The sequence below is a fragment of the Pseudomonas citronellolis genome (genome assembly GCF_029335315.1).
Lineage (GTDB): Bacteria > Pseudomonadota > Gammaproteobacteria > Pseudomonadales > Pseudomonadaceae > Pseudomonas > Pseudomonas citronellolis_A.
The window spans coordinates 1-55,331 of record NZ_JARJLT010000118.1 but is presented as its reverse complement, the minus strand read 5'-3'; the positions used below and the strand labels follow the sequence as shown (position 1 = coordinate 55,331).

The window sequence follows — 55,331 nt, the reverse complement described above, 5'->3', positions numbered from 1 at the left end:
CTTCGAGGGAGTTTTCCCATGTTGCGTACCTTCCTGCTGTTCGCCGCTTTCTTCGGTTTCACCGGGGTGGGCCTCGGTGCCTTCGCCGCACACGGCCTGAAGAGCCGCCTGAGCGCCGACTACCTGGCGGTGTTCCAGACCGGCGTGCACTACCAGATGCTCCACGCCCTGGCGCTGCTCGGCGTGGCGCTGCTCTCGGCGCATGTCGGCGGGCGCCTGGTGGGCTTCGCCGGCTGGTTCTTCGTCGCCGGCATCCTGATCTTCTCCGGCAGCCTCTACCTGCTGACCCTGACCTCCACCCCGGTGCTCGGCGCCATCACCCCGATCGGCGGCGTCTGCTTCCTGGTTGGCTGGCTGTGCCTGGGCCTGGCCGCGTGGAAGCTCGGCGCCTGACCCGGACGTCAGAAACGCCGGCCGATGTCCTCCCTGCGCCTTGGTCATCGCCGGCTATCGGGCTAGAATGCCGACCCTTCCAACCGCGACGGTCCTGCCCATGCTTATCCAGTTGAACGGCGAACCCTACGAGCTGCCCGACGGCCAGAGCGTGGCCCACCTGCTCGAACGCATGGAGCTGGTCGGACGCCGTGTCGCGGTCGAGCTGAACCTGGACATTGTGCCGCGCAGCCAGCACGCCGCCACCGCCCTCAAGGAGGGTGACCAGGTGGAAGTGGTGCAGGCCATCGGCGGCGGCTAGGCCGTCGCCCACCGCATTCAGGCCCCGCCCCACCTGCTTTTGCTGAGGAACGATCCGATGAGCCAAGCCTCTTCCACCCTGCCGGTCGACAAGCCCTTCACCCTCGCCGGGCGCACCTACGCCTCGCGCCTGCTGGTGGGCACCGGCAAGTACCAGGATCTCGACGAGACCCGCCGCGCCATCGAGGCCTCCGGCGCGGAGATCGTCACCGTGGCGGTGCGCCGCACCAACATCGGCCAGAACCCGGGCGAGCCGAACCTGCTCGACGTGATCCCGCCGGACCGCTACACCATCCTGCCGAATACCGCCGGCTGCTACGACGCCGTCGAGGCGGTGCGCACCTGCCGCCTGGCCCGCGAACTGCTGGATGGCCACAACCTGGTCAAGCTGGAAGTCCTGGCCGACCAGAAGACCCTGTTCCCCAACGTCGTGGAAACCCTCAAGGCCGCCGAAGTGCTGGTCAAGGACGGCTTCGACGTCATGGTCTACACCAGCGACGACCCGATCATCGCCCGCCAGTTGGCCGAGATGGGCTGCATCGCGGTGATGCCGCTGGCCGGCCTGATCGGTTCCGGGCTGGGCATCTGCAACCCCTATAACCTGCGCATCATCCTCGAAGAGGCCACGGTGCCGGTGCTGGTCGACGCCGGCGTGGGCACCGCCTCCGACGCCACCATCGCCATGGAGCTGGGTTGCGAGGCGGTGCTGATGAACACCGCCATCGCCCATGCGCAGCAGCCGGTGATGATGGCCGAGGCGATGAAGCACGCGATCGTCGCCGGTCGCCTGGCCTACCTGGCCGGGCGCATGCCGCGCAAACTGTACGCCAGCGCCTCTTCGCCGATGAGCGGCCTGATCGGCTGACCCCGGCCCGGCGCCCCGAGCGGGCCGGCTCGCCAGCAGCGGGCCGGCCCGTCGTCACTTTCACTGCCCCGATTTTTTCCAAGGTCCGAACATGAGCGATACCCAGCAGCCCCAGGCCGAGCAGGCCACCGACCGGCCGATGCGCACCATCAAGAGCTTCGTGATGCGCGCCGGACGCATGACCGAGGGCCAGCAGCGCGGCCTCGACCAGGGCTGGCCGCGCTTCGGCCTGGAGCTGGCCGACGGCGCCCGCGACTTCGACCAGGTGTTCGGCCGCCAGGCGCCGCGCACCTTCGAGATCGGCTTCGGCATGGGCCACGCCACTCTGGAGATGGCCGCCGCCGCGCCGGAACAGGACTTCATCGGCGTCGAGGTGCATCGCCCGGGCGTCGGCGCGCTGCTCAACGGCATGCTGACGCAGAACCTCGACAACATCCGCGTGTACAGCTGCGACGCCCTGGAAGTGCTGCGCGACTGCGTGGCCGACGCCAGCCTCGACCGCGTGCTGCTGTTCTTTCCCGACCCCTGGCACAAGGCGCGCCACCACAAGCGCCGCATCGTCCAGCCGGCCTGGGCGGAGCTGGTGCGCAGCAAGCTGAAGATCGGCGGCGTGCTGCACATGGCCACCGACTGGGAGCAGTACGCCGAGCACATGCTGGAAGTGATGAACGCCGCGCCCGGCTACCGCAACCTGGCCGCCGACAACACCTACGTGCCGCGCCCGGACGAGCGCCCGGTGACCAAGTTCGAACGCCGCGGCGAACGCCTCGGCCACGGCGTCTGGGACCTGAAGTTCCAGCGCGTCGACTGACCCCGCGACACCCCGCAAGGCCTGCCCGCGCAGGCCTTTTTCATGGACGACAGAACAGACCGGGACCACCCGGCGGCCAGGACGGCCACCTCACCTCGCAAGCTGAATCTCGAACCAGCGGCCCCGCGCCGCCACGACAATAACAGCGACGGGCAGGCAGCCCGCCGCAAAGGAGACTGCTGTGCTGAACAAAGTTGCCGTACTGCTGCTGGCCGCCGCCTGCGCGCTTCCCGCGCAGGCCAAGGTGGACGCGAACCAGGCCGCGCGCCTGGGCCAGGAGCTGACGCCACTGGGTGGGGAAAAGGCCGGGAACGCCAGTGGCAGCATCCCGCCCTGGACCGGGGGCATCACCACGCCGCCGCCGGGTTACCAGCCGGGTATGCACCACCTCGACCCCTTCGCCGCCGACAAGGAGCTGTACCGCGTCGACGCGAAGAACCTGGCGCAATACCAGGCCCTGCTCAGCCCGGGCACCCAGGCGTTGCTGCAGGCCAACCCCGACTATTACCTGCGCGTGTTCCCCAGCCGGCGCAGCGCCTCGCTGCCGCAGCGTCTGTACGACGCCACCCGTTTCAACGCCGAGCACGCCGAGCTGATCGCCGACGGCAACGGCGTACAGGGCGCGGCCGCCGGCGCGCCGTTCCCGATCCCGCAAAGCGGTCTGGAAGCCATCTGGAACCACATCATGCGCTACCGGGGCGACCAGCTGCACATGGTCACCAACCAGGCGGCGGTGCTCGCCAGCGGCGACTACAACCTGCTGAAGATGGAGCGCGACGCCTACTTCGTCTATGGCCGCGAGGGCATGACGCCGCAGCAGCTGAACAACACCCTGTTCTTCTACAAGTACACGGTGGTGGCGCCTTCCAAGCTGTCCGGCTCGGCGCTGCTGGTGCAGGAAACCATCGACCAGGTCCTCGCCACTCGCCGCGCCTGGCGCTTCAGCCGCGGTGAGCGGCGCGTGCGGCGGCTGCCGAGCCTGGCCTACGACAGCGCCCAGCCGGACACCTACGGCCTGGCCACGGCGGACACCGTGGACGTCTACAACGGCGCCCCGGACCGCTACGAATGGACGCTGCTCGGCAAGCGCGAGATGCTGGTGCCGTACAACAGCTACCAGGTGCACCAGAAGGGCATTCCCTACGAGCGCATCCTTGGCCGCAGCACCCTCAATCCCGAGCTGCTGCGCTACGAGCCGCACCGCGTCTGGGTGGTCGAGGCGAGCCTGCGCACCGGCTACAGCCATCCTTTCGCCAAGCGCCGCTTCTACCTCGACGAGGACAGCTGGCAGATCCTCGGCAGCGACATCTACGACGCCGATGGCAAGCTGATCCGCGCCCAGGAAGTGCACCCGGTCAACTACTACGACGTGCCCATGGTCTCCAGCACCCTGGAGGCGCTGTACGACTTCGCCGGCAAGCGCTACTTCGTCGACGGCCTGGACAACAACGAGCCGATGTACGACTTCCACGTGAACCTGGGCCCGCGCGACTTCACGCCGCAAGCGCTGCGCCGCGAAGGCAACTGATCCGGCAGGGGCTCATTCGATCAGTTCTGCGCCCAGCACCGTCGGGTCCGGCAGGCGCGCGGGCGCCGGGCTGATCTGCAGGTACTTGATGCTTTCCCGGGGGATCATCAGCAGGTCGCCGTCCACCTCGATGCTGAGGAACGGCGACTCAAGCTGCTTGCGAATGCCCCGGGCGACCTCCAGCGGGTCGTCGCTCTGCTGCGGGAAACGCAGCGCCAGGCGCTGCCCGTCGGTGAAGTGCAGGTACAGGTGCTTGATCGGTTTCATGGCGTTTCCCCGGCTGCGTGTTGGCTACTGGGGAAACACTAGCAGCCCGCGTCAGCTGCGGTCGGCGATCATGCCGATGATGAAGAACAGCAACAGCAGCACCGGCGCCAGGGTGTAGTTGTTGAAGTAGCTCAGGCCGTGGGCGACCCAGGGCGTGACGAAGACCATCGCCAGGCCGTAGCCCACCGCGCAGATCAGCACGAACAGCAGGGTGCGGAAGACGAAGTTGAGGCTGCCGATGCGCTGCTGGATCCAGGCGTTGATCGCCGGGCCGAACAGCACCAGCAGGGTGGCCATGATCGCCAGGGCGATATCAGACAGATGGCTGCGGCTCCAGCGCGAGGCGCTGGCGATCAGGTCGAGGACGAAGTCCATGCAGGCTCCTTGGACGAAGGCGGTCGCCGGGGGAGTTTACACGTCCCCCGGTCCGGGTGGCATCAGGGCAGGAAGTGCTGCAGCAGGTCGTTGAGGAACAGCTGGCCGCGCTCGGTTGGGCGCAGGCGGGCCGGGTCGTCGGCGAGCAGGCCCTTGGCGCGGGCGGCGCGGCAGGCTTCGGCGATGCTCGCCAGGGGCTGGCCGGTGCGCTGTTCGTAGAGTTCGGCGGGGACGCCGTCTACCAGGCGCAGCGCGTTCATCATGAACTCGAAGGGCAGGTCTTCCGCTTCCAGGGGGCGTTCGCCGGCCTGGAAGGCCTTGTCCGGGTTCAGGTAGTCCTTTGGCAGGCGGGTCTTCCAGGTGCGCAGGATGCGACCCTCGGGGCTGCTGAGCTTGGCGTGGGCGCCGGCACCGATGCCGAGGAAGTCGCCGAAGGTCCAGTAGTTCAGGTTGTGCCGGGCGCGCAGGCCGTCGCGGGCGTAGGCCGAGGTCTCGTACTGCAGGTAGCCGGCTTGCGCCAGGCGAGCCTGGCCGGCCTCCTGGATTTCCCAGAGGGCGTCGTCCTCCGGCAGCTCCGGCGGCTGGCTCCAGAACACCGTGTTCGGCTCCATGGTCAGCTGGTACCAGGACAGGTGCGTCGGGGCCAGGGCGATGGCCTGTTCCAGGTCGGCCAGGGCGTCGGCCACGCTCTGTTCGGGCAGGCCGTGCATCAGGTCGAGGTTGAAGTTGTCGAAGCCGGCCCGGCGCGCCATGTCCGCCGCGCGGATCGCCTCGTCGCCGTCATGGATGCGGCCCAGGGCCTTGAGCTTGGCGGCCTGGAAGCTCTGCACGCCAATGGACAGGCGGTTGATGCCCAGGGCGCGGTAGTCGGCGAACTTGGCCTGCTCGAAGGTGCCGGGGTTGGCCTCCAGGGTGATCTCGATGTCGTCCTCGAAGCCGACTTCACGCTCCAGGCCTTCGAGGATGCGCCCCAGGGCATTGGCGGAGAACAGGCTGGGGGTGCCGCCGCCGAAGAAGATCGAGGTCAGCCTGCGGCCGTGGACGTGGCGCCGGTCAGCCGCCAGGTCGGCGAGCAGGGCCTGGACGTAGGCATCCTCGGGCAGCTCGGGGCCGGCGGCGTGGGAGTTGAAGTCGCAGTACGGGCATTTGCGCACGCACCAGGGGATGTGCACGTACGCCGACAACGCTGGCAGGCGGAAGGCGGAAGCCAGGGGCCCGCCTTCGAGCCCGTGGCGTCCTGCCTGGCTCATAGTCCCAGCCGCTGCTTGAGCAGGGCCATGGCGCGGGCGCGATGGCTCAGGCGGTTCTTCTGCTCGGGCGGCAGCTCGGCGCTGGAGCACTCGGCTTCCGGCACCCAGAACAGCGGATCGTAGCCGAAGCCGTGCTCGCCGCGCGCTTCGCGCAGGATGCTGCCTTCCCAGAGGCCTTCGCAGAGGATCGGCAGCGGGTCGTCGGCATGCCGCACCAGGGCCAGCACGCTGACGAACTGCGCGCCGCGCTGCTCGTCGGGCACGTCCTTGAGGGCGTCCAGCAGCTTGGCGTTGTTCGCCGCGTCACCCTTGCCGTCGGCGTAGCGCGCGGAATAGATGCCCGGCGCGCCGCCGAGGAAGTCCACCGCCAGGCCGGAATCGTCGGCCAGCGCGGGCAGCCCGGAGATGCGCGCGGCGTTGCGCGCCTTGAGGATGGCGTTCTCGACGAATGACAGGCCGGTTTCCTCCGGCTCCACGTCGCTGAACTCGCCGATCGAGCGCACCTGCACGTGGGCGCCGAGCATGGCCTGGAGTTCCTTGAGTTTGCCGGCGTTGTGACTGGCCAGCACCAGTTGGTCGAGCTTGATCATTCGTCTGGGTAGATTTCCTGGAGGAACTCGAAGCTTTGCGGGGCTTCGGAACCCTGTTGTACCTGGATGTCGAAGGTCAGGGTGTCACGGCCTTCGATGGGGAACTGGGCGATGTGGTAGACCGCGCCTTCTTCGACCACGCGCTTGAAGGTCAGCGGGATCGGCTGGCCCATGAGGTTCTTGGCCGTGCCGGAAACGGTGACCTGGGCCGGCTTGCCGGCGGCGTCCAGCGGCACGATGTTGACCACGCCCTGGGCCTTGCTGCGCACCACGCCGACCGCCGCGGCCACCTTGGGCTGCAGGAAGCTGGAGTTGTAGACGCTGTAGTGGACCTTGAGGTCCCCCAGGGTCTGGGCCTGCTCGGCGAAGGCCGGCAGGGCGAGGAACAGGCAGAGCAGCAGGGAGGCTAGGCGACGCATGGTTTTCTTCTCCTGGGTTCGGGGCCCCGGGCGGTTCAGACGGCGATGCGGTGGTCCGGCAGGCTTGGACCGCTGACCCGGTAGATACCGATTTCACCCAACAGATTAGGCCAAACTCGGCACACCCAGGAATGACGGTGATCACGGTCCACGGCCAGGCGGTCGAGCACCCGCAGGCGCTGCTCGCGGCACAGCGCCTCGAAGTCCCAGAAGGTGCAGAAGTGGATGTTCGGCGTGTTGTACCAGGTGTAGGGAAGGAACTCCGACACCGGCATGCGGCCGTTGCGCGCCAGGTACCAGCGGCAGCGCCAGTGGCCGAAGTTGGGGAAGGTGATGATGCATGTGCGGCCGACGCGGAGCATTTCCTCGAGGATCTTGTCGGGGTAGTGCACGGCCTGCAGGGCCTGGGTCATGACCACTACGTCGAAGCTGTTGCTGGCGAAGCTGCCGAGGCCCTTGTCGAGGTCCTGCTCGATGACGTTCACACCGCGTTCGATGCATTTGGCGATGTTATCGCTGTCGATCTCCAGGCCGTAGCCGGTCACCTGCTTGTGTTCGGCCAGCCAGGCGAGCAGCTCGCCGTCGCCGCAGCCGAGGTCGAGCACCCGGCTGCCGGCGGGGATCCAGTCTTGGATGATTTCCAGGTCGGCGCGCATGGTCTTCCTTTATACGCTGATGCGGTTCATGTAGCCGCTGAAGGCTTGCAGGTAGCGGGGGATCGGCATGAGGAAGGCGTCGTGGCCCTGCGGTGCGTCGATCTCCAGGTAGCTGACGTTCTTCTTCGCCGCGATCAGGGCGTCGACGATCTCCCGCGAGCGCGCCGGGGAGAAGCGCCAGTCGGTGGTGAAGGACATCAGGCAGAAGTCCGCCTTGACCCCGGCCAGGGTACGCACCAGGTCGCCGTCGTGGGCCGAGGCCGGGTCGAAGTAGTCCAGCGCCTTGGTCATCAGCAGGTAGGTGTTGGCGTCGAAGCGGGTGGAGAACTCCTCGCCCTGGTAGCGCAGGTAGCTCTCGACCTGGAATTCGACGTTGTACAGGTCGTAGTTGAGCTTCTCGGCCTTGCGGTCGCGGCCGAATTTCTCGCCCATGGCGTCGTCGGACAGGTAGGTGATGTGCCCGACCATGCGCGCCAGGCGCAGGCCGCGGCGGGGGATCACGCCCTGTTCCTGGAAGTGGCCATCGAAGAATTCCGGGTCGGAAAGGATGGCCTGGCGCGCCACTTCGTTGAAGGCGATGTTCTGTGCCGAGAGCTTGGGCGCGCTGGCGATGCACAGGCAGTGGCGGACCCGCTCGGGGTAGGTGATGGTCCACTGCAGCGCCTGCATGCCACCCAGGCTGCCGCCGATCACCGCGGCCCATTGGGCGATACCCAGGCGGTCGGCCAGGCGCGCCTGGCTGTTGACCCAGTCTTCCACGGTGACCACCGGGAAGTCCGAGCCATAGACGCGGCCGGTCGCGGGGTTGCTGCTGGTGGGGCCGGTGGAGCCGTTGCAGCCGCCGAGGTTGTTCAGCGCCACGACGAAGAACTTGCGGGTGTCGATGGGCTTGCCGGGGCCGATGCAGCTGTCCCACCAGCCCGGCTTGCGATCTTCCTCGCTGTGGAAGCCGGCGGCGTGGTGGTGGCCGGACAGGGCGTGGCAGATCAGCACGGCGTTGCTCGCCGTGGCGTTCAGCTCGCCGTAGGTCTCGATCACCAGCTGGTATTCGGGCAGCGTCCTGCCGCTGGCCAGGGCCAGCGGTTCGCTGAAGTGCAGCGTCTGGGGGGTGACCAGACCGACGGAATCTTCGGGGAAGACTGTTGGCATCGACCCGGCTCAAGAATAAAAGGAGGGCGCCAGTCTAAAGAGCACCGCCCCCTGCGGCAAGCCGCTGCCCTTCAAGCGTTTCAGGCGCGTTGCGAGCCGGGCAGGGAGACGACTCTGGCCTGGCGTTGCAGCGGCGCCGGGCGGCGCAGCAGGCGGAGGATTTCCGAAGCCTCGGCCAGCTGCTTCTCCAGCTCCTGCTGGTAGCGCCCCATCAGCAGCGAGCGTTCGCGCACCTGCTGGGTCTCCTGGGCCAGGGCCTTCAGGCGCAGCATGTGGGTTTCCAGCAGCTGCTTGTTCTCCAGGGTGTACTGCATCAGCGGCATCAGCGCGTCGGCAGCCCACTGCCCGGCTTCCTCGCGCAGGCGCTGGTGCAGGCGGATGACTTCCTGGGCCAGGGTGGCGAAGAAGCGCCGGGTCAGCAGGCGTTGCTCGGTGAGCAGGGTCTTGAGCTGTAGGCGGAAGCGGTCGGCCTTCTCGCGCAGGCGACCCAGCTCGCGCTGGTAGGCCTCCACGTCGAAGCGCGGGGCGTCCAGGGCCTGCAGCGGGTTTTCCTGGTTGTGCCGCAGGTAGATGGCATCGACCATGCGGTTACCCAGTTCGGCTTCGTGCTGCAGGGTGTGCAGGTCGCCCTCGACGGCCTGGAAGAAGTTCAGGATGGCGTGGTTGATGCCCAGGGTGGTCCAGCTGCCGCGCAGCTTCTCGTGGACCTTGGCCAGGTGCTGTTCCAGGCGCTCGGCGCTCACCGCGCGGCCGAGCAGCTCACCCTGGCGGCGCAGCAGGCGCTGGTTGGTCTTCAGGTTGAGCAGGCGGCGGTGGTGCACGCCGTGGTCGTCCTTGGTCCGCGCGGTCAGCTCGAACAGCAGCTGGCCGCTGTCCTGCTGCTGGTTCTCCAGTTGCGCCTGCTGCTCGCGAACGCGGTCCAGGCGGGTGCGCAGGGTGTGCTGGCTGTTATTCAGCAGGCCCAGCACCTGGCCGAGCACGGCGTTCTCCAGAAGGCGCTCCTTGTCCGCCACTATGCGTTCGCAGAGCAGCGTCTCGAGGCTTTCCAGCTGGCTGCGGGCGAGCAACTCCGGGTCCTTGCGCACCTTGGCCAGCAGCGCCTGCTTGGCCGATAGCGGCAGCACGGCGTCGGTGGCGATGCCCAGCTGGCGGGCGGTGGCCTGGCGGATGCGCTGGATGGCGTTGTGCACGAAGGCGTCGCCGGCGAGGTCGTCCCAGAGCACGTCGATCTTGTTCAGCACCGCGTAGAGGCTGCACTGGCCGTCTTCCACCAGTTGCCGCACGTGCTCTTCCCAGACCGCCATGTCGGACGCGCTGACGCCGGTGTCGGCGGCCAGCAGGAAGACCACCGCCTGGGCGTTGGGCAGCATCGACAGGGTCAGTTCCGGCTCGCTGCCCAGGGCGTTCAGGCCGGGCGTGTCGAGGATGCGCAGGCCGTGGCGCAGCAGCGGGTGGTCGAAGTTGACCAGGGCGTGGCGCCAGGCCGGCACCTGCACGTAGCCGGGGCGGTCGGCGGCCTCGAGCATGTCCGGCAGGAAACCGAGCTGGATCGCCTGTTCCACCGGCAGGGCCTTGGTCCGGGCGGTCTGCGCGAAGGCCTGGGCCATGTTGGCCGGGTCGCTCAGGTCCAGGGGAATGTTCACCCAGTGCCGCGGCACCTGCTTGAAGCGCGCGATGCTGGCGTCGGCCACCCGCGTCTCGATCGGCAGCAGGCGGATGTAGGGGCGTTCCGAGCGCGGGTCGAAGAAGATCTCGGTGGGGCACATGGTGGTGCGCCCGGCGTGGGACGGCAGCATGCGCTGGCCGTACTCGGAGAAGAACAGGCTGTTGATCAGCTCGGTCTTGCCGCGGGAGAACTCGCCGACGAAGGCCAGGGTGATGTGGTCCAGGCGCAGCAGCCGCAGGATGCGTTCCAGGCGCGCGTCGATCTCCGGGCTGTTCAGCCGGCACTGCTCCAGCCAGCTGCGATAGCGGATGATGTCCCGGACCAGTTCCCGCTTCCAGGTGACGTAGGCGTCGATCTGCTGACTGAGTCGTTCCATGCTCATCCAGGCGGGTCCTGTGGCTGGCGCATCCTGCGCGGGAAAGAATGCCTGGATTATGCGGTGACGCGAGATGGCGTCAATTGGCCTTCATCACATTCCTGTCTGTAAGGTCGGTCAAGTCGACCGAATGGCAGCAATTCCCAGTTCGGCCGGCAAACGGGTGGGGCGCGGGATGCGCACGCGCTTCTGCCGGTTCAGCTCGCCGCTTTCCAGCAGCACCGCACTTTTCGGCACGCCGAAGGCCTTGCCGAGGAAGGCCAGCAGGTGGGCATTGGCCTTGCCTTCCACCGGCGGGGCGGTGAGGCGGATCTTCAGGCGCTCGCCGTGCAGCCCGGCGAACTCGTCGCGGCTCGCCTTGGGCTGCAGGTGGCACTCGAGGATCAGGTCCTCGCCGTCCCAGCGGTAGAAACTCATCGGAGTACCGGATTCCTGGAGCGTGCGAGCTGGAGCGAGACGAGGCGGAAACAGTCGGGGATGCGCAGTTTACGTTGTGTAAATGAGCAATCACCGAGTGTTTCCAACGCTGTATCGCCGCCGCGCAGCCGCTCCTCGTTCACATGAAGGGGCTGAGGATTTGCGGCATTCCGGTCATGGCGGCGAGGTTGCCGATCACCAGCATGTCGATCAGCTTCAGCGCGATGAAGGCGAAGATCGGCGAGATATCCAGGCCGCCGAGGTTCGGCAGCAGCTTGCGGAACGGCGCCAGGAAGGGTTCGCAAATCTGGTTGACCAGCTGCGCGCCGGGGTTGTAGCTGCCGGGGGCGACCCAGGAGAGGATCACGCTGATGATCAGGGCGAAGAAGAACACCTTGAGGAACAGCGAGGTCACCGCGATCACCGACCACACCAGCAGTTGCAGGATGTAGCCGCCGACGCCGTAGCCCATCAGGGTCAGGGTGACGATCATCAGCAGCAGCTGGATCAGGATCGCCAGCACCAGCGAGGCGATGTCGACCCCGCCGAAGCCGGGGATCACCTTGCGCAGCGGGTTCAGCAGCGGCTTGGTGGCGCGCACGATGAACTGGCTCAGCGGGTTGTAGAAGTCGGCGCGCACCAGCTGCAGGATGAAGCGCAGCAGGACGATCAGCAGGTACAGGCTGCCGAGGGTCTGGATGACGTAGATGGCGGCGGTGGAAAGTCCGGTCATGTAAGGCTCCTCATTGCCCCAGTTGTTCGGCCAGTTCGGCGGAACGGTGGTCGGCGGCGGCCAGGGCGCGCTCGACCAGCGCTTCGAATCCATTGGCCTGGAAAGATGTGATGGCGGCTTCGGTGGTGCCCTTGGGCGAGGTCACCCGGCGGCGCAGCTCGGCCGGGCCGACGTCGCTGGCCACGGCCATGCGCGCGGCGCCCAGGGCGGTCTGCAGGGTCAGGCGGGCGGCCACCTCGGGGCTCAGGCCGAGTTTCTCGCCGGCGGCGGTCATGGCTTCCATCAGCAGGAAGAAGTAGGCCGGGCCACTGCCGGAGACGGCGGTGACGGCGTCGATCTGCTTTTCTTCCTCCAGCCACAGGGCGATGCCCACCGCGCCCAGCAGTTGCTCGGCCTGCTGGCGCTGGGCCGCGCTGACCTGGGCGGTGGCGTACAGGCCGCTGGCGCCTTCGCCCAGCAGCGCCGGGGTGTTCGGCATGCAGCGCACCAGCAGCTCGGTGCCCAGCCAGCGCGACAGGCTGGCGCAGGGGATGCCGGCGGCGATGGAGACGATCAGCTGGCCCGGTTCGAGCAGCGCGGCCAGGGGCTCGCAGACCTGCTTCATGACCTGCGGCTTGACCGCCAGGACCACCACGTCGGCGCCGGCGATGGCGCTGGCGTTGTCCTCGAACACGTCGATGCCGTGCTCGGCGGCGATCTTCGAACGCTGCTCGGCGCCCGGGTCGCTGGCGCGGATGTGGCTGCCGGGGACGCCCTGGGCGCGCAGGCCGCCGATCAGGCTGGCGGCCATGTTGCCGGCGCCGATGAATGCGATGCGGGTGCTGCTCATGGATGGCTTTCCTTAATCAAGAGTGGGGAGCGTAGTCGCGCGCGCCGAACAGCGCGGTGCCGATGCGCACCCAGGTGGCGCCTTCGGCGATGGCGGCTTCCAGATCGTGGCTCATGCCCATGGACAGGGTGTCCAGGCCAAGGTTCAGGGCAGTCAGGAGTTCGCCCAGGCGGGCGAAGGCGGCGCGCTGGGCGGCGACGTCCTCGGTGGGTTCGGGGATCGCCATCAGCCCGCGCAGCTTCAGGTTCGGCAGGGCGGCCACGGCGTGGGCCAGGGCCGGCAGGTCCTGGGGGCTGCAGCCGGACTTGCTGTCCTCGCCGCTGACGTTCACCTGCAGGCATACGTTGAGCGGCGGCAGCCCGGCCGGGCGCTGCGCGGAGAGGCGCTCGGCGACCTTCAGGCGGTCGACCGAATGCACCCAGTCGAAGTGCTCGGCGATGGGCCGGGTCTTGTTCGACTGGATCGGCCCTATGAAGTGCCAGGTGAGCGCCAGGTCGGCCAGCTCGGCCTGCTTGCCGAGGGCTTCCTGCAGGTAGTTCTCGCCGAAGTCGACGAGGCCGCAGGCGTGCGCCGCGCGGATGTCGGCGGCCGGTTTGGTCTTGCTCACCGCCAGCAGCCGGACCGCGTCCGGAGCCCTGCCGCAAGCTTGCTCCGCCTCACGGATGCGTGTGCGAACCTTTGCAATATTCTCTGCTATCGTGGACATTACCTGCGCTCTAACGCCCGGCTGCTGCAAGTTCAGCGGCATTCTACCTGCTTGCATTGGATTGGGGAGTCCCATGGATATTACCGAGTTGCTCGCCTTCAGCGCCAAGCAAGGCGCCTCGGACCTGCACCTCTCGGCTGGCCTGCCGCCGATGATCCGCGTCGACGGCGATGTGCGCCGGATCAACCTGCCGCCGCTGGAACACAAGCAGGTGCACGCGCTGATCTACGACATCATGAACGACAAGCAGCGCAAGGATTACGAGGAATTCCTCGAAACCGACTTCTCCTTCGAAGTTCCGGGCGTGGCGCGCTTCCGGGTCAACGCCTTCAACCAGAACCGCGGCGCCGGCGCCGTGTTCCGGACCATTCCCTCCAAGGTACTGACCATGGAGGATCTGGGCATGGGAGAAGTGTTCAAGCGTATTTCCGACGTGCCGCGCGGGCTGGTGCTGGTGACCGGGCCGACCGGCTCGGGCAAGTCCACCTCGCTGGCGGCGATGCTCGACTACCTGAACAACACCAAGTACAGCCACATCCTCACCGTCGAGGACCCGATCGAATTCGTCCACGAGTCGAAGAAGTGCCTGGTCAACCAGCGCGAGGTGCACCGCGACACCCTCGGCTTCAACGAGGCGCTGCGCTCGGCCCTGCGTGAGGACCCGGACATCATCCTGGTGGGCGAGATGCGCGACCTGGAAACCATCCGCCTGGCGCTGACCGCCGCGGAAACCGGCCACCTGGTGTTCGGCACCCTGCACACCACCTCCGCGGCCAAGACCATCGACCGTATCGTCGACGTGTTCCCCGCCGAGGAAAAGGCCATGGTCCGTTCCATGCTTTCCGAATCGCTGCAGGCGGTGGTCTCGCAGACCCTGCTGAAGAAGATCGGCGGTGGCCGGGTGGCGGCCCACGAGATCATGATAGGTACACCGGCGATCCGTAACCTGATCCGCGAGGACAAGGTGGCGCAGATGTACTCCTCGATCCAGACCGGTGGCGCGCTGGGCATGCAGACCCTCGACATGTGCCTCAAGGGCCTGGTTGCCAAGGGCCTGGTGACCCGCGATTCGGCCAAGGAAAAGGCCAAGATCCCGGAAAACTTCTGATCCGCGCCGGGCTCCGCGCCCGGCCAGGCGGCGCCGCACACGCACGGGCCGCAGGTCGTCAGTCGAATCGCACACTGCGTGAACGAATTAGGTGGGATCGATCATGGAATTCGAGAAACTGCTGCGGCTGATGGTGGAGAAGGGCGCTTCCGACCTCTTCATCACCGCCGGTGTACCCCCGTCGATGAAGGTCAACGGCAAGGTGCTGCCGGTGACCAAGACCCCGCTGTCGCCCGAGCAGACCCGCGAGACCGTGCTGTCGGTGATGAACGAGCAGCAGCGCCGCGACTTCGCCGAGCACCACGAGTGCAACTTCGCCATCAGTGCGCGCGGCATCGGCCGTTTCCGCGTCAGCGCCTTCTACCAGCGCAACCTGGTGGGTATGGTGCTGCGCCGCATCGAGACCAACATCCCGACCATCGAGGATCTCAAGCTGCCGGAGATCCTCAAGAAACTGGCCATGACCAAGCGCGGGCTGGTGATCTTCGTCGGCGCCACCGGTACCGGTAAATCCACCTCGCTGGCGGCGATGATCGGCTACCGCAACAAGAACTCCACCGGGCACATCATCTCCATCGAGGACCCGATCGAGTACATCCACCAGCACCAGGGCTGCATCGTCACCCAGCGCGAAGTGGGCCTGGACACCGACACCTTCGAGGTGGCGCTGAAGAACACCCTGCGCCAGGCGCCGGACGTGATCATGATCGGCGAGGTGCGTTCGCGCGAGACCATGGACCACGCCGTGGCCTTCGCCGAGACCGGCCACCTGTGCCTGGCGACGCTGCACGCCAACAACGCCAACCAGGCGCTGGAGCGGATCATCCACTTCTTCCCCGCCGACCGGCATGGCCAGGTGTGGATGGACCTGTCGCTGAACCTCAAGGCCATCGTCGCCCAGCAACTGGTGCCGACCCCGGACGGCAAGGGCCGCCGCGCGGTGATCGAGGTGCTGCTGAACACCCCGCTGGCCGCCGACCTGATCCGCAAGGGCGAAGTGCACGAACTCAAGCCGCTGATGAAACGCTCCACCGAGCAGGGCATGCAGACCTTCGACCAGGCGCTGTACCAGCTCTACTCCCAGGGCGAGATCACCTACGAGGACGCCCTGGCCTACGCCGACTCGGCGAACGACCTGCGCCTGATGATCAAGCTCGGCTCGGAAACCGACGCCGATCACCTGACGACCATGACCCAGGGCCTGACCCTGGAGCTGAGCGACGACGACCCGAACCGGCGTTTCCGCTGACCGCCATCCCAGGTAGGGCGTATAACCGTTCGCGGTCATACGCCGTTGGCCGCAACACCGGTGCCTGGCGGTATCGGCGGATAACGCCGTAGGCGTTATGCGCCCTACGGCGTTGGCCCCGAAAGGCCCCTCCGCGACTTTTTCTTACAGTGATGGCAAACCTGCCGCTGTCGCATCGGTCGAATCCAGGAATGCCTGCCAAGGAGCGCTTCATGCCCAACACCCCCGACACCCACAGCAAGGTCATCGGCTACCTGCTGTGGATCTTCGGTTTCACCGGTTCCCACCGCTTCTACTATGGCAAGCCGGTGACCGGGACCATCTGGTTCTTCACCCTCGGCCTGTTCTTCATCGGCTGGATCATCGACCTGTTCCTGATCCCCTCGATGGACGACGAGGCCGACCAGCGCTTCCGCAGCGGCGCCCTGGACTACAACGTGGCCTGGATACTGCTGACCTTCCTCGGCGTATTCGGCGTGCACCGCATGTACATGGGCAAGTGGCTCACCGGTATCCTCTACCTGTGTACCGGCGGGCTGTTCTTCCTGGGCGTGCTCTACGACTTCTGGACGCTGAACGCGCAGATTTCCGAGCGCAACGGCCCGCAGCGGCTGTAAGCCCTGCTTGCCAGAAAGCCCGCCCATCGGCGGGCTTTTTCGTTGCCGCGGCCTGGCAGTGGGCGGGCCGCCGGCCTATGGTCAGGAGGACCATAAAGCCGCGCCGCCGGGCGATCCCCGGGGCGCCGACAAGGAGTGGCTGCCATGAGCAACGAACTTCGCCCTGCCGTACTGGACCTGATCGGCAACACGCCGCTGGTCCGCGTCACCCGCTTCGATACCGGCCCCTGCACGCTGTTCCTCAAGCTGGAGTCGCAGAACCCCGGCGGCTCGATCAAGGACCGCATTGGCGTGGCCATGATCGAGGCCGCCGAGCGCGACGGCCGCCTGCGTCCCGGTGGCACCATAGTCGAGGCCACCGCCGGCAACACCGGCCTGGGGCTGGCGCTGGTCGGCCGCGCCAAGGGCTACCGGGTGGTGCTGGTGGTGCCGGACAAGATGTCCAGCGAGAAGGTCCTGCACCTCAAGGCCATGGGCGCCGAGGTCCACATCACCCGCTCCGACGTCGGCAAGGGCCACCCGGAGTACTACCAGGACGTGGCCGCGCGCCTGGCGCGGGACATTCCCGGTGCGTTCTTCGCCGACCAGTTCAACAACCCCGCCAACCCCCTGGCCCACGAGACCAGCACCGCCCCGGAAATCTGGCAGCAGACCGGCCACGACCTCGACGCCATCGTCGTCGGCGTCGGTTCGGCGGGCACCCTCACCGGGCTGACCCGCTTCTTCCGCCAGGTGCAGCCGGAGCTGGAGATGGTCCTGGCCGACCCGGTGGGCTCGGTGATGGCCGGCTACGTGCGCGACGGCAGCCTGGGCGAGGTCGGTTCCTGGGCGGTGGAAGGCATAGGCGAGGACTTCATTCCGTCCATCGCCGACCTCTCCAGCGTGCGCCACGCCTACTCCATCAGCGACGAGGAAAGTTTCGCCCACGCCCGCGAGCTGCTGCGCGCCGAGGGCATCCCCGGCGGCTCGTCCACCGGCACCCTGCTGGCCGCGGCGCTGCGCTACTGCCGTGAGCAGACCGAGCCCAGGCGCGTGCTCAGCTTCGTCTGCGACACCGGCACGCGCTACCTGTCCAAGGTCTACAACGACCAGTGGATGACCGACCAGGGCCTGCTCCAGCGCAAGCGCTACGGCGACCTGCGCGACATTATCGCGCGGCGCTTCGAGGACGGCCGGGTGGTCAGCGTGGGCCCGCAGGACACCCTGCTCACCGCCTTCCAGCGCATGCGCCTGGCCGACGTCTCGCAACTGCCGGTGCTGGCCGACGGCAGGCTGGCCGGGGTCATCGACGAATCCGACATCCTCCTCGGCGTGCACGCCGACAACAGTCAGTTCCGCGAGCCGGTGGCCAGCGTGATGACCACCCGCCTGGAGACCCTGGCGCCGAACGCCAGCCTGGCCGAGCTGCAGGCCGAGCTGGATCGCGGGCTGGTCGCCATCATCGCCGACGCCTCGGGCTTCCACGGCCTGATCACCCGCTTCGACCTGCTCAACCACCTACGGAGAACGCTCGCATGAGCCAGGATTCCAACGCCCGGCGCGGTTTCGCCACCCGCGTCATTCATGCCGGCCAGGCCCCCGACCCCTCCACCGGGGCGCTGATGCCGCCGATCTACGCCAACTCCACCTACCTGCAGGACAGCCCCGGCGTACACAAGGGCCTGGACTACGGGCGTTCTCACAATCCCACGCGCTGGGCGCTGGAACGCTGCGTGGCGGACCTGGAGGGCGGCAGCAAGGCGTTCGCCTTCGCCTCGGGCCTGGCGGCCATCTCGGCGACCCTGGAGCTGCTCGACGCCGGCTCGCACATCGTCTCCGGCAACGACATCTACGGCGGCACCTTCCGCCTGTTCGAACGGGTGCGCCGGCGCAGCGCCGGGCACGACTTCAGCTTCGTCGACCTGACCGACACCGCCGCCATCGAGGCCGCCCTGCGCCCGGAAACCCGCATGGTCTGGATCGAGACGCCGAGCAACCCGCTGCTGCGCCTGGCCGACCTGCAGGCCATCGCCCGCCTGTGCCGCAGCCGCGGCATCCTCTGCGTGGCCGACAACACCTTCGCCAGCCCGCGCATCCAGCGCCCGCTGGAGCTGGGTTTCGACGTGGTGGTGCATTCGACCACCAAGTACCTCAACGGCCACTCCGACGTCATCGGCGGCATCGCCGTGGTCGGCGACAACCCGGAACTGGCCGAGCGCCTGGGCTTCCTGCAGAACGCGGTGGGCGCCATCGCCGGGCCGTTCGACGCCTTCCTCACCCTGCGCGGGGTGAAGACCCTGGCCCTGCGCATGGAGCGCCACTGCAGCAACGCCCTGGAGCTGGCGCGCTGGCTGGAGAACCAGCCGCAGGTGGCGCGTGTGCATTACCCGGGCCTGCCGTCGCACCCGCAGCACGAGTTGGCCAAGCGGCAGATGAACGGCTTCGGCGGGATGATCTCCCTGGACCTGGCCACCGACCTGGCCGGTTCGAAGCGCTTCCTGGAGAACGTCCGCCTCTTCGCCCTGGCCGAGAGCCTGGGTGGCGTGGAAAGCCTGATCGAGCACCCGGCGATCATGACCCACGCCACCATCCCCCCGGCGACCCGCGCGGAGCTGGGCATCGGCGACGCGCTGATCCGCCTGTCGGTGGGGGTGGAGGATGTCGAAGACCTGCGCGCGGACCTGGCGCAAGCGCTGGCGACTATCTAAGGGTTTTTTTTTGTAGGAGCGAGCTTGCTCGCGAATGGCGCCTCCCGGCCATCCTGTGCCTGGGGTCATCTCCGTTCCCTCTCCCCAGCCCTCTCCCTGAAGGGAGAGGGGGCTTGTCCGTGCCGAGAGGAGGAATGGTTTCAACTGGAAACCGCCGAGACAGACGGCTAACTGCAGCACATCCAACTCTGCCCAACGGTCCCCTCTCCCTTCAGGGAGAGGGTTAGGGAGAGGGGGCGGAGCTGGGGTGATGCACTGCCGTTAAAGGGAAACACCGTTCGTGAGCAAGCGCGCTCCGGCAGGAAAAGAAAAAGCCCGCCAATTGGCGGGCTTTGTCATGCCAGGCAGGCTCAGATGGCGTGGACGATATGCCCATCCACCAGGGTGCAGCGCACCGCGCCCGGCAGGCAGTGGCCGAGGAACGGGCTGTTCTGCCCGCGCGAGTACCAGGTCTCGCCGGCCAGGGTCTGGCCTTGCGCTTCGAACAGCACCAGGTCGGCGGCCTGGCCCACGGCGATGCGCCCGGCCGGCAGGCGCAGGGCCGCGGCGGGGCCGCTGGTCAGGCGCGCCAGCAGGGTCGGCAGGTCGAGCAGGCCGTCCTGGATCAGGGTCATGGCCAGCGGCAGCAGCAGCTCGACGCTGCTGATGCCCGGCTCGGTGGCGGCGAACGGGGCGTTCTTGGCGTCCGCCTCGTGGGGCTGGTGGTGGCTGGCGATGGCCTGCACCACGCCGCTCTTCACCGCTTCGCGCAGGGCGTCGCGGTCTTTGCGCGAGCGCAGCGGCGGCTGCACGTGGTAGAGGCTGGAGAAGTCGCTCAGGGCCTCGTCGGTGAAGATCAGCTGGTACAGCGCCACGTCGGCGGTCACCGGCAGGCCACGGGCCTGGGCCTGGGCGATCATCTCCACGCCACGGGCGCTGGTCAGCTGGCTGAAGTGCGCGCGCACGCCGCTCTGTTCCACCAGCAGCAGGTTGCGCGCCAGGGCCACGGTCTCGGCGCTCTCGGGGATGCCGGCGAGGCCGCGGAAGGCGGCGAGCGGGCCGTCGTGGGCCAGGCCGCCCTCGGCCAGCTCGGCGTCCTGGGAGGTGAAGATCACCGTCAGGTCGAAGGTCGCGGCGTACTCCAGCGAACGCAGCAGCACGCGGTTGCTGGCCAGCGGCGCCAGGCCGTTGGTGAAGGCCACGCAGCCGGCGTCGCGCAGGGCCACCAGCTCGGACAGCTGCTCGCCGGCCAGGCCGCGGGTCAGCGCGCCCAGCGGGAAGACCTTGGCGTTGCCGGCCTCGCGGGCGCGGTCGAGGATCAGCTCGGCCACCGCCGGGGTGTCCAGCACCGGCTTGGTCTGTGGCGGGCAGCACAGGCTGGTAACGCCGCCGGCGCTGGCCGCGCGGGTCTCGCTCTCGATGTTGCCCTTGCGGCTGTAGCCCGGTTCGCACAGGGCGACGTTGAGGTCGACCAGGCCGGGGGCGGCGATCAGCCCCGCGGCGTCGAGTTCCTGGGCGGCGCGAAAGCCCGCCGGCGCCTCGCCGAGGGCGACGATGCGGCCGGCCTCGATATGGATGTCGCAGGCCTGGTCCAGGCCGCTGGCCGGATCGATGACGCGGGCGCCGTGAATGCTGACGGTCATTGCGCGTCCTCCTGTTCCAGCTGGCGTTGGGCGTTCTGCCCACTCATGGCCATGGACAGCACGGCCATGCGGATGGCGATCCCGTAGGTCACCTGGTTGAGAATCACCGACTGCTCGCCGTCGGCCACCGCGGATTCGATCTCCACGCCGCGGTTGATCGGCCCCGGGTGCATGACGATGGCGTCCGGCTTGGCCAGCTTCAGGCGCTTCTCGGTCAGGCCGTAGAGCTTGAAGAACTCGCCTTCGCTGGGCAGCAGGCCGCCGGCCATGCGCTCGCGCTGCAGGCGCAGCATGATCACCACGTCGACGTCCTTCAGGCCCTCGTTGGCGTCGGTGTAGACCTTCACCCCGTAGGAATCCTCGAGGCCGATCGGCAGCAGGGTGCGCGGCGCGATGACGCGGATGTCCGGGCAGCCGAGGGTCTTCAGCGCCAGCATGTTCGAGCGCGCCACCCGCGAGTGCAGGATGTCGCCGACGATGGCCACCGAGAGGTTCTCGAAGCCGCCCTTGTGGCGGCGGATGGTCAGCATGTCGAGCATGCCCTGGGTCGGGTGGCCGTGGCGGCCGTCGCCGCCGTTGATCACCGCCACCTTCGGGCTGACGTGCTCGGCGATGAAGTGCGCGGCGCCGGAGTCGCTGTGGCGCACCACGAACATGTCGGCGGCCATCGCCTCGAGGTTGCGCAGGGTGTCGGTGAGCGTCTCGCCCTTGCTGGTCGAGGAGGTCGACACGTTCAGCGTGATGACGTCGGCGGACAGGCGCTGGGCGGCCAGTTCGAAGGTGGTGCGGGTGCGCGTGGAGTTCTCGAAGAACACGTTGCACACGGTCTTGCCGCGTAGCAGCGGGACTTTCTTCACCGCGCGGGCGCCGACTTCCAGGAAGGAGTCGGCGGTGTCGAGGATCTCGGTCAGCAGCTCGCGGGGCAGGCCGTCGAGCGAGAGGAAGTGGCGCAGCTGGCCCTGGTCGTTGAGCTGCAGCGGGCGCTTGGCGTCTGTCGGCATGGGGCAGGCCCTGAAATGTGAAAGGGTGGCGTGCGCGCTCAGAGCGCGCCGATGAGGGTGCGCTCGAGGATGAGTGGTGCGGGACCGCGCAATTTTACCCTTTCATTGGGGGACAGCGACAGGGTCTGGCCGACGACATCGGGGCGGATCGGCAATTCGCGGGCGTTCAGGTCGAGCAGGCAGACCAGGGTCACGCTGGCCGGACGCCCGTAGTCGAACAGTTCGTTGAGCGCGGCGCGGATGGTACGGCCGCTCATCAGCACGTCGTCGACCAGCACCAGGTGCTGGCCGTCGATCTCGAACGGCAGCTCCGACGGGCGGACCTGCGGGTGCAGGCCGCTGCGGGTGAAGTCGTCGCGGTAGAAGGAGACGTCGAGGATGCCGAGGATTTCCTCGCTGTGCAGCTCCTTGAGCAGGGCCTGGGCGACCCAGATGCCGCCGGTGTGGATGCCGACGAAGCGCGGCGCGTCGATGCCTCGCTCGGCGAGGTGGTTGCGCAGGTCGGTGGCCATGCGTGGCAGGAGTTCGGCGGGGCTGGGCAGGTTCATGACACCTCCTGGAAGGGGCTCGGGGCGGTCCAGGCTGGGCCGCCGGGGATTCCTCGGGCGCCCGTGGGTGGCGGGTACCCGCTCAAGATTAGCGCGTGTGCCGTGGCCGGCACTGCCGCAGGTCAAGCGCCGCCGTGCTGCTCCAGCCAACCCTCGAGCAGCAGGGCCGCGGCGAGGGCGTCCACCGGGCGCTCGCGGAAGCCGTCGCGCTGGCCCTGGGCCAGGCGTTCGCCCTTGGCGGCGTAGGTGGTCAGGCGCTCGTCGTGGGTGTGCACCGGCAGGTTGTAGCGGCCACTGAGGCGGCGGGCGAACTTCTCGGCGCGCTCGCTCATTTCGCTGGGCGTGCCGTCCATGTTCAGCGGCAGGCCGACGACGATGGCATCGGGCTGCCATTCCTTGATCAGCGCCTCGACGCGGTTCCAGTCCGGCACGCCGTTCTGCGCCTTGAGCACGCACAGCTCGCGGGCCTGGCCGGTGATCGCCTGGCCGACGGCGACGCCGATCTGCCGGGTGCCGTAGTCGAAGCCCAGGAGCAGGCGCGGCGCGGCCATCAGGCGTGCCCGGCCTGGGCGGTGAGCAGCGCCAGGTTGATGCCCAGGCGTTGCGCGGCGGCGGCCAGGCGCTGTTCGGTGGGGGTGTCGAAGAGCACTTCGAGGTCGGCGGGGCAGGTCAGCCAGGCGTTGTCGGCCAGCTCGGCCTCCAGCTGGCCGGCTTCCCAGCCGGCGTAGCCGAGGGCGATCACGCTTTGCGCGGGGCCGCTGCCGTCGGCGATGGCGAAGAGTACGTCCTGGGAGGTGGAGAGGTTCAGTTCGCCCAGCTCCAGGGTGGCCTGGAACGTCTGCCCGGCGGGGTGCAGGACGAAGCCGCGGTCGGTCTGTACCGGGCCGCCGCTGTACACGGTGACGCCCTGGCAGCGCGCCGGCGGCAGCGGCTCGGGGCGCAGCTGTTCGAGCACGTCGCTGAGGCTGAGGCCGCTGGGGCGGTTGATCACCAGGCCCATGGCGCCCTGCTCGTTGTGCTCGACCAGGTAGGTGACGGTCTGCGCGAAATTCGGATCGGCCATGTGCGGCATGGCGATCAGGAAATGGTGCTTGAGGTAGGTGGGCGCTGTATTCATTGCGCTAGTTTCAGGCCTCGGCGCGCCGCCTGCAAGCGCACGCGCGGGCTACTGGCTGGACAGGCGGTCGCCGCGTTCGAAGCGCCAGGTGCGGATGATTTCCAGGCGGTCGATGTCCGCCAGGTCGCCGCTGAACGGCGCGAAGGGCGCGGCCAGGCGGACGATGCGCTGGGCCGCCTGGTCGAGCAGCGGCTGGCCGGAAGACTCCAGCACCTGCACCTCGTACAGCGAGCCGTCGCGGTTGATCGACACCAAAAGCCGCAGGCTGCCATAGACGCGCTGGCGACGGGCCTCGTCGGGGTAGTTGAGGTTGCCGATGCGCTCGATCTTCTTGCGCCACTCCTCCTTGTACCAGGCGCCCTTGTCGCGCATGGTCGAGGCGGCGGTCAGGCGGTGGATGCGCGGGCGCTTGGCGTAGGCCTGGCGCTCCTTGGCGAGGTCCGCCTCGAGGCTGGAAATCTCCGCCGAGAGCTGGCTGGAATCGAATTGCGGGGTCGGCTCGGCGGCCTGCTCGGCCTTGGGCTTCTGCGGCTTGGCCTGGACCTTCTGCTGCTTGGGCGCCTTGGTCGCCACCGCGGTCTTCGGCGTTTCCTGCTCCTTGGCCTGCTTGGGCACCGGCGGCGGGGCCACCTTCTTCGCCTCGCTGTCCTGGAACGGCGCCTGCTCGGTGGTCTTCGGGATGGCCTTGTGCTCGAGGGTGCCGCTGCCTTCCTGGTTCATCTGCGCCAGGTAGTCGGCCTTCTCCGGCTTTTTATCGCTCTTGAAGGTCGCCAGGGTGATTTCCAGTGTCTTGCTCAACTGGCTCGGGTGCGGCATGGAGAAGCCCACGCCGAGGATCAGCGCGACATGCAGCACCGCCGCCACGAACAGGGTGAAGCCCAGGCGGTCCGCCGGGCGGACGCCGGAGGACGCGAAGACTTTGGGGGAGGTTGCAGCGTTCATTGCGGTTCGAGCTGGGCCGGGGTGGGCGAAGTCTGCTTTCCCCGGCCGCCGCCTGCAAGCGGCAAGCGTCAAGTTGTCGGCTGCGTCAAACTTGCGGCGCGGCCGCGCGCGCCTTGAGCTTGCCCTCGATGGCGTCCATCAGGCGCTCGCCGATGCGGGTGTCGTAGGCCTTGTCGATCTCGCGGATGCAGGTCGGGCTGGTGACGTTGATCTCGGTGAGGAAGTCGCCGATCACGTCCAGGCCGACGAACAGCAGGCCGCGCTCGCGCAGCTGCGGGCCGACCTGGGCGGCGATCCAGCGGTCGCGCTCGGTCAGCGGCTGGGCCACGCCGCGGCCGCCGGCGGCGAGGTTGCCGCGGGTCTCGCCCTGCGCCGGGATGCGCGCCAGGCAGTATTCCACCGGCTCGCCGTCGATCATCAGGATGCGCTTGTCGCCGTCCTTGATCTGCGGGATGTAGCGCTGCGCCATGATCTGCAGGCTGCCGTGATGGGTCAGGGTCTCGAGGATCACCGAGAGGTTCGGGTCGCCCTCGCGGTGGCGGAAAATCATGCTGCCGCCCATGCCTTCGAGGGGTTTGAGAATGATGTCACGATGTTCGGCGGCGAACTCGCGCAGAATGTCGGCGCGCCGGGTGACCACGGTCGGCGGCGTGCATTGGGGAAACAGGGTGGCGAAGAACTTCTCGTTGCAGTCACGCAGGCTCTGCGGGCGGTTCACCACCAGGGTGCCGGCGCGTTCGGCCTGTTCCAGCAGGTAGGTGGAATAGACGAACTCGTTGTTGAACGGCGGATCCTTGCGCATCAGGATCACGTCCAGCTCGGCGAGCGGCAGGTCGGTCTCCTCCGCCAGCTCGTACCAGCGTTCGGCGTCGTTGAAGACTTTCAGGGAGCGCAACTTCGCCCGGGCGACGTTCTCTTTCTGGTAAAGATCCTGCTGTTCCATATAGAAGAGCGACCAGCCTCGGGCCTGGGCCGCCAGCAGCATCGCCAGGGAGCTGTCCTTCTTGAAGTTGATGCTCGCGATGGGGTCCATCACGATGCCCAGGCGTACGCTCATGGGGAGTCCTCCGAAAGGGGCTGGGTGCGGTGTCGAGCCGCGCCGAATGGGGGCGAAAAGATGCTCAGGGTGGCGCCGGATATGTGCCCGGTCAAGGAAAAAGCCAGCCCGTTTGGGGTGTTATGGATGGATGCTGGAGAGTGTGCTAAAAGACTCCGACGATTGGGTCGCAGCCCGAACGGTGGCAGGGCGTCAGCGCACTGAATATAAGACATGAACGATTCACCGAGATGCTAAGGGCGAACATGGAACAGCATTCCGATGGTTTGAAGGTCATGGTGATCGACGACTCCAAGACGATTCGTCGCACCGCGGAAACCTTGCTGAAGAAGGTCGGCTGTGACGTCATCACCGCGATCGATGGTTTCGATGCGCTGGCGAAGATCGCCGACACCCACCCGAACATCATCTTCGTCGACATCATGATGCCGCGCCTCGATGGCTACCAGACCTGCGCCCTGATCAAGAACAACAGCGCCTTCAAATCCACCCCGGTGATCATGCTGTCCTCCAAGGACGGCCTGTTCGACAAGGCCAAGGGTCGCATCGTCGGTTCCGATCAGTACCTCACCAAGCCTTTCAGCAAGGAAGAGCTGCTCGGCGCCATCAAGACCCACGTGCCCGACTTCACCCCGGTGGAGCAAGCTTCCTGATGTCCGGCCCTGCGTGCCGGTGATGCCTTTCCTGGGGGACCCCAATGGCTCGAATTCTGATTGTTGATGACTCTCCGACCGAGATGTACAAGCTGACCGCGATGCTGGAGAAGCACTCGCATCAGGTACTCAAGGCCGAGAACGGCGCCGACGGCGTCGCCCTGGCCCGGCAGGAGAAGCCGGACGTGGTCCTGATGGACATCGTCATGCCCGGCCTGAACGGCTTCCAGGCTACCCGCCAGCTGTCCAAGGACCCGGAGACCAGCGCCATCCCGGTCATCATCGTCACCACCAAGGATCAGGAGACCGACAAGGTCTGGGGCAAGCGCCAGGGCGCGCGCGACTACCTGACCAAGCCGGTCGACGAAGAAACGCTGCTCAAGACCATCAATGCGGTTCTCGCCGGCTGACGCCGGACGGGGCCCGGATAACTATTAGAAAAAGGCCAGGGCCGGCATGTCGGAAGTCCAGAGTCCCTACCAGCTCCTCGTCGAGATCGACCAGCGTTGTCGGCGCCTGGCGGCCGGCCTGCCGGCGCAACGCGAGGCCGTGCAGAGCTGGAACGGCATCGGCTTCCGCATGGGTGGCCGCCTGTTCGTGGCGCCCATGGGCGAGGTCGGCGAAGTGCTCCACGAGCCCCGCTATACCCTGCTGCCCGGCGTGCGCGACTGGGTAAAGGGCGTGGCCAACGTCCGCGGTCGGCTGCTGCCGATCATGGACCTGTGCGGATTTCTCGGCGCGGAGCTGTCGCCGTTGCGCAAGCAGCGCCGCGTGCTGGTGGTGGAACACGGGGAGGTGTTCGCCGGGCTCATCGTCGATGAGGTCCTGGGCATGCAGCACTTCCCGGTGGACGCTTTCAGCGAGCAGCTGCCGCCCCTCGAGGCGGCGGTGCAACCCTTTGTTCATGGCGTATTCCATCGAGAACAGCCCTGGCTGGTATTCAGCCCGCATGCCCTGGCGCAGCACCCGGGCTTCCTCGACGTCGCCAGCTAGTTCGAAACCGGTTGGGCCGGGAGTTTCCGGCCCTTGTCGTGACATGGAAACCGTAATCGTGGTGGGTCCAGGCGGGGGCCGTATATGAAGAAAATCAAGACAGGCAATCTCTTTTCGGGCACGCGCAGCAGTTCACTGATCGCCGGGCTGTTCATCGTCCTGATCGTCTCGATCGTGTTGCTGTTCGCCAACTTCGCCTACCTCAACACCCAGTCGAACCACGACAAGCAGTACATCGGCCACGCCGGCGAACTGCGCGTGCTGTCGCAGCGGATCGCGAAGAACGCCACCGAAGCGGCGGCGGGCAAGAGCGAGGCGTTCAAGCTGCTGAAGGACGCGCGCAACGACTTCGAGAAGCGCTGGAACGTGCTGCAGAAGGGTGACGAGAGCACCGGCCTGCCGCCGGCGCCGGCCCAGGTGCAGGCTGAAATGGCCGACGTGCAGAAGGACTGGGACCTGCTGCGCAAGAACACCGACTCCATCCTCGCCAGCGAACAGACCGTACTGTCGCTGCACCAGGTGGCCGCGACCCTCGCCGAGACCATCCCGCAGCTGCAGGTGACCTACGAGGAAGTCGTGGACATCCTCCTGGAGAACGGCGCGCCCGCCGACCAGGTCGCCGTGGCCCAGCGCCAGTCGCTGCTCGCCGAACGTATCCTCGGCTCGGTGAACAAGGTGCTCGCCGGCGACGAGAACTCGGTGCAGGCCGCCGACAGCTTCGGTCGTGACGCCAGCCTGTTCGGCCGCGTGCTCAAGGGCATGAAGGAAGGCAACGCGGCGATGAGCATCTCCAAGGTGACCAACGCCGAGGCCGTCGACCGCCTCAACGAGGTGTCCGAGCTCTTCGAGTTCGTTTCCGGTTCCGTGGACGAGATCCTCGAGACCTCGCCGGAACTGTTCCAGGTCCGCGAGTCCGCCAACACCATCTTCAGCAGCTCGCAAACCCTGCTGGACAAGGCCTCCAAACTGGCCGACGGCTTCGAGAACCTGGCCGGTGGCCGGCACCTGAACCAGGTGGCGAGCATCGCCCTGGCCATCCTCGCCCTCGGCTCGATCATCCTCATCGGCCTGGTGATGGTGCGCGAAACCAACCGCCGCCTCGCCGAGACCGCCGAGAAGAACGAACGCAACCAGGCGGCGATTCTGCGACTGCTCGACGAGATCGCCGACCTCGCCGACGGTGACCTGACGGTGGCCGCGACCGTGACCGAAGATTTCACCGGCGCCATCGCGGACTCCATCAACTACTCCATCGACCAGCTCCGCGAGCTGGTGGAAACCATCAACCTCACCGCCGTGCAGGTGGCCGCCGCCGCCCAGGAAACCCAGGCCACGGCGATGCACCTGGCCGAGGCTTCCGAGCACCAGGCGCAGGAAATCGCCGGCGCCTCCGCGGCGATCAACGAGATGGCGGTGTCCATTGACCAGGTATCGGCGAACGCCAGCGAATCCTCCGCGGTAGCGGAACGTTCCGTAGCCATCGCCAACAAGGGCAACGAGGTGGTGCACAACACCATCACCGGCATGGACAACATCCGCGAGCAGATCCAGGACACCTCCAAGCGGATCAAGCGCCTGGGTGAATCGTCCCAGGAGATCGGTGACATCGTGAGCCTGATCAACGACATCGCCGACCAGACCAACATCCTCGCCCTGAACGCCGCGATCCAGGCGTCCATGGCCGGTGACGCGGGCCGTGGCTTCGCCGTGGTAGCGGACGAGGTACAGCGCCTGGCGGAACGTTCCTCCGCCGCGACCAAGCAGATCGAGGCGCTGGTGAAGACCATTCAGACCGACACCAACGAGGCGGTGATCTCCATGGAGCAGACCACCTCCGAAGTGGTCCGCGGCGCCCGCCTGGCGCAGGACGCCGGGGTGGCGCTGGAAGAGATCGAAAAGGTATCCAAGACCCTGGCGGCGCTGATCCAGAACATTTCCAACGCCGCCCGTCAGCAGGCGTCGTCCGCCGGCCACATCTCCAACACCATGAACGTGATCCAGGAGATCACCTCGCAGACCTCCGCCGGTACCACCGCCACCGCGCGCAGCATCGGCAACCTGGCGAAGATGGCCAGCGAGATGCGCAACTCGGTATCCGGCTTCAAGCTGCCGGACCTGGCGGAACGGGCCTGATCGGGAGCCGTGCGGGGCTGAAAGGCTCCGCGCGCCACAGCCTTGAACGAGAGACGCGACATGCAGGCAACCGGCGTCTGGTCGTTGCAGCCGTTGGCCGACATGTCGGCGACGGAATTCCGCGACTGGCAGGCTCTGTTGGAGGAACGCACCGGCGTCGTGGTCAACGAGCAGCGCCGGACCTTCCTGCAGACCAGCCTGGGCGCGCGCATGCGCGAACTGGGCGTCACTGACTACGGCAGCTACTACCGGCAGGTCACCGATGGCCCGCGCGGCGCGGTGGAGTGGTCGAACCTGCTGGACCGCCTGACCGTCCAGGAGACCCGCTTCTTCCGCCACCCGCCGTCCTTCGAGCTGCTGGCCGGTTACGTGCGCCAGCGCCTCGCCGGGCTGGGCCGGCCGCTGGCGCTATGGAGCGTCGGCTGCTCCAGCGGCGAGGAACCGTATTCGCTGGCCATGGTGGTGGCCGAGGTATTGCGGGAACTGGAGCTGCCGGCGCTGTACGGCGTCAGCGGCACCGACATCAGCCTGAGCGCATTGGGCAAGGCGCGCGAGGCGCTGTACCCGGCGCGCAAGCTGGAAGACGTCGGCGCGGAGCTGACGCACCGCTATTTCCGGGAAGAGGCCGCTGGCCGCTTCCGCGTGTTGCCCGAGCTGACCGAGCGGGTGTGCTGTACGCGATTGAACGTGCTGGACCTGGGCCAGGCGCCCATGGCCGGCCTGGACGTGATCTTCTGTCAGAACCTGCTGATCTATTTCCGCCGTTGGCGGCGCCGCGACATCCTCGGCCACCTGGCCGAGCGCCTGGCGCCGGGCGGCTTGCTGGTGATCGGCGTCGGCGAGGTTGCCGAGTGGCAGCACCCGGACCTGGAGCCGGTGGCCGACGAGCGGGTTCTGGCCTTTACCCGGAAGGGATGACACAGACACATGAGTGGAGTGGCTATGGGTGATCGGCACGATTATGTCGCCCTGGAATGGGTGAAAGGCGAGATCGCCGAGACCCTCAAGCAGGCGCGGCAGGCCCTGGAGGCGTTCGTCGAGAACCCCCAGGACCCGACACGCATGGGCTTCTGCCTGGCCCACATCCACCAGGTGCGGGGCACCCTGCAGATGGTGGAGTTCTATGGCGCCGCCCTGCTCGCGGAGGAAATGGAACAGCTCACCCAGGCGCTGATCGACCAGACCGTGCCGAGCCAGGGCGAGGCCCTGGAAGTGCTGATGCAGGCCATCCTGCAGCTGCCGGTGTACCTGGACCGCATCCAGAGCGCCCGCCGCGACCTGCCGATGGTCGTGCTGCCGCTGCTCAACGACCTGCGCGCCGCGCGCGGCGAGAAGCTGCTGAGCGAAACCAGCCTGTTCGCCCCCGACCTGTCCCACGGCAAGCCGCTGCTGCCCCACGACGCTCTGGCGCGTCTGCGCACCGCCGAGCTGCCGGCTCTGCTGCGCAAGCTGCGGCAGATGCTCCAGGTGGCGCTGGTCGGGGTGATCCGCAACCAGGACCTGGCGACCAACTTGGGCTACATGGCGCGGGTCTTCGCGCGCCTGGAAACCCTGTGCAAGGAGGCCCCGCTGGGCCGCCTGTGGACCATCGCCTCGGCCACCGTCGAAGGCCTGGCCAACGGCAGCATCGCCAGCGGCACCAGCGTGCGCAACCTGCTGCGCCAGGTCGACCGCGAGCTCAAGCGCCTGGTCGAGCAGGGCGTCGACGGCATGAACCAGGCCGCCCCGGACGAGTTGGTGAAGCACCTGCTGTTCTACGTGGCCAAGGCTTCCGACCAGTCGCCCAAGGTGCGCGAGGTCAAGGACGAGTACCGCCTCGACGAAGCGTTGCCCGGCGCCTCGGTGGTCGACGAGGAGCGTGCCCGCCTGGCCGGGCCGGACCGCGACGCCATGCGTTCGGTGGTCGGTGCCCTGTGCGAGGAACTGGTTCGGGTCAAGGACAGCCTCGACCTGTTCGTGCGCAGCGACCGTTCGGCGGCGGCCGAGCTGCAGGCGCTGGTGGCGCCGCTCAAGCAGATCGCCGACACCCTGGCAGTGCTGGGCTTCGGCCAGCCGCGCAAGGTCGTGCTCGATCAGTTGGACGTGGTCGGCGCCCTGGCCGACGGCCGTCGCGAACCGAGCGACGCCACCCTGATGGACGTCGCCGGCGCCCTGCTCTATGTCGAGGCCACCCTGGCCGGCATGGCCGGCCCCAGCGAGGAAGCGGGCGACGAGGAAAGCCGCCTGCCGACTACCGACGTGGCGCAGATCCACCAGGTGGTCATCAAGGAGTCGCGCAATGGCCTGGAGCTGGCCAAGGACGCGATCATCGAATTCATCGCCTCGCAGTGGAACCACGAGCACCTGGCGCGAGTGCCGGAGCTGCTGACCCAGGTGCGTGGCGGCCTCGCCATGATCGACCAGGGCCGCGCCGCGCGCCTGCTCGACGCCTGCAACCGCTACATCCAGGAACAACTGCTGGTGCGCAAGGCGGTGCCGGACTGGCACAGCCTGGACACCCTGGCCGACGCCATCACCGGCGTCGAGTACTACCTCGAACGCCTGTCGGAGGACCAGGGTAGCTCCGGCGAACTGATCCTCGACGTCGCCGAGGAGAGCCTGGAACAACTGGGCTACTCGGTGAAGCCGCGTCCCTCGATCCTCGACGCCGAGCCCGAGCCCGAGCCCGAGCCCGAGCCGCTCGATCCGTTCGCCGAGTTCGATGGCCTGGCGGCCGAAGGCGCCGCCAATGCGGCCCTTGAACAGGGCCTGGAAGCGCCGCTGGCGGACCTGGTCGACGAACACCCGGCCACCACCGAGGCGGCCGGGGCCGACGAACTGGCCTGGGAGCTGCCGGAGGCCGGCGAGATCAGCCTGGAAGCGGCCGCGGCGGAAGAGCCGCTGCTGGTTTCCGACGACAACTGGACCCTGGCCGAAGCGCAGCCGCTGACGCTGGACGAGCCGGGCGTCGACCTGAGCCTGGACGCGCCACTGGAGACCCTCGAAGCCGCCCCCTTCGGCGAGCCCTTGGCCGACTCCCTGGGCGACTCCTGGACACTGGACAGCCTGACGCCCCCGGACGAGCCGCTGGAGTTCGAAGCGACCCCGCTGGAAACGACCGAGTGGACCCTCGACGAAACCCCGCCCGCGGCCCCGGCGGAGGTGTCGCTGAGCTCCGGCTGGACCCTGGACGACCTGCCGGCGCTGGAAGCCCAGGCCGCGCAGGCCCCGCAGGAACCCGCCGGCGGTGACCTGACCTGGGACCTCGACCTTTCCGCCGACGCTCCGGCCGAGCCGGTGGCCGGCCTGGGCGAATGGAGCCTGGAACCCTTCGCCGAGGACGCGCCCACCGACCCGGCCGGGCTCGCCCCGCTGGAACTCGACGCGTCCCTGCTGGAAGAGCTGCCGGTCCTTGACGACCTGGGCGCCGCCGACACCCTGGAAGCGCTCGACGAGTCCCTGAGCGGCGAAGGGCCGAGCCCCGCCGACCAGGCCTGGGAAGCGCTGGACATGGCCGCCCTCGACTTGCCGGAAGTGCAGCTGCCGAGCGCTCCCGTGGAGGCGCTGCCCGTCGAAAGCGAGCCGCGGCCGCTGTCGCTGGCCGAGGTGATGGCCGCGCCGACCCAGGCGATCAACCCGCCGGCCCGCGAGGTGCCGCCCAGCCTGCTGCCGCCGCCGGCCGACGAAGAGCCGATCGACGAAGAACTGCGCGAGGTCTTCATCGAGGAGGCCGGCGAAGTCCTGGAAACCATCAATGAATACCTGCCGCGCTGGCAGGCCGAGGCCGACGACCGCGAGGCGCTGACCGAGATCCGCCGCGCCTTCCACACCCTCAAGGGCAGCGGGCGCATGGTTCGCGCGCTGGTCATCGGTGAGCTGGCCTGGTCCATCGAGAACCTGCTCAACCGCGTGCTTGACCGCAGCATCTCGAGCACTGCCCCGGTCCTGCAAGTGGTGAACGACGTGGTGGCGCTGATGCCGGCGCTGGTCGAGGAGTTCGCCGCCAGCGCCCAGCGCCAGCGCGACGACGTCGACCTGCTGGCCGCCACCGCCCACGCCCTGGCCAAGGGCGAGCCGGTGCCGCCGCCCGAAGGCGAGAAGGCCGAGACGCCGATCAGCGTGGAACCGGCCTCGGCCGAGGAAAACGCCGGCATGGCGCAACCGGGCGCAAGCGCCGAGGCGGCGCAGCTGGACGAAAGCCTCGACCCGCAGTTGCTGGAAATCTTCCGCAACGAGGCCGAGGCGCACCTGGAAACCCTCGACCGCTTCCTCGCCGATTGCGGCCGCGAACTGCCGCAGCCGGTCACCGACGACCTGCAGCGCGCCCTGCATACGCTCAAGGGCAGCGCGCACATGGCCGGCATCCTGCCGATCGCCGAGATCGCCACGCCGCTGGAGCGGCTGGTGAAGGAATTCAAGACCAACCTGCTGCAGGTGGACCTGCGCGAAGCGGAACTGCTCGGCGAAGCCGGACAACTGCTGCGCGTCGGCCTCGGCCAGCTCGTAGGCGACCAGCCGCTGGCACCGATCGCCGGCAGCGAGGCGCTGCTGGCGCGCATCGCCCAGGTTCACCAGGAGCGCCTGGAAGCCGCCGAGGCCAAGCGCCGCGGCGACACCGGCGAAGGCGGCGATCCGCAGATGCTCGGGGTATTCCTCAGCGAGGGCATGGACATCCTGCTGGACGCCGAGGACCTGCTCGGCCGCTGGCGCCAGCACCCGCAGGAACGCCAGGAACTGGGCGCCCTGCATGACGAACTGACGACCCTGGCGCGTGGCGCGCAGCAGGCCGAACTGCCGCAGATGGCCGAGCTGTGCGAGGCGCTGCTGGCGGTCTACGGCGCCGTGCAGGACGGCCGGCTCAGCGTTGGCGAGGCCTTCTTCAGCGCCGCCGAAGAGGCTCACGAAGCGCTGATCGGGCAGATGGACCAGGTGGCCGCGGCCCTGCAGGTCAGCGCCTGTCCGCAGCAGATCGACGCCTTGCGTCGCCTGCTTGACGCGCCGCCGCCGGCGCAAGAGGCCGAGCCGGAAATGGCGGTCGAGGAAGCCTTCATCGACCTCGAAAGCCTTACCGCCGACGATTTCCCGCTGGAAGACGAGGAGTTGCTACTCAACCGTCCGACGGCTCCGGAAGACCTCCCCGAGGAGCTGCAGTTGCCGGCCGGCGCGGAGCCGCTCGGGTCGCCCGGCGAAACCGTCGAGCCGCTGGCCGTCGCGCCGGCCCAGGTGCTCGACGAGGAAATGGTGGCGATCTTCCTCGAAGAAGCGGTGGATATTCTCGACAGCGCCGGCCAGGCCCTCAACCAGTGGGCCCAGGCCCCGGACGCGCCGGCGCCGCTGTCGACCCTGCAACGTGACCTGCACACCCTCAAGGGTGGTGCGCGGATGGCCGAGATCCGTGAGATCGGCGACCTCTCCCACGAGCTCGAATCGCTCTACGAAGGCCTGCTGGACCGTCGCTTCCAGGCCAGCCCCGGCCTGGCCACGCTGCTGCACGCCTGCCACGACTGCCTGGCGGTCCAGCTGGAGCAACTGCAGGCCGGGCAAGCGCTGAGCGACCCCGAAGCGTTGATCCAGCGCATCCGCGCGTTCCGGCAGAATCCCGCGGCGGAGTTGGCCGTCCCTCCCGTCGCGCCCCAGCCTGAAGCCGAAGCCGAAGCCGAAGCCGAAGCCGAAGCCGAAGCCGAAGCCGAAGCCGAAGCCGAAGCCGAAGCCGAAGCCGAAGCTCCGGTCGCCGTCGAGCCCGAGGCGGAGTGCCAGCCGGTGGCGGAACTTGAGGCCGAGCCTGAGCCCGAGCAGCCCGTCGAGCCTGAAACCGAGCCTCCGGCCGAGCCCGAGCAGGCGCTCCAGGCCGAAGCCGAGCCGGTCGAAGCGCCGGCCATGCCGCTGGAGGAAATCGACCTCGCCACCTTCCTCCATGAGGCGGAGGTCGAGGGCGATGCCGACCTGCAGCCGGTGCAGGAGCACAGCTTCGAACCGCTGGAAGTGCACGACCAGGAACTGGTGGACATCTTCCTCGAGGAAGGCTTCGACATCCTCGAAAGCGCCGCTGGCGCGTTGCAGCGCTGGATGGGTAACCCCGACAACAGCGTCGAGCTGGAAGCCCTGCAGCGCGACCTGCACACCCTCAAGGGCGGCGCGCGGATGGCCGAGATTCGCCCCATCGGCGACCTCGCCCACGAACTGGAATACCTCTACGAAGGCCTCTGCGGCGGGCGCCTGCGCGCCAGCGACGGACTCTTCACGCTGCTCCAGCGCTGCCATGACCGCCTGGCCGAGATGCTCGACGCCGTGCAGGCGCGTCGCGCCGTGCCCGAAGGCGAGGCGCTGATCGCGGCGATCCGCGACTTCCGCGCGAACCCCGACGAGCAGCTCAGCGTGCCGACCAGCGTCAGCCTGCAGCCGCTCGGCCTGCTGCCCGGCGACGAGGCGGCGGCGGACATCATCGACATCTTCCTCGAAGAAGCCGACGACCTCCTGGAGAACATGGAGCACGCCCTGGGCCGCTGGGACGCCGATGGCGACCACGGTGCCCTCGACGAGCTGCTGCGCATTCTCCACACCCTCAAGGGCGGCGCGCGGCTGGCCGGGCAGAACGCCCTGGGCGACCTGTCCCACGACCTCGAGGAACACCTGACCGACGCCCAGCGCCAGGGCGCGCCCTGGCCCGACAGCCTGCTGCTGGACGTGCAGTCGGGCTTCGACGCCCTGCAGAACGAAGTCGACAAGCTGCGCCAGCAACTCGGTGAGGCGGATGCCGCCGCGGCCGTCGAGGCCGTTGAAGTCGTCGCGCTGCCGTTGCCGGAGATCGAGCCCGAACCTGACCTGCCGGCGCCCACCGCGCCGTTGCTGGCCGCCGGCGCCATCATGGCGGTCGCCGAGGCGCCGCGCACCGAGGCGCCCAAGGTCCTGCCGTTCGTCCGCCGCGCCCAGGAGGCCGCACAGCAGGCCGCCGCGCGCCGCGCGCCGCAGGAGCTGGTGAAAGTGCCAGCGCCGCTGCTGGAGAACCTGGTCAACCTGGCGGGGGAAACCTCGATCTTCCGTGGCCGGGTCGAACAGCAGGTGAGCGACGTCGGCTCGACCCTGTCGGAAATGGACGCCACCATCGAGCGGGTGCGCGACCAGTTGCGTCGCCTCGATACCGAAACCCAGGCGCAGATCCTCTCGCGCCACCAGGCCGACGCCGAGCGCGCCGGCTACGAAGACTTCGACCCGCTGGAGATGGACCGCTACTCGCAACTGCAGCAGCTGTCCCGCGCACTCTTCGAATCGGCCTCCGACCTCTTCGACCTGAAGGAAACCCTGGCGGCCAAGAACCGTGACGCCGAGACCCTGCTGCTGCAGCAGGCGCGGGTCAACACCGAGCTCCAGGAAGGCCTGATGCGCACCCGCATGGTGCCCTTCGACCGCCTGGTGCCGCGCCTGCGGCGCATCGTCCGGCAGGTCGCCGGCGAGCTCGGCAAGCAGGTCGAGTTCATCGTCGGCAACGCCGAAGGGGAAATGGACCGCACCGTGCTCGAACGCATAGTCGCGCCCCTGGAGCACATGCTGCGCAACGCCGTCGACCACGGCATCGAATCCGCCGAGGCGCGCCGCGGCAGCGGCAAGCCGGAAGTCGGCAGCATCCGCCTGAACCTCGGTCGCGAGGGCGGCGATATCCTCCTGACCCTGGCCGACGACGGGGGCGGTATCCGCCTCGACGCGGTGCGCCGCAAGGCCATCGAACGCGGCCTGATGGCGGCCGACGCCGACCTGTCGGATCACGAGGTGCTGCAGTTCATCCTCGAGGCCGGTTTCAGTACCGCAGAGAAGCTCACGCAGATTTCCGGGCGCGGCGTCGGCCTCGACGTGGTCAACGCCGAGGTCAAGCAGCTCGGCGGCTCCATGAGCATCCATTCCGATCCGGGGCAGGGCACCCGCTTCAGCATCCGCCTGCCGTTCACCGTGTCGGTGAACCGCGCGCTCATGGTGCTCTCCGGCGAAGACCTGTACGCGGTGCCGCTGAACACCATCGAAGGCATCGTCCGCGTCTCCCCCTACGAGCTCGAAGCGCTCTACGAGGAGGGCGGCAAGGACGGCCGCGCGCCGCACTTCGAATACGCCGGGCAGGACTACGAGCTGAAATACCTCGGCGACCTGCTGAACAACGGCCAGCAACCCAAGCTGGTCGGGCAGTCGCTGCCGTTGCCGGTGATCCTCGTGCGCTCCGCCGAACACGCGGTGGCGGTGCAGGTGGACGCGCTGGCCGGCTCCCGCGAGATCGTGGTGAAGAGCCTCGGCGCGCAGTTCTCCGGGGTCAGCGGGATTTCCGGCGCGACCATCCTTGGCGACGGTCGCGTGGTGGTGATCCTCGACCTGCTGGCGACCATCCGCGCGCGCCTGGCCAGCCTGGCGCTGCACACCCAGCCGCGTCGCGCGCTGCCCAGCGCGCCACAGGCGGACGGCGAGCAGCAGCGCCCGACCCTGGTCATGGTGGTGGACGACTCGGTCACCGTGCGCAAGGTCACCAGCCGCCTGCTGGAACGCAACGGCATGAACGTGCTGACCGCCAAGGACGGGGTCGACGCCATCGCCCAGCTGCAGGAACACAAGCCCGACATCATGCTGCTGGACATCGAGATGCCGCGCATGGACGGCTTCGAAGTGGCCACCCTGGTGCGCCACGACGAGCGCCTGAAGGACCTGCCGATCATCATGATCACCTCGCGGACCGGCGAGAAGCACCGCGAGCGCGCCCTGGCCATCGGCGTCAACCAGTACCTGGGCAAGCCGTACCAGGAGTCCGAACTGCTCGACAGCATCCACGATCTGGTGAAAGCCCATGTCTGAATCGGCCGGTGCAAGGATCGCGGTAATCGCCGACACCTCGCTGCAGCGCCATGTGCTGCAGCAGGCGCTGTCCGGGCATGGCTACCAGGTGGTGCTCAACGCCGACCCGGGGCGCCTGGACGAAGCACAGCTGGCCGCCTGCGCGCCCGACCTGTGGCTGGTGGACCTGGCCCAGCAGGAAGACTCGCCGCTGCTGGACAACCTGCTGGAGCAGTCCGATGTGCCCGTGCTGTTCGGCGAGGGCCACGCCCCGGAGCGCCTGTCCGAACACTATCCACGCTGGGAACGGCGCCTGGTGGGCAAGCTGCGCCGCCTGGTCGGTGATTCCAGCGCCAGCGTCGGCAAGAGCCTGGAAGCGCTGCTGGCCGAGGCCCAGCGCCCAACCCGCCTGAGCCTGCCGGAAGGCCTGGCGGCCTCGCCGCTGCAGGTTGGCGAGCCGGCGCGCCAGGTCTGGCTGCTGGCCGCCTCGCTGGGCGGCCCGGAGGCGGTCAAGGCGTTCCTCGACGCGCTGCCCGGCGGCCTGCCGCTGGCCTTCGTGTACGCCCAGCACATTGACGCGGCCTTCGAGCAGAACCTGCCCCAGGCCGTCGGTCGTCACAGCCAGTGGCGGGTCACCCCGGCGCGCGGCGACGACTGGCTGCGCTGCGGCGAAGTGATGGTGGCGCCGGTGCGCCAGGAGCTGGGTTTCGCCGAGGACGGCCGGTTGCGCCTGGGCGAGCGGCCCTGGCCGGAACCCTACAGCCCGTCCATCGACCAGCTGATGCTCAACCTCGCCCAGCAGTTCGGTAGCTGCTGCGGAGTGATAGTCTTCAGCGGCATGTGCAGCGACGGCAGCGCCGCCGCAGCCTACGTGCGTCGCCAGGGCGCCGAGATCTGGACCCAGCGCGCCGACAGCTGCGCCTGTTCGAGCATGCCCGACAGCCTCCGCGAAGGCGGCTACAGCACCTTCTCTGCCGACCCGCGGGAGCTCGCCGCGGCTTTGGTCGACTACCTGGCCGCGCAGTGTGCGGCCACTGGAGTGGAGTCATGAGTGACCTTTCCCTGCCACAGGAGTCCGGCGTGAGCGCGGGCTCGGCCAACCTCCCGGCCAAGGACGACAGCCCGGCCAGCCTCACCGGGCTGCTGGTGCCGCTGGCCGATCGCACCCTGCTGTTGCCCAACGTCGCCGTGGCCGAGCTGATTGCCTATCGCGCGCCCCAGGTACAGCCGGGCCTGCCGGCCTGGTACCTGGGCCAGGTGGCCTGGCGCGACCTGCGCCTGCCGCTGCTGTCCTTCGAGGCCGCTTCCGGCGGCGCCGCCCAGATTGGCGCGGGCGCCCGGGTGATAGTGCTGAACGCCCTCGGCGGCCGGCCCCACGTGAAATTCCTCGCCCTGCTCGCCCAGGGCATCCCGCGTTCGGCGAAGGTCGGCCCCGAGCTGGCCCGCGCCGACGCCGAACTGGCGCCGCTGGAGCTGGACGCGGTGAACATCGCCGGCGAACTGGTGCGCATCCCCGACCTGCTGGCGCTGGAGCAGAAGCTCGCCGACGCCGGGCTGATCTGAGCCGGCCATGGCTCTGCGCCACGGCTGGCTGGGCGACGGCGTCGAGGTCGCCAGCGCGGCCCTGAGCGGGCACCGCTTCGACAAGCACAGCCACGACGAATTCGTCATCAGCGCCAACCTGCGCGGCGCCGAGCAGGTCTGGCTGGACGGCCGCACCTTCGCCGCCGGCGCCGGTGACATCACCCTCTACAACCCGGGGCAGATCCAGGGTGGCGGCGCCGCCGACGGCGAGCCCTGGCGCTTCGTCAGCCTGTACCTGCCGGAGGCGGCGCTGGCCGAGAGCCTCGGCCTGGCCCGCGTGGCCTTCGAGCGGCCCTTGCTGCAACAGCCGGCGCTGGCCGGGGAGCTGGCCGCGGCGGTGGAGCTGGCGCTGAGCGGCGACGTTTTCCTGCGCGAACGCGGCGAGGAGCGCCTGACCCTGCTGCTGGCGGAGCTGGCGCGCCACGCCGGCACCCGCCCGCCGGCGGCGACGGCACTGGGGCGGCGGCCGGTGGACCGGTTGCAGGAGCTGCTCGCGGCGAACCTCGCCGAGCCGCTCGGCCTCGACGCCATGGCCGCCCAGGTGCAGGTGTCGAAATTCCATCTGCTGCGCGCCTTCAAGCAGCACACCGGCCTGAGTCCCAGGCAATGGGCGATGCAGCTGCGCACCCGGCGCGCCCTGGCGCTGTTGCGCGCCGGCCGGCCGGTGGGGGAGGTGGCTCACGCCCTGGGCTTCGCCGACCAGAGCCACCTGACACGCTACTTCAGCAACGCCTACGGCATCAGTCCGGGGCGCTACCAGCGGGCCCTGCGCGGCTGAACGCCCGCGCAATCCGGTTCAAGTTTTTTCCCGGCGCCGCGTCGACAATGGGCGCCAGGTCCCTTGTTGGAGTTTCGCCGTGCTCACCATCTTCCTCGCCGCCCTGCTGTTCGGCTTCGCGTTCAATGTCTCGCCCGGGGCGGTGTTCAGCGAGACGTTGCGGCGCGGCCTCACCGGCGGCTTCCGCCCGGCGCTGCTGGTGCAGTTCGGCTCGCTGATCGGTGACGCGGTCTGGGCCCTGGCCGGGCTCACCGGCCTGGCCTTGCTGCTGGCCCACGAGGAGGTGCGCGTGCCGCTGACCATCGCCTGCGCCGCGTACCTGGCCTGGCTCGGCGTGCAGGGCCTGCGCGATGCGTGGAAGCCGCCGCTGGACAATCTGGAAGCGGCCACCAGCGCCGGCAACGCCTTCGCCTCGGGGGCGGCCATCTCCCTGTCGAACCCGAAGAACGTGGTCTATTGGGGGGCGCTCGGCAGTGCCCTGGCCGGCATCGTCGAAGGGGCGCCGAGCCAGGCGCAGTCGCTGGTGTTCTTCGCCGGTTTCATGCTCTCGTCGCTGATCTGGTGCTTCGTCTGCGCGGCGCTGGTGGACTGGCTGCGGCGCAACACCTCGCTGTTCTGGCACCGGGTCAGCTACGCCGGCTGCGGCCTGCTCCTGCTCGGCCTGGCCGGCCTGGCCCTGCGCGGGCTCTGAGGGTGCACGCCGCGCGCGTCTGCCCGATGGGCGCCGGCGTACCGGCCGACGGCGAATAGGTTATGCGCCCTAGGGGAACTCGTGCGCCTGCCCGTAGGGCGCATAACGCCTACGGCGTTATCCGCCATCGCCGGCGCTCCGGCCAACAGGGAGGCACGGCCGCAGGAGCGGAGGTTGTCCGCGATAGCCGGGCTGCCTCAGAAATCGCCCCACAGCTGCTGCGCCACGCTCAACGCCACCACCGGCGCCGTCTCGGTGCGCAGCACCCGTGGCCCCAGGCGCGCCGCGTGGAAGCCGGCGGCCTTGGCCTGCTCGACTTCGGCGTCGCTGAGGCCGCCTTCCGGGCCGATGAGGAACGCCAGGCTGGCCGGGCGGGCGTGGCTGGCCAGGGGGTCGGCCACCGGGTGCAGCACCAGCTTCAGCTCGGCGTCGCTGGCCTGCAGCCACTCGGCCAGGGTCAGGGGCGCGTTGATCTGCGGCAGCACCGAGCGGCCGCACTGCTCGCAGGCGCTGATCGCGATCTGCCGCCAGTGCGCGGTGCGCTTGTCGGCGCGCTCGTCTTTCAGGCGCACTTCGCAGCGCTCGCTGACGATCGGGGTGATTTCCGTGGCGCCCAGTTCGGTGGCCTTCTGGATCGCCCAGTCCATCCGTTCGCCGCGCGACAGGCCCTGGCCCAGGTGGATGCGCAGGGGCGACTCGGCGAGGCCGGCGAAGCTCTCGCGCAGCTCGACGCGGACGCTCTTCTTGCCCACCTCGACGAGTTCGCCGAGGAACTCCTGGCCGGAGCCGTCGAACAGCTGCACCGGGTCGCCGGCGGCGTGCCGCAGCACGCGGCCGATGTAGTGGGCCTGGGCCTCGGGCAGGTCGTGCTGGCCGAGGGACAGGGGGGCGTCGATGAAGAAGCGGGAAAGGCGCATAGGGGCGGCTGCAGGCGGCGAGTGGAAAGCGCCAAGCTTAAAGCTTTCAGCCTGGCGCTTGTAGCCGCCGGCGCGCCTCAGCCCGGATCGCGATGGTCGGGGAAGCGCTGGCTGACCGCCACGCTGACACTGTCGCGGGTGGCGATGTCGATGCCTTCGCTGGCCACCTCGGCGAGGAAATCGATTTCCTCCGGGGTGATCACGTAGGGCGGCAGGAAGTACACCACGTTGCCCAGCGGGCGCAGCATCGCGCCACGTTCCAGGGCGTGCTGGTAGACCTTCAGGCCACGGCGCTCCTGCCACGGGAAGGGCGCGCGGCTGGTCTTGTCCTGGACCATCTCGATGGCCAGGGCCATGCCGGTCTGGCGGATCTCGGCGACGTGCGGGTGCCCGGCCAGGTGTGCGGTGGCTGAGGCCATGCGCGCGGCCAGGGCCTTGTTGGCCTCGATGACGTTGTCCTGCTCGAAGATGTCCAGGGTCGCCAGGGCCGCGGTGCAGGCCAGCGGGTTGCCGGTGTAGGTGTGTGAGTGGAGGAAGGCGCGCAGGGTCGCGTAGTCGTCGTAGAACGCCTGGTAGACCTTGTCGGTGGTCAGTACCGCGGCCATCGGCAGGTAGCCGCCGGTCAGCGCCTTGGACAGCACCAGGAAGTCCGGGGTGATGCCGGCCTGCTCGCAGGCGAACATGCTGCCGGTGCGGCCGAAGCCGACGGCGATCTCGTCGTGGATCAGGTGCACGCCGTAGCGGTCGCAGGCCTCGCGCAGCAGCTTGAGGTACACCGGGTGGTACATGCGCATGCCGCCGGCGCCCTGGATCAGCGGCTCGACGATCACCGCCGCGACTTCGTGGTGGTGCTGCTCCAGGGTGCGCTCCATGTGCTCGAACATGGCCCGCGAGTGGGCTTCCCAGGACTCGCCCTCGGCGCGCAGGTAGCAGTCCGGGCTGGGCACCTTGAGGGTGTCGAGCAGCAGCGACTTGTAGGTCTCGGTGAACAGCGCCACGTCGCCGACCGACATGGCCGCCACCGTCTCGCCGTGGTAGCTGTTGGTCAGGGTGACGAAGCGCTGCTTGGCCGGCTGGCCGTTGTTCTGCCAGTAGTGGTAGCTCATCTTCAGCGCCACCTCGATGCCCGAGGAGCCGTTGTCCGCGTAGAACACCCGGGTCAGGCCCTCGGGCGTCAGGCGCACCAGGCGCTCGGACAGCTCGACTACCGGCTGGTGGGTGAAGCCGGCGAGGATCACGTGCTCCAGCTGGTCCACCTGGTCCTTGATGCGCTGGTTGATGCGCGGGTTGGCGTGGCCGAACACGTTGACCCACCAGGAGCTGACCGCGTCCAGGTAGCGCTTGCCCTCGAAATCCTCCAGCCACACGCCCTTGCCGCGGCGGATCGGGATGACCGGCAGGCGTTCGTGGTCTTTCATCTGGGTGCAGGGGTGCCAGAGCACTTCCAGGTCGCGCTGCATCCACTCGGCGTTCAGGCCCATGGCGGGTCTCCTCTCGATACGTCGGGCAAGCCTATGCAATGGGAAGTGGACGGACAAGGCGCGCGCCGCGACACACGGCAGAGCCCGGCATCTGGCCGGCCATGGGGCGCTGTCGTATGCTGCGCGCCTTCGCACCATGTTGGGGGATGCACGATGAAAATGGGATGGCTGCGCACGGCGTCGTTGCTGGCGCTGGCGGCGTTCAGCGCGATCGCGCTGGGCAAGGACAAACAACCGACGGCCATCGTGGTCGGCGGCGGCCTGGCGGGCCTCAGCGCCGCCTATGAACTGCAGCAGGCCGGCTGGCAGGTGACCCTGCTCGAAGCCAAGCCGCAGATCGGCGGGCGCTCGGGGCTTGCCACCAGCGAATGGCTGGGCAACGCCAAGGCCCAGCCGACCCTCAACGGCTACCTCGACACCCTCAAGGTGAAGTCGGTGCCGGCGCCGGAATTCGTGCGCACCCCCAGCTATCTGATCGACGGCGTCTACTACTCCTCCGCCGACCTGAAGCAGAAGATGCCGACCGTGGCCGCCGACCTCGAGCGCTTCGAGAAGTCGCTGAACGACCTCTCCGCCTCCATCGACGACCCGCTCAACCCGCTGGCCAACAAGACCCTGTTCGCCCTCGACCAGCTCAACGTCGCGCGCTGGCTGGACAAGCTGAACCTGTCGCCGACCGCGCGCCTGCTGGTCAACCAGCGCATCCGCTCGCACTACGACGAGCCGTCGCGCCTGTCGCTGCTGTACCTCGCCCAGCAGGGCCGGGTCTACCGCAACGTCGATGACCGCGACCTGCGCGCCGCGCGCCTGCCCGGCGGCAGCCCGGTACTGGCCGAGGCCTTCGTCAAGCAGTTGAAGACCATCAAGACCAACGCCCGCGTCAGTGCCATCGTCCAGGACAAGGACGGCGTCACCGTCAAGGCTGGCGCCACCGGCTACAGCGCCGACTACGCGGTGCTCGCGGTGCCGCTGCGCGCCCTCGGCCAGATCCAGCTGACCCCCGGCCTGAACGCCAGGCAGCAGGAAGCGCTGAAAAACACCAACTACGGCTGGCGCGACCAGATTCTGCTGAAGTTCAAGCGCCCGGTGTGGGACGACAAGTCGCGCCTGTCCGGCGAGATCTACAGCGACCAGGGCCTGGGCATGATCTGGGTCGAGCCCGCGCTCAAGGGCGGCGCCAACGTGCTGATCAACCTGTCCGGCGACAACGCCCGCGTGCTGCAGGCCTTCGGCGACCGGCAGATGGTCGACCAGGTGCTGATCCGCATGAACAAGTTCTATCCGAAGATGCGTGGCGCCTACTCCGGCTACGAGATGCGCCGCTACAGCACCGACGCTAGCACCGGCGGTTCCTACCTGGCCTACGGCCCGGGGCAGATCAGCCGCTTCTGGCGCGCCTGGGAACAGCCGCTGCCGCGCGTGGCCTTCGCCGGCGAACACACCGACGCGCTCTATCCGGGCACCATCGAGGGCGCCCTGCGCAGCGGCAAGCGCGCCGCCGCCCAGCTGCGCGACCTGGCGGCCGGCAAGAGCATCGTCGTCGACACCCCGGCCAAGCCCGCCGAGGCGGCGGCCGCCGCGCCGGCCGCGGCCGAGGGTGGCAAGAAGAAGGGCGCCATGTCCTGGCTCACCGATATGTTCTGAGGCGCGCAACGCCGCCTGGAACACCGAAGGGGCGCCGCGAGGCGCCCCTTTTTCTTTGTGCGTCGAATAGAAGCAGGTGGCGGGGTGTTATGCGCAAGAGCCCCCGCGGAGGCTCTGGAATGGTCATTAGCCAGCGAAGCTATCTTGTGAATCGATGTTTCAAAGCAGAAATTTCCACTTTTACTCGATGGATTTGCCGCTAGGCTAACCGCTCGGCTTTTTCAGGAAACCTCTCGATGCAATGGCGTAACTCGCCCTCCCGCTACGGACTGGTCAGCATCTTCCTGCACTGGGGCAGCGCCCTGGTGGTCTTCGGCCTGTTCGGCCTGGGCCTGTGGATGCGCACCCTGGACTACTACGACACCTGGTACCACCGCGCCCCGGAAATCCACAAGAGCATCGGCATCCTGCTGGCCATCGCGCTGCTCGCCCGCGTCGCCTGGCGCTTCCTCAGCCCGTCGCCGCCGGCTCCGGCCAACCACAGCGCGCTGGTGAAAAAGGCCAGCAAGCTCGGGCACCTGGCCCTGTACCTGCTGCTGTTCGCGGTGATCATCGCCGGCTACCTGATTTCCACCGCCGAGGGCAAACCCATCAGCGTGTTCGGCTGGTTCAACGTACCGCCGACCCTCAGCGGGCTGCCCGAACAGGCCGACACGGCCGGCGCCATCCACCTGTACCTCGCCTGGGGCCTGGTGGTGTTCGCCGTGCTGCACGCCCTGGCGGCGTTCAAGCACCACTTCCTCGACCGTGATGCGACCCTGACGCGCATGCTCGGCCGTTCCACGGACTGACCCCACCAAACACCATACGGAGATCACCATGCTGAAGAAGACCTTCGCCGCCCTGGCCCTGGGCACCGCACTGTTCGGCGCCGGCCAGGCCATGGCCGCGGACTACAAGATCGACAAGGAAGGCCAGCACGCCTTCATCGAGTTCCGCATCAAGCACCTGGGCTACAGCTGGCTGTACGGCCGTTTCGACGATTTCGACGGCGCCTTCACCTTCGACGAGAAGAACCCGGCCGCCGACAAGGTCAAGGTGACCATCAACACCAACAGCGTGAACACCAACCACGCCGAGCGTGACAAGCACCTGCGCAGCCCGGACTTCCTCAACGTCGGCAAGAACCCGAGCGCCACCTTCGAGTCCACCGGCGTGAAGGCCGAGGGCAAGAACGCCGAGATCACCGGCAACCTGACCCTGAACGGCGTGACCAAGCCGGTCACCATCAAGGCCGAGCTGATCGGTCAGGGCGACGACCCCTGGGGCGGTTACCGCGCCGGCTTCCTCGGCACCACCACGCTCAAGCTGAAGGACTTCAACATCCAGCGCGACCTCGGCCCGGCTTCCCAGGAAGTCGAGTTGACGCTGTCTGTGGAGGGGGTGCGTCAGTAAGACGCAGCCACAGCGAAACGCCGGCGCAAGCCGGCGTTTTCGTTACTGCGGCAGCTGTTCCTGGGCTTCCAGGCAGCGTCGCAGCAGATGGGCCATGATCTGTTGTTCCTCGGCGTCGAGCGGCGCAAACAGCTTGTCATGGGTGCACGCCAGAATCGTCTGGGCCTGGGCGTGGACGCCCTTGCCGGCGTCGGTGAGGAACAGCTGGAAGCTGCGCTGGTCACCCGGATTGCGCTCGCGCCGGACCAGGCCGCGGCTCTCCATCTCGCGGACCTTGCGGGTGATCAACGCCTTGTCGCGGCACATCTGCCGACCGACGTCCTGCAGGTTCAGGCCCTCGGCCTCGCCGATCAGCTCCAGCAGGCGGATGTCCGGCGGCGCGAGGTCGATGCCTTGGGCGAGCAGACCCATCTGCAGTTGGCTGCGCAGATGCTCGAAAAGTGCCATCAGGTGCTCTGGCAGGTCGGGATTCACGGGTTCGCTCATGGCCTTGAAGGGGTAAACGGAATGTAAAGCCGATTGATCGGCCTGGGCATTTTCCTTATTTTAGTTGATGCTATCAACTTTATAAGAAAAGCCGCTCACGCCCAACGGGAAGTCGCACGCGGAACGCAGGCCCAATGGCTAAATCGTTTCAGTGGTTTTCCGGCCAGGCTTTCGGACATTTACAAACAAACCTGAATGTAAGTATTTTGCCAGCCTTTCCGGCCCGGCTGCCTGCCGTGGTGCCGGTCGCTTTCGCTTACGAGGACAACGATATGCAACGAACGCCAGCCAAGCGCGCTCTGGTCCCGGCCCTGCTCGTCGCCATGGCGACCCTTGCCGGCTGCGGCAAGAGCGAGGCCCCGCAGCAGGCGCAGATCCCCGAGGTCGGGGTGGTGACCCTGCAGGCCCAGACAGTGCCGCTGAGCACCGAGCTGCCCGGTCGCACCACGGCGTTCCGGGTGGCCGAAGTACGCCCGCAGGTCAACGGCATCATCCTCAAGCGCCTGTTCAAGGAAGGCAGCGACGTCAAGGAAGGCCAGCAGCTCTACCAGATCGACCCGGCCACCTACGACGCTACCCTGCAGAGCGCCAAGGCCAACCTGATGTCCACCCAGCAGCAGGCCGAGCGCTACAAGCTGCTGGTCGCCGACGAGGCGGTGAGCAAGCAGCAGTACGCCGACGCCCAGGCCGCCGCGCTGCAGGCCAAGGCCAGCGTCGACCAGGCGCAGATCAACCTGCGCTATACCAAGGTGCTGTCGCCCATCTCCGGACGCATCGGCCGTTCCGCCGTCACCGAGGGCGCCCTGGTCAGCAACGGCCAGAGCACCGCCATGGCCACCGTGCAGCAGCTGGACCCGATCTACGTCGACGTCACCCAGCCGTCCACCGCGATGCTGCGCCTGCGCCGCGAGCTGGCTGCCGGCAACCTGCAGAAGGCCGGCGACAACGCCGCCAAGGTCAAGCTGTTCCTCGAGGATGGTTCGGCCTACCCGGTGGAAGGCAAGCTGGAGTTCTCCGAGGTGTCGGTCGACCAGGGCACCGGCTCGGTGACCGTCCGCGCGATCTTCCCCAACCCCAAGCATGAGCTGCTGCCGGGCATGTTCGTCCACGCGGTGCTGCAGGAAGGCGTTCGCGACAAGGCCATCCTCGCGCCACAACAGGGCGTCACCCGCGACCTGCGCGGCCTGCCCACCGCCCTGGTGCTGAGCGCCGACGACAAGGTCGAGCTGCGCAACATCAAGACCGACCGCACCGTTGGCGCCTACTGGCTGGTCACCGACGGCCTGAAGCCCGGCGATCGCCTGATCACCGAAGGCCTGCAGTTCGTCCAGCCCGGCGTCAAGGCCAAGGCCGTGCCGGCGAAGAACGTCGCTCCCGCGGCCGGCGCCGACAAGCCCGCCGACTCGGGCAGCCAGGGTTAACCAAGGGGTTTCGCAATGTCGAAGTTTTTCATTGACCGGCCGATCTTCGCCTGGGTTATCGCCCTGGTGATCATGCTGGCCGGCGGGTTGTCGATCCTCAACCTGCCGGTGAACCAGTACCCGGCCATCGCCCCGCCGGCGGTCGCCATCCAGGTCAGCTACCCGGGCGCTTCCGCCGAAACCGTGCAGGACACCGTGGTACAGGTGATCGAGCAGCAGATGAACGGTCTCGACCATCTGCGCTACATCTCCTCGGAGAGCAACTCCGACGGCAGCATGACCATCACCGTGACCTTCGACCAGGGCACCAGCCCGGACATCGCCCAGGTCCAGGTCCAGAACAAGCTGCAGCTGGCCACGCCGCTGCTGCCGCAGGAAGTGCAGCAGCAGGGTATCCGTGTGACCAAGGCGGTGAAGAACTTCCTGATGGTCGTGGGCATCGTCTCCGAAGACGGCAGCCTGACCAAGGAAGACCTGTCGAACTACATCGTCTCGAACATCCAGGACCCGCTGTCGCGGACCGCCGGTGTCGGCGACTTCCAGGTGTTCGGTTCGCAGTACGCCATGCGCATCTGGCTGGACCCGGCCAAGCTCAACAGCTTCCAGCTGACGCCGAACGACGTGGTCACCGCCGTGCAGGCGCAGAACGTGCAGATATCCTCCGGCCAGCTGGGCGGCCTGCCCGCGGTCAAGGGTCAGCAGCTCAACGCCACCATCATCGGCAAGACCCGCCTGCAGAGCGCCGAGCAGTTCGACCAGATCCTGCTGAAGGTCAACACCGACGGCTCCCAGGTGCGCCTGAAGGATGTCGCCGATGTTTCCCTGGGTGGCCAGGACTACAGCATCAACGCGCAGTTCAACGGCAAGCCGGCCTCGGGTATCGCCATCAAGCTGGCCACCGGCGCCAACGCGCTGGACACCGCCAAGGCGATCCGCGAGACCATCGGCCGCCTGCAGACCTTCATGCCGCAGGGCATGAAGGTGGTCTATCCGTACGACACCACCCCGGTGGTTTCCGCTTCCATCCATGAAGTGGTCAAGACCCTGGGCGAGGCGATCCTCCTCGTGTTCCTGGTGATGTACCTGTTCCTGCAGAACTTCCGCGCCACCCTGATCCCGACCATCGCCGTCCCGGTGGTGCTGCTGGGTACCTTCGGCGTGCTGGCGGCGTTCGGCTTCTCGATCAACACCCTGACCATGTTCGGCATGGTGCTGGCCATCGGCTTGCTGGTGGACGACGCCATCGTGGTGGTGGAGAACGTCGAGCGGGTGATGGCCGACGAGGGCCTGCCGCCCAAGGAGGCGGCGCGCAAGTCCATGGGGCAGATCCAGGGCGCGCTGGTGGGCATCGCCATGGTGCTCTCGGCGGTGTTCCTGCCGATGGCCTTCTTCGGCGGCTCCACCGGGGTGATCTACCGGCAGTTCTCCATCACCATCGTCTCGGCCATGGCCCTGTCGGTGCTGGTGGCGCTGATCCTCACCCCGGCACTCTGCGCCACCATGCTCAAGCCCGTCGCCAAGGGCGACCACGGCGAGCACAAGCGTGGTTTCTTCGGCTGGTTCAACCGCAAGCTCCAGGACACCACCCACGGCTACGAGCGTGGCGTGACCTCGATCCTCAAGCACCGCGCGCCCTACCTGCTGGTGTACCTGGTGATCGTGATCGGCATGGCCTGGCTGTTCACCCGCATCCCCACCTCGTTCCTTCCCGACGAGGACCAGGGCGTGCTCTTCGCCCAGGTGCAGACGCCGGCCGGTTCTTCCGCCGAGCGCACCCAGCGGGTGGTCGACCAGATGCGCGAATACCTGCTGGACAAGGAAGGCCAGGCGGTCAACTCGATCTTCACCGTCACCGGCTTCAACTTCGCCGGTCGCGGCCAGAGCTCGGGCATGGCGTTCATCATGATGAAACCCTGGGACGAGCGCCCGGGCTCGGAGAACAGCGTGTTCGCCGTGGCCCAGCGCGCCCAGCAGCACTTCTTCAGCTTCAAGGACGCGATGGTGTTCGCCTTCGTGCCGCCGTCGGTGCTGGAGCTGGGTAACGCCGTGGGCTTCGACATCTTCCTGCAGGACCAGGCCGGCGTCGGCCACGAAGTCCTGGTGCAGGCGCGCAACAAGTTCCTCCAGCTCGCCGCGCAGAGCCCCGTGCTGCAACGCGTGCGTCCCAACGGCCTGAACGACGAGCCGCAGTACCAGCTGCTGATCGACGACGAGAAGGCCAGCGCGCTCGGCGTGTCCCTGGCGGACATCAACAGCACCATCTCCATCGCCTGGGGTTCGAAGTACATCAACGACTTCATCGACCGCGGCCGGGTGAAGAAGGTCTACGCCCAGGGCCAGCCCAACGCACGGATGAGCCCGGAAGACCTGGCCAAGTGGTACGTGCGCAACAGCAGCGGCGAGATGGTGCCCTTCACCGCCTTCGCCACCGGCAAGTGGAGCTACGGTTCGCCCAAGCTCGCGCGCTACAACGGTGTGCCGGCCATGGAAATCCTCGGTGAGCCGGCCCCGGGCCGCAGTACCGGTGAGGCCATGGCGGCGGTCGAGGAGATCGTCAAGCAGCTGCCCAAGGGCGTCGGCTACTCCTGGACCGGCCTGTCCTACGAGGAACGCCTGGCCGGCTCGCAGACCACCGCGCTGTTCGCGCTTTCGGCGATCGTGGTGTTCCTCTGCCTGGCGGCGCTGTACGAGAGCTGGTCGATCCCGTTCTCGGTGATGCTGGTGGTGCCCCTGGGGATCATCGGTGCGCTGTTGGCGACCTCCATGCGCGGCCTGTCCAACGACGTGTTCTTCAAGGTCGGCCTGCTGACCACCATCGGCCTGTCGGCGAAGAACGCCATCCTGATCGTGGAGTTCGCCAAGGAACTCCACGAGCGCGAGGGCAAGCCCATCGTCGAGGCGGCCATCGAAGCCTGCCGCCTGCGTCTGCGCCCGATCGTCATGACCTCGCTGGCATTCATCCTCGGCGTGGTGCCCCTGGCGATTTCCACCGGCGCCGGTTCCGGCAGCCAGCACGCCATCGGTACCGGCGTGATTGGCGGCATGGTCACCGCGACCGTGCTGGCGATCTTCTGGGTGCCGTTGTTCTATGTGGTGGTCAGCACCCTGTTCAAGGACAAGACGTCCAAGGAACAGGCGGCCGCCGAGAAGGGGCATTGATATGAGAAAGTCCTTACTCTCCCTGGCCCTGGCGGCAGCCGCACTGTCCGGCTGCTCGCTGATCCCGGACTACCAGCGCCCCGAGGCGCCGGTAGCCCAGGCCTACCCCCAGGGCCCGGCCTACACCGGCGCCCAGGGCGCCGGCGGCGCTGCCGCCGCCGACCTCGACTGGCAGAACTTCTTCAGCGACCCGCAACTGCGGCGCCTGGTCGAAGTGGCCCTGGACAACAACCGTGACCTGCGCGTCGCCGCGTTGAACGTCGAGGCCTACCAGGCGCAGTACCGCATCCAGCGCGCCGAGCTGTTCCCGGCGGTCAGCGCCGACTTCGCCGGCTCGCGCCAACGCCTGCCGTCGCGGGTGTCGACCACCGGCGACTCGATGATCAGCAGCCAGTACGGCGCGACCCTGGGCGTCACCGCCTGGGAAGTCGACCTCTTCGGCCGTCTGCGCAGCCTGCGCGACCAGGCCCTGGAACAGTACCTGGCGACCGAGGAAGCGCGCCGCAGCACCCAGACCGCGCTGGTGGCCAACGTCGCCAACGCCTACCTGACGCTGCGCGCCGACCAGGCCCAACTGCAGCTGACCCGCGACACCCTGGCGACCTACCAGAAGACCTACGACCTGACCAAGCGCAGCAACGAGGTCGGCGTGGCCTCGGCCCTCGACCTGCGCCAGGCGCAGACCTCGGTGGAAAGCGCGCGGGCGACTCTGGCGCAGTACACCCGCCTGGTGGCGCAGGACCAGAACGCCCTGACCCTGCTGCTCGGCAGCGGCCTGCCGGCCGACCTGCCGCAAGGCCTGGGCCTGGAACAGCAGATGCTCGCCGAAGTGCCGGCGGGGCTGCCGTCCGACCTGCTGCAGCGGCGCCCGGACATCCTCGAGGCCGAGCACCAGCTCAAGGCGGCCAACGCCAGCATCGGCGCGGCGCGCGCGGCCTTCTTCCCGAGCATCAGCCTGACCGCCAACGCGGGCAGCCTGAGCCCGGACCTGTCCGGCCTGTTCGACGGCGGTTCGGGTACCTGGCTGTTCAAGCCGTCCATCAGCCTGCCGATCTTCAACGCCGGCAGCCTGAAGGCCAGCCTGGACCTGGCCAAGGTGCAGAAGAACATCCAGGTGGCGCAGTACGAGAAAGCCATCCAGACGGCCTTCTCGGAAGTCGCCGACGGCCTGGCCGCGCGCGGGACCTACAGCGACCAGCTGACCGCCCAGCGCGCCCTGGTCAAGGCCAGCGACGAGTACTACCGCCTGGCCGACAAGCGCTACCGCACCGGCGTGGACAACTACCTGACCCTGCTCGACGCCCAGCGCTCGCTGTTCAGCGCCCAGCAGCAGTTGATCACCGACCGCCTGAACCAGCTCACCAGCGAGGTGAACCTGTACAAGGCGCTCGGCGGTGGCTGGCAGGAAAGCACCGCGCAGCAACAGTCGAAGCCGCAGCCCAAGGGCTGAGGCCTCGACCAACGAAAACGCCGCCCTTCGGGGCGGCGTTTTTTTGTGCGGGACGAGCCGAAGGCGCTGGTGTTCCCGGTACGTCATCCCCGCGAACGCGGGGCCCCAGTGCCTCACGCCCCGGAGCGTAGGGCGAATAACCGTTCGCGGTTATCCGCCGCCGGCCGGAACATCGATGCCCGGGTACAACGGCGGATAACGCCATAGGCGTTATGCGCCCTACGGGAACGCTGTGGCTTATAGCGCGGTGCTTTGTCCCGCCGGGCGGATGTCGTGGTCGGCCAGCCAGTCCAGGGCGCATTCGCGCAGGCGTTCGCCCTGGTAGAGGTACCAGGCCTGGAGCAGCTCGGGGTAGCCCATGAGCACGTGGCGGAAGGCCTTGAAGGGCTTGCGGCCTTCCAGCGCCGAGGCCAGGGCGGCGTAGGCGTGGGGCTCGCCGACCTCGCGCAGGTAGTCGCGCATCAGTTCCAGGGATTCGCGGCTGCTCAGCGGCTCGATCGGCAGCAGGCGCTCCGGGTCCTGTTCCAGCAGGAGCAGCAGGTCCGGGTCTGGGTAGTCGGTCAGCAGCGGCACCACCTGGCCGCTGCCCAGGTCCAGGTAGTGCTCGATGTCGCTGGTGTCGAGGGCGAAGGCGAGTTCGTCGAGGTCGATGGTCATCGGGCGCATGGTCGTTCTCCCTGGTTCGAGAGCCCCAGCCTAGCCCATGCGCGGCCTTCCTGTCCGCTGCATTCCTGTTACAGGCGGAAGCGCCCGACCTGGCCTTGCAGGTCGCCGCCCAGGCGCGCCAGCTCGTTGCTCGAGGCGGCGGTCTGTTCGCTGGCGGCGGCCGATTGCTCGGCGATGTCGCGGACCTGGCCGACGCTGCGGCTGATCTCGGCGGCGACGCTGCTCTGCTGCTCGGCGGCCGAGGCGATCTGCAGGTTCATGTCCTGGATCTGCGCCACCGTACGGGCGATGCCGGCCAGGGCCTCGCCCGCGCGGCGGGTCAGTTCCACGGAGTTGCCGGTCAGCTCGCGGCTGTCGTCCATGCAGCGGGCGGCGTCTTCGGCGCCCTTCTGCAGGGCGGCGATCAGCGCCTCGATCTCGGCGGTGGACTGCTGGGTGCGCTGGGCCAGCGCGCGCACCTCGTCGGCCACCACCGCGAAACCGCGCCCGGCCTCGCCGGCGCGGGCGGCCTCGATGGCGGCGTTGAGCGCCAGCAGGTTGGTCTGCTCGGCCACCGACTTGATCACGTCGAGCACGCTGCCGATCTTCTCGCTGTCGCCACGCAGGCGCCCCATGGCCTGGGTGGAGCGCTCCACCTCGGCGGCCAGGTGATCGATCTGGACCATGGCCTGGCCCACCACCTGCTCGCCTTCGCGGGCCTGGTTGTCGGCCTGGCGCGCGGCCCCGGAAGCCTGTTCGGCGTTGCGCGCGACTTCCTGCACGGTGGCGGCCATTTCCTCGATGGCGCTGGCCACCTGTTCGGTTTCCAGGCGCTGGCTGTCGACCCCGGCGCGGGTCTGTTCGGTGACCGCGGACAGCTCGTCGGCGGCGGTGGCCAACTGGCCGACGCTGCCGCCGATGTGGCCGATCAGCTCGCCCAGGCTGTCGCGCATGCGCAGCATGGTGCGTTGCAGCTGGCCGAGTTCGTCGCGGCGTTGCAGGTGCAGGTCGCCGTTCAGGCCGCGTGACAGGTCGCCCTCGGCGATGCGCTCGGCCAGGGTCAGCGATTCATGCAGCGGGCGCACGATCTGGCGGTTGATGGCCCACACCGAGAGGGCGCCGAAGAACAACGCGAACAGGGCGATGTAAGCCTGGTGCCACTTGGCCTGGCTGGCGGCGGCGTCGCGCTGGCGCAGGCCCTCGTCCATCAGCGCGGCGCTGGCGCGGAACAGCGCTTCGGCGCGGCCGTCGAGGCCGTCGAGGCCGGCGTTGGCCTGCCCGCGCTGCTGGGCGTCGGCGCGCAGCAGCTCGTCGGCGCCCTGGGCGTAGGCGGACAGCGCCTGGCGCAGGTCGTCCAGGCGCGGCCCGGCGAGGCCGTCGCGGGCCAGGCGCTCGCTGCCGCTTTGCAGGTCGTTCAGTTGCGAGCGCAGGCGCTGGGCCTGTTCCGCGCTGCCTTCGAGCTGGTAGCGCAGGCGCGCCAGCTCGGCCTGGTGGGCGCCGCCGTCGAGCTGGCCGATGTGGGTCAGGCGCTCGCTGTGGACGCTCTGGTCATCCAGGCCGTCGATGCCGCCGAGCAGCACCAGCAGGGTCAGCAACAGGCAGATGCCGAAGCCCACGGCCAGCTTCAGGCTGACATTCATGCGGCCGAGCTGAAGGACGAGCCAATCGTACATGTCGAATACTCCAGGCAGACAAAGCCCCGGAAGCGGGCCCCGGAGCCGAAAATGGCGAACGTTGGGTCGATCTTGTGGTGAAGCAGGCGAGGAGTTTTCTCTGGACGCATCTGCGTGCGTCCCTGCTTATCGGCGATCGGGCGCGGAACTTCAATGCCGGGCGCGG

The 55,331-nt window shown here is 68.1% G+C and carries 51 protein-coding genes; 26 read left to right on the top strand and 25 right to left on the bottom strand.

Going from position 1 to position 55,331, the window contains the following annotated elements:
* Positions 1-18 precede the first annotated feature (18 nt).
* From P3W75_RS10365 to P3W75_RS10345, 5 genes are all read left to right on the top strand, one after another.
* Positions 19-393, top strand: a complete 375-nt coding sequence (locus P3W75_RS10365; protein ID WP_276227292.1) for a DUF423 domain-containing protein — start codon at positions 19-21, stop codon at positions 391-393.
* 100 nt (positions 394-493) lie between these two features.
* On the top strand, positions 494-694 hold the full coding sequence (gene thiS / locus P3W75_RS10360; RefSeq protein WP_276227291.1) for a sulfur carrier protein ThiS: 201 nt from the start codon (positions 494-496) through the stop codon (positions 692-694).
* Between the two features lie 57 nt (positions 695-751).
* The gene (locus P3W75_RS10355) at positions 752-1,558 is read left to right on the top strand and encodes a thiazole synthase (protein WP_276227290.1); all 807 of its coding nucleotides are present in this window, start codon (positions 752-754) and stop codon (positions 1,556-1,558) included.
* A 139-nt stretch (positions 1,559-1,697) separates the two neighbouring features.
* Positions 1,698-2,369 carry a tRNA (guanosine(46)-N7)-methyltransferase TrmB gene (gene trmB, locus P3W75_RS10350; RefSeq protein ID WP_276227315.1) on the top strand — a complete coding sequence of 224 codons (672 nt, stop codon included), beginning with the start codon at positions 1,698-1,700 and terminating at the stop codon, positions 2,367-2,369.
* Positions 2,370-2,550: 181 nt separating this feature from the next.
* Positions 2,551-3,897, top strand: coding sequence for a DUF1329 domain-containing protein (locus P3W75_RS10345; RefSeq protein WP_276227289.1), 1,347 nt, complete (start codon positions 2,551-2,553; stop codon positions 3,895-3,897).
* 12 nt (positions 3,898-3,909) lie between these two features.
* Here P3W75_RS10345 and P3W75_RS10340 read toward each other — a convergent pair whose 3' ends face one another.
* The 12 genes from P3W75_RS10340 to P3W75_RS10285 form a co-directional block, all read right to left on the bottom strand.
* Positions 3,910-4,164, bottom strand: coding sequence for a hypothetical protein (locus P3W75_RS10340; protein ID WP_276227288.1), 255 nt, complete (start codon positions 4,162-4,164; stop codon positions 3,910-3,912).
* 51 nt (positions 4,165-4,215) lie between these two features.
* A complete protein-coding gene (locus P3W75_RS10335) occupies positions 4,216-4,539 on the bottom strand; it encodes a DUF3392 domain-containing protein (protein WP_276227287.1) in 324 nt (107 codons plus the stop codon).
* Between the two features lie 62 nt (positions 4,540-4,601).
* Positions 4,602-5,789 (bottom strand): radical SAM family heme chaperone HemW, encoded by a 1,188-nt coding sequence (gene hemW / locus P3W75_RS10330; RefSeq protein ID WP_276227286.1) that lies wholly within the window; start codon positions 5,787-5,789, stop codon positions 4,602-4,604.
* Complete coding sequence (gene rdgB, locus P3W75_RS10325; RefSeq protein WP_276227285.1) at positions 5,786-6,379, bottom strand: RdgB/HAM1 family non-canonical purine NTP pyrophosphatase; 594 nt, start codon at positions 6,377-6,379, stop codon at positions 5,786-5,788. Before rdgB ends, hemW begins: the two co-directional genes overlap by 4 nt.
* Complete coding sequence (locus P3W75_RS10320; protein ID WP_276227284.1) at positions 6,376-6,798, bottom strand: DUF4426 domain-containing protein; 423 nt, start codon at positions 6,796-6,798, stop codon at positions 6,376-6,378. Before P3W75_RS10320 ends, rdgB begins: the two co-directional genes overlap by 4 nt.
* Before the next feature lie 35 nt (positions 6,799-6,833).
* Complete coding sequence (gene metW, locus P3W75_RS10315; RefSeq protein ID WP_276227283.1) at positions 6,834-7,454, bottom strand: methionine biosynthesis protein MetW; 621 nt, start codon at positions 7,452-7,454, stop codon at positions 6,834-6,836.
* Between the two features lie 9 nt (positions 7,455-7,463).
* Positions 7,464-8,603, bottom strand: a complete 1,140-nt coding sequence (gene metX / locus P3W75_RS10310) for a homoserine O-succinyltransferase MetX (protein WP_276227282.1) — start codon at positions 8,601-8,603, stop codon at positions 7,464-7,466.
* 80 nt (positions 8,604-8,683) lie between these two features.
* Entirely contained in the window at positions 8,684-10,651 is a 1,968-nt protein-coding gene (locus tag P3W75_RS10305; protein WP_276227281.1) for a dynamin-like GTPase family protein, read from the bottom strand.
* A gap of 111 nt (positions 10,652-10,762) precedes the next feature.
* Positions 10,763-11,062, bottom strand: coding sequence for a DUF167 domain-containing protein (locus P3W75_RS10300; RefSeq protein WP_276227280.1), 300 nt, complete (start codon positions 11,060-11,062; stop codon positions 10,763-10,765).
* Positions 11,063-11,201: 139 nt separating this feature from the next.
* Positions 11,202-11,795, bottom strand: a complete 594-nt coding sequence (locus tag P3W75_RS10295; protein WP_276227279.1) for a YggT family protein — start codon at positions 11,793-11,795, stop codon at positions 11,202-11,204.
* 10 nt (positions 11,796-11,805) lie between these two features.
* On the bottom strand, positions 11,806-12,624 hold the full coding sequence (gene proC / locus P3W75_RS10290; protein ID WP_276227278.1) for a pyrroline-5-carboxylate reductase: 819 nt from the start codon (positions 12,622-12,624) through the stop codon (positions 11,806-11,808).
* Between the two features lie 16 nt (positions 12,625-12,640).
* Entirely contained in the window at positions 12,641-13,330 is a 690-nt protein-coding gene (locus P3W75_RS10285) for a YggS family pyridoxal phosphate-dependent enzyme (protein WP_276227277.1), read from the bottom strand.
* Positions 13,331-13,403: 73 nt separating this feature from the next.
* Here P3W75_RS10285 and pilT point away from each other — a divergent pair, with 73 nt between their 5' ends.
* From pilT to P3W75_RS10260, 5 genes are all read left to right on the top strand, one after another.
* Positions 13,404-14,438, top strand: coding sequence for a type IV pilus twitching motility protein PilT (pilT, locus tag P3W75_RS10280; protein WP_276227276.1), 1,035 nt, complete (start codon positions 13,404-13,406; stop codon positions 14,436-14,438).
* A gap of 103 nt (positions 14,439-14,541) precedes the next feature.
* Complete coding sequence (gene pilU / locus P3W75_RS10275; protein ID WP_276227275.1) at positions 14,542-15,687, top strand: type IV pilus ATPase PilU; 1,146 nt, start codon at positions 14,542-14,544, stop codon at positions 15,685-15,687.
* 212 nt (positions 15,688-15,899) lie between these two features.
* Complete coding sequence (locus P3W75_RS10270; RefSeq protein WP_276227274.1) at positions 15,900-16,304, top strand: TM2 domain-containing protein; 405 nt, start codon at positions 15,900-15,902, stop codon at positions 16,302-16,304.
* 144 nt (positions 16,305-16,448) lie between these two features.
* Entirely contained in the window at positions 16,449-17,822 is a 1,374-nt protein-coding gene (locus P3W75_RS10265; protein ID WP_276227273.1) for a pyridoxal-phosphate dependent enzyme, read from the top strand.
* On the top strand, positions 17,819-18,991 hold the full coding sequence (locus P3W75_RS10260; protein ID WP_276227272.1) for a cystathionine gamma-synthase: 1,173 nt from the start codon (positions 17,819-17,821) through the stop codon (positions 18,989-18,991). Before P3W75_RS10265 ends, P3W75_RS10260 begins: the two co-directional genes overlap by 4 nt.
* 350 nt (positions 18,992-19,341) lie before the next feature.
* Here the strand turns inward: P3W75_RS10260 and P3W75_RS10255 are convergent, their stop codons facing one another.
* From P3W75_RS10255 to gshB, 7 genes are all read right to left on the bottom strand, one after another.
* Positions 19,342-20,613, bottom strand: coding sequence for a dihydroorotase (locus tag P3W75_RS10255; protein ID WP_276227271.1), 1,272 nt, complete (start codon positions 20,611-20,613; stop codon positions 19,342-19,344).
* Positions 20,610-21,614, bottom strand: a complete 1,005-nt coding sequence (locus P3W75_RS10250) for an aspartate carbamoyltransferase catalytic subunit (protein ID WP_276227270.1) — start codon at positions 21,612-21,614, stop codon at positions 20,610-20,612. The genes P3W75_RS10255 and P3W75_RS10250 overlap by 4 nt, the downstream gene beginning before the upstream one ends.
* A gap of 38 nt (positions 21,615-21,652) precedes the next feature.
* The gene (gene pyrR / locus P3W75_RS10245) at positions 21,653-22,162 is read right to left on the bottom strand and encodes a bifunctional pyr operon transcriptional regulator/uracil phosphoribosyltransferase PyrR (protein ID WP_276227269.1); all 510 of its coding nucleotides are present in this window, start codon (positions 22,160-22,162) and stop codon (positions 21,653-21,655) included.
* A 122-nt stretch (positions 22,163-22,284) separates the two neighbouring features.
* Positions 22,285-22,713, bottom strand: coding sequence for a Holliday junction resolvase RuvX (ruvX, locus tag P3W75_RS10240; protein ID WP_276227268.1), 429 nt, complete (start codon positions 22,711-22,713; stop codon positions 22,285-22,287).
* Positions 22,713-23,279 carry a YqgE/AlgH family protein gene (locus tag P3W75_RS10235; protein ID WP_276227267.1) on the bottom strand — a complete coding sequence of 189 codons (567 nt, stop codon included), beginning with the start codon at positions 23,277-23,279 and terminating at the stop codon, positions 22,713-22,715. The genes ruvX and P3W75_RS10235 overlap by 1 nt, the downstream gene beginning before the upstream one ends.
* A 48-nt stretch (positions 23,280-23,327) precedes the next feature.
* Positions 23,328-24,221, bottom strand: coding sequence for an energy transducer TonB (locus tag P3W75_RS10230; RefSeq protein ID WP_276227266.1), 894 nt, complete (start codon positions 24,219-24,221; stop codon positions 23,328-23,330).
* Positions 24,222-24,306: 85 nt separating this feature from the next.
* On the bottom strand, positions 24,307-25,278 hold the full coding sequence (gshB, locus tag P3W75_RS10225) for a glutathione synthase (RefSeq protein WP_276227265.1): 972 nt from the start codon (positions 25,276-25,278) through the stop codon (positions 24,307-24,309).
* A gap of 245 nt (positions 25,279-25,523) precedes the next feature.
* Here gshB and pilG point away from each other — a divergent pair, with 245 nt between their 5' ends.
* The 10 genes from pilG to P3W75_RS10175 all read left to right on the top strand — a co-directional run bounded on the left by pilG (position 25,524) and on the right by P3W75_RS10175 (position 40,894).
* Positions 25,524-25,931 (top strand): twitching motility response regulator PilG, encoded by a 408-nt coding sequence (gene pilG, locus P3W75_RS10220; protein WP_009615249.1) that lies wholly within the window; start codon positions 25,524-25,526, stop codon positions 25,929-25,931.
* 44 nt (positions 25,932-25,975) lie between these two features.
* The gene (gene pilH, locus P3W75_RS10215; protein ID WP_009615257.1) at positions 25,976-26,341 is read left to right on the top strand and encodes a twitching motility response regulator PilH; all 366 of its coding nucleotides are present in this window, start codon (positions 25,976-25,978) and stop codon (positions 26,339-26,341) included.
* Positions 26,342-26,387: 46 nt separating this feature from the next.
* Positions 26,388-26,924, top strand: coding sequence for a chemotaxis protein CheW (locus P3W75_RS10210; protein ID WP_276227264.1), 537 nt, complete (start codon positions 26,388-26,390; stop codon positions 26,922-26,924).
* 84 nt (positions 26,925-27,008) lie between these two features.
* Positions 27,009-29,057 carry a methyl-accepting chemotaxis protein gene (locus tag P3W75_RS10205; RefSeq protein WP_276227263.1) on the top strand — a complete coding sequence of 683 codons (2,049 nt, stop codon included), beginning with the start codon at positions 27,009-27,011 and terminating at the stop codon, positions 29,055-29,057.
* Between the two features lie 60 nt (positions 29,058-29,117).
* Entirely contained in the window at positions 29,118-29,975 is an 858-nt protein-coding gene (locus P3W75_RS10200; RefSeq protein ID WP_276227262.1) for a protein-glutamate O-methyltransferase, read from the top strand.
* A gap of 24 nt (positions 29,976-29,999) precedes the next feature.
* Positions 30,000-37,862: an Hpt domain-containing protein gene (locus P3W75_RS10195; protein ID WP_276227261.1), complete on the top strand. Its 7,863-nt coding sequence runs from the start codon at positions 30,000-30,002 to the stop codon at positions 37,860-37,862.
* Positions 37,855-38,892 (top strand): chemotaxis protein CheB, encoded by a 1,038-nt coding sequence (locus tag P3W75_RS10190; RefSeq protein ID WP_276227260.1) that lies wholly within the window; start codon positions 37,855-37,857, stop codon positions 38,890-38,892. The genes P3W75_RS10195 and P3W75_RS10190 overlap by 8 nt, the downstream gene beginning before the upstream one ends.
* The gene (locus P3W75_RS10185; protein WP_276227259.1) at positions 38,889-39,404 is read left to right on the top strand and encodes a chemotaxis protein CheW; all 516 of its coding nucleotides are present in this window, start codon (positions 38,889-38,891) and stop codon (positions 39,402-39,404) included. Before P3W75_RS10190 ends, P3W75_RS10185 begins: the two co-directional genes overlap by 4 nt.
* A 7-nt stretch (positions 39,405-39,411) precedes the next feature.
* Positions 39,412-40,203 carry an AraC family transcriptional regulator gene (locus P3W75_RS10180; RefSeq protein ID WP_276227258.1) on the top strand — a complete coding sequence of 264 codons (792 nt, stop codon included), beginning with the start codon at positions 39,412-39,414 and terminating at the stop codon, positions 40,201-40,203.
* 79 nt (positions 40,204-40,282) lie between these two features.
* Positions 40,283-40,894 (top strand): LysE family translocator, encoded by a 612-nt coding sequence (locus tag P3W75_RS10175; RefSeq protein ID WP_276227257.1) that lies wholly within the window; start codon positions 40,283-40,285, stop codon positions 40,892-40,894.
* A 197-nt stretch (positions 40,895-41,091) separates the two neighbouring features.
* Here P3W75_RS10175 and P3W75_RS10170 read toward each other — a convergent pair whose 3' ends face one another.
* Together P3W75_RS10170 and P3W75_RS10165 are read right to left on the bottom strand one after the other, a co-directional pair.
* Positions 41,092-41,811 (bottom strand): 16S rRNA (uracil(1498)-N(3))-methyltransferase, encoded by a 720-nt coding sequence (locus P3W75_RS10170; protein ID WP_276227256.1) that lies wholly within the window; start codon positions 41,809-41,811, stop codon positions 41,092-41,094.
* A 77-nt stretch (positions 41,812-41,888) separates the two neighbouring features.
* A complete protein-coding gene (locus P3W75_RS10165) occupies positions 41,889-43,292 on the bottom strand; it encodes an adenosylmethionine--8-amino-7-oxononanoate transaminase (protein WP_276227255.1) in 1,404 nt (467 codons plus the stop codon).
* 153 nt (positions 43,293-43,445) lie between these two features.
* Between P3W75_RS10165 and P3W75_RS10160 the strand changes: the two genes are divergently transcribed.
* The 3 genes from P3W75_RS10160 to P3W75_RS10150 all read left to right on the top strand — a co-directional run bounded on the left by P3W75_RS10160 (position 43,446) and on the right by P3W75_RS10150 (position 46,331).
* Entirely contained in the window at positions 43,446-44,936 is a 1,491-nt protein-coding gene (locus tag P3W75_RS10160) for a flavin monoamine oxidase family protein (RefSeq protein ID WP_276227254.1), read from the top strand.
* Positions 44,937-45,172: 236 nt separating this feature from the next.
* The gene (locus tag P3W75_RS10155; RefSeq protein WP_276227253.1) at positions 45,173-45,727 is read left to right on the top strand and encodes a cytochrome b; all 555 of its coding nucleotides are present in this window, start codon (positions 45,173-45,175) and stop codon (positions 45,725-45,727) included.
* Positions 45,728-45,755: 28 nt separating this feature from the next.
* Positions 45,756-46,331, top strand: coding sequence for a YceI family protein (locus tag P3W75_RS10150; protein ID WP_276227252.1), 576 nt, complete (start codon positions 45,756-45,758; stop codon positions 46,329-46,331).
* Positions 46,332-46,373: 42 nt separating this feature from the next.
* Here P3W75_RS10150 and P3W75_RS10145 read toward each other — a convergent pair whose 3' ends face one another.
* Entirely contained in the window at positions 46,374-46,778 is a 405-nt protein-coding gene (locus P3W75_RS10145; RefSeq protein WP_276227251.1) for a MarR family transcriptional regulator, read from the bottom strand.
* Positions 46,779-47,089: 311 nt separating this feature from the next.
* Between P3W75_RS10145 and mexA the strand changes: the two genes are divergently transcribed.
* From mexA to P3W75_RS10130, 3 genes are read left to right on the top strand one after another with little or no spacing between them, the layout of a single operon-like run.
* Entirely contained in the window at positions 47,090-48,238 is a 1,149-nt protein-coding gene (gene mexA / locus P3W75_RS10140) for a multidrug efflux RND transporter periplasmic adaptor subunit MexA (protein WP_276227250.1), read from the top strand.
* Positions 48,239-48,253: 15 nt separating this feature from the next.
* The gene (locus P3W75_RS10135; protein ID WP_276227249.1) at positions 48,254-51,397 is read left to right on the top strand and encodes an efflux RND transporter permease subunit; all 3,144 of its coding nucleotides are present in this window, start codon (positions 48,254-48,256) and stop codon (positions 51,395-51,397) included.
* Between the two features lies 1 nt (position 51,398).
* Positions 51,399-52,847 carry an AdeC/AdeK/OprM family multidrug efflux complex outer membrane factor gene (locus P3W75_RS10130; protein WP_276227248.1) on the top strand — a complete coding sequence of 483 codons (1,449 nt, stop codon included), beginning with the start codon at positions 51,399-51,401 and terminating at the stop codon, positions 52,845-52,847.
* Positions 52,848-53,084: 237 nt separating this feature from the next.
* Here the strand turns inward: P3W75_RS10130 and P3W75_RS10125 are convergent, their stop codons facing one another.
* From P3W75_RS10125 to P3W75_RS10115, 3 genes are all read right to left on the bottom strand, one after another.
* Positions 53,085-53,513 (bottom strand): UPF0158 family protein, encoded by a 429-nt coding sequence (locus tag P3W75_RS10125; protein ID WP_276227247.1) that lies wholly within the window; start codon positions 53,511-53,513, stop codon positions 53,085-53,087.
* A gap of 68 nt (positions 53,514-53,581) precedes the next feature.
* On the bottom strand, positions 53,582-55,165 hold the full coding sequence (locus tag P3W75_RS10120) for a methyl-accepting chemotaxis protein (protein ID WP_276227246.1): 1,584 nt from the start codon (positions 55,163-55,165) through the stop codon (positions 53,582-53,584).
* Positions 55,129-55,331 (bottom strand): hypothetical protein (locus P3W75_RS10115; RefSeq protein ID WP_276227245.1); only part of this gene is annotated, 203 nt, incomplete at its 5' end. The genes P3W75_RS10120 and P3W75_RS10115, both read right to left, overlap by 37 nt.

What these genes read in the sequence shown, in the direction of transcription:
- mexA (WP_276227250.1), top strand. Translation starts at nt 47,090, where the DNA reads ATGCAACGAACGCCAGCCAAGCGCGCTCTGGTCCCGGCCCTGCTCGTC.
- P3W75_RS10205 (WP_276227263.1), top strand. Translation starts at nt 27,009, where the DNA reads ATGAAGAAAATCAAGACAGGCAATCTCTTTTCGGGCACGCGCAGCAGT.
- P3W75_RS10180 (WP_276227258.1), top strand. Translation starts at nt 39,412, where the DNA reads ATGGCTCTGCGCCACGGCTGGCTGGGCGACGGCGTCGAGGTCGCCAGC.
- P3W75_RS10145 (WP_276227251.1), bottom strand. Translation starts at nt 46,778, where the DNA reads ATGGCACTTTTCGAGCATCTGCGCAGCCAACTGCAGATGGGTCTGCTC.
- thiS (WP_276227291.1), top strand. Translation starts at nt 494, where the DNA reads ATGCTTATCCAGTTGAACGGCGAACCCTACGAGCTGCCCGACGGCCAG.
- P3W75_RS10250 (WP_276227270.1), bottom strand. Translation starts at nt 21,614, where the DNA reads ATGCCGACAGACGCCAAGCGCCCGCTGCAGCTCAACGACCAGGGCCAG.
- P3W75_RS10185 (WP_276227259.1), top strand. Translation starts at nt 38,889, where the DNA reads ATGAGTGACCTTTCCCTGCCACAGGAGTCCGGCGTGAGCGCGGGCTCG.
- P3W75_RS10155 (WP_276227253.1), top strand. Translation starts at nt 45,173, where the DNA reads ATGCAATGGCGTAACTCGCCCTCCCGCTACGGACTGGTCAGCATCTTC.
- pilU (WP_276227275.1), top strand. Translation starts at nt 14,542, where the DNA reads ATGGAATTCGAGAAACTGCTGCGGCTGATGGTGGAGAAGGGCGCTTCC.
- P3W75_RS10295 (WP_276227279.1), bottom strand. Translation starts at nt 11,795, where the DNA reads ATGACCGGACTTTCCACCGCCGCCATCTACGTCATCCAGACCCTCGGC.
- P3W75_RS10365 (WP_276227292.1), top strand. Translation starts at nt 19, where the DNA reads ATGTTGCGTACCTTCCTGCTGTTCGCCGCTTTCTTCGGTTTCACCGGG.
- P3W75_RS10200 (WP_276227262.1), top strand. Translation starts at nt 29,118, where the DNA reads ATGCAGGCAACCGGCGTCTGGTCGTTGCAGCCGTTGGCCGACATGTCG.
- P3W75_RS10135 (WP_276227249.1), top strand. Translation starts at nt 48,254, where the DNA reads ATGTCGAAGTTTTTCATTGACCGGCCGATCTTCGCCTGGGTTATCGCC.
- pilT (WP_276227276.1), top strand. Translation starts at nt 13,404, where the DNA reads ATGGATATTACCGAGTTGCTCGCCTTCAGCGCCAAGCAAGGCGCCTCG.
- metX (WP_276227282.1), bottom strand. Translation starts at nt 8,603, where the DNA reads ATGCCAACAGTCTTCCCCGAAGATTCCGTCGGTCTGGTCACCCCCCAG.
- P3W75_RS10230 (WP_276227266.1), bottom strand. Translation starts at nt 24,221, where the DNA reads ATGAACGCTGCAACCTCCCCCAAAGTCTTCGCGTCCTCCGGCGTCCGC.
- P3W75_RS10120 (WP_276227246.1), bottom strand. Translation starts at nt 55,165, where the DNA reads ATGTACGATTGGCTCGTCCTTCAGCTCGGCCGCATGAATGTCAGCCTG.
- P3W75_RS10255 (WP_276227271.1), bottom strand. Translation starts at nt 20,613, where the DNA reads ATGACCGTCAGCATTCACGGCGCCCGCGTCATCGATCCGGCCAGCGGC.
- P3W75_RS10125 (WP_276227247.1), bottom strand. Translation starts at nt 53,513, where the DNA reads ATGCGCCCGATGACCATCGACCTCGACGAACTCGCCTTCGCCCTCGAC.
- P3W75_RS10260 (WP_276227272.1), top strand. Translation starts at nt 17,819, where the DNA reads ATGAGCCAGGATTCCAACGCCCGGCGCGGTTTCGCCACCCGCGTCATT.
- P3W75_RS10165 (WP_276227255.1), bottom strand. Translation starts at nt 43,292, where the DNA reads ATGGGCCTGAACGCCGAGTGGATGCAGCGCGACCTGGAAGTGCTCTGG.
- P3W75_RS10285 (WP_276227277.1), bottom strand. Translation starts at nt 13,330, where the DNA reads ATGTCCACGATAGCAGAGAATATTGCAAAGGTTCGCACACGCATCCGT.
- pilH (WP_009615257.1), top strand. Translation starts at nt 25,976, where the DNA reads ATGGCTCGAATTCTGATTGTTGATGACTCTCCGACCGAGATGTACAAG.
- P3W75_RS10170 (WP_276227256.1), bottom strand. Translation starts at nt 41,811, where the DNA reads ATGCGCCTTTCCCGCTTCTTCATCGACGCCCCCCTGTCCCTCGGCCAG.
- metW (WP_276227283.1), bottom strand. Translation starts at nt 7,454, where the DNA reads ATGCGCGCCGACCTGGAAATCATCCAAGACTGGATCCCCGCCGGCAGC.
- P3W75_RS10190 (WP_276227260.1), top strand. Translation starts at nt 37,855, where the DNA reads ATGTCTGAATCGGCCGGTGCAAGGATCGCGGTAATCGCCGACACCTCG.
- rdgB (WP_276227285.1), bottom strand. Translation starts at nt 6,379, where the DNA reads ATGATCAAGCTCGACCAACTGGTGCTGGCCAGTCACAACGCCGGCAAA.
- P3W75_RS10270 (WP_276227274.1), top strand. Translation starts at nt 15,900, where the DNA reads ATGCCCAACACCCCCGACACCCACAGCAAGGTCATCGGCTACCTGCTG.
- pyrR (WP_276227269.1), bottom strand. Translation starts at nt 22,162, where the DNA reads ATGAACCTGCCCAGCCCCGCCGAACTCCTGCCACGCATGGCCACCGAC.
- hemW (WP_276227286.1), bottom strand. Translation starts at nt 5,789, where the DNA reads ATGAGCCAGGCAGGACGCCACGGGCTCGAAGGCGGGCCCCTGGCTTCC.
- gshB (WP_276227265.1), bottom strand. Translation starts at nt 25,278, where the DNA reads ATGAGCGTACGCCTGGGCATCGTGATGGACCCCATCGCGAGCATCAAC.
- P3W75_RS10235 (WP_276227267.1), bottom strand. Translation starts at nt 23,279, where the DNA reads ATGAATACAGCGCCCACCTACCTCAAGCACCATTTCCTGATCGCCATG.
- proC (WP_276227278.1), bottom strand. Translation starts at nt 12,624, where the DNA reads ATGAGCAGCACCCGCATCGCATTCATCGGCGCCGGCAACATGGCCGCC.
- ruvX (WP_276227268.1), bottom strand. Translation starts at nt 22,713, where the DNA reads ATGGCCGCGCCGCGCCTGCTCCTGGGCTTCGACTACGGCACCCGGCAG.
- P3W75_RS10265 (WP_276227273.1), top strand. Translation starts at nt 16,449, where the DNA reads ATGAGCAACGAACTTCGCCCTGCCGTACTGGACCTGATCGGCAACACG.
- P3W75_RS10305 (WP_276227281.1), bottom strand. Translation starts at nt 10,651, where the DNA reads ATGAGCATGGAACGACTCAGTCAGCAGATCGACGCCTACGTCACCTGG.
- P3W75_RS10335 (WP_276227287.1), bottom strand. Translation starts at nt 4,539, where the DNA reads ATGGACTTCGTCCTCGACCTGATCGCCAGCGCCTCGCGCTGGAGCCGC.
- P3W75_RS10355 (WP_276227290.1), top strand. Translation starts at nt 752, where the DNA reads ATGAGCCAAGCCTCTTCCACCCTGCCGGTCGACAAGCCCTTCACCCTC.
- P3W75_RS10160 (WP_276227254.1), top strand. Translation starts at nt 43,446, where the DNA reads ATGAAAATGGGATGGCTGCGCACGGCGTCGTTGCTGGCGCTGGCGGCG.
- pilG (WP_009615249.1), top strand. Translation starts at nt 25,524, where the DNA reads ATGGAACAGCATTCCGATGGTTTGAAGGTCATGGTGATCGACGACTCC.
- P3W75_RS10300 (WP_276227280.1), bottom strand. Translation starts at nt 11,062, where the DNA reads ATGAGTTTCTACCGCTGGGACGGCGAGGACCTGATCCTCGAGTGCCAC.
- trmB (WP_276227315.1), top strand. Translation starts at nt 1,698, where the DNA reads ATGCGCACCATCAAGAGCTTCGTGATGCGCGCCGGACGCATGACCGAG.
- P3W75_RS10130 (WP_276227248.1), top strand. Translation starts at nt 51,399, where the DNA reads ATGAGAAAGTCCTTACTCTCCCTGGCCCTGGCGGCAGCCGCACTGTCC.
- P3W75_RS10320 (WP_276227284.1), bottom strand. Translation starts at nt 6,798, where the DNA reads ATGCGTCGCCTAGCCTCCCTGCTGCTCTGCCTGTTCCTCGCCCTGCCG.
- P3W75_RS10210 (WP_276227264.1), top strand. Translation starts at nt 26,388, where the DNA reads ATGTCGGAAGTCCAGAGTCCCTACCAGCTCCTCGTCGAGATCGACCAG.
- P3W75_RS10195 (WP_276227261.1), top strand. Translation starts at nt 30,000, where the DNA reads ATGGGTGATCGGCACGATTATGTCGCCCTGGAATGGGTGAAAGGCGAG.
- P3W75_RS10340 (WP_276227288.1), bottom strand. Translation starts at nt 4,164, where the DNA reads ATGAAACCGATCAAGCACCTGTACCTGCACTTCACCGACGGGCAGCGC.
- P3W75_RS10150 (WP_276227252.1), top strand. Translation starts at nt 45,756, where the DNA reads ATGCTGAAGAAGACCTTCGCCGCCCTGGCCCTGGGCACCGCACTGTTC.